This window comes from Streptomyces sp. NPDC017202 (genome assembly GCF_044331705.1).
Taxonomy (GTDB): Bacteria; Actinomycetota; Actinomycetes; order Streptomycetales; family Streptomycetaceae; genus Streptomyces.
This window is the reverse complement of sequence record NZ_JBIRNP010000036.1, coordinates 1-40,872: the sequence shown is the minus strand read 5'-3', so window position 1 is coordinate 40,872 and position 40,872 is coordinate 1. Positions and strand designations below refer to the sequence as shown.

At 73.6% G+C, this 40,872-nt stretch carries 16 protein-coding genes; 14 read left to right on the top strand and 2 right to left on the bottom strand.

The genetic code is table 11. The features are described from left to right. Nucleotides 1–95, top strand: a 95-nt coding sequence (locus ACH4N1_RS34135; RefSeq protein ID WP_366061952.1) for a sigma factor-like helix-turn-helix DNA-binding protein, incomplete at its 5' end; no start/stop codon positions are given. Nucleotides 96–165: 70 nt separating this feature from the next. On the opposite strand, the gene ACH4N1_RS34130 is transcribed toward ACH4N1_RS34135, so the two are convergent. Beyond that, on the bottom strand, nucleotides 166–1,257 hold the full coding sequence (locus ACH4N1_RS34130; protein WP_398104280.1) for a mannose-binding protein: 1,092 nt from the start codon (nucleotides 1,255–1,257) through the stop codon (nucleotides 166–168). A 558-nt stretch (nucleotides 1,258–1,815) separates the two neighbouring features. Here ACH4N1_RS34130 and ACH4N1_RS34125 point away from each other — a divergent pair. From ACH4N1_RS34125 to ACH4N1_RS34110, 4 genes are all read left to right on the top strand, one after another. Continuing rightward, complete coding sequence (locus ACH4N1_RS34125) at nucleotides 1,816–2,655, top strand: type VII secretion system-associated protein (protein ID WP_398104278.1); 840 nt, start codon at nucleotides 1,816–1,818, stop codon at nucleotides 2,653–2,655. Beyond that, nucleotides 2,652–4,076 carry a ricin-type beta-trefoil lectin domain protein gene (locus tag ACH4N1_RS34120; protein ID WP_398104276.1) on the top strand — a complete coding sequence of 475 codons (1,425 nt, stop codon included), beginning with the start codon at nucleotides 2,652–2,654 and terminating at the stop codon, nucleotides 4,074–4,076. The genes ACH4N1_RS34125 and ACH4N1_RS34120 overlap by 4 nt, the downstream gene beginning before the upstream one ends. A 144-nt stretch (nucleotides 4,077–4,220) precedes the next feature. Next, nucleotides 4,221–7,538, top strand: a complete 3,318-nt coding sequence (locus tag ACH4N1_RS34115) for a right-handed parallel beta-helix repeat-containing protein (protein WP_398104274.1) — start codon at nucleotides 4,221–4,223, stop codon at nucleotides 7,536–7,538. Continuing rightward, nucleotides 7,535–8,782: a S8 family serine peptidase gene (locus tag ACH4N1_RS34110; RefSeq protein ID WP_398104272.1), complete on the top strand. Its 1,248-nt coding sequence runs from the start codon at nucleotides 7,535–7,537 to the stop codon at nucleotides 8,780–8,782. The genes ACH4N1_RS34115 and ACH4N1_RS34110 overlap by 4 nt, the downstream gene beginning before the upstream one ends. A gap of 201 nt (nucleotides 8,783–8,983) precedes the next feature. Here the strand turns inward: ACH4N1_RS34110 and eccCa are convergent, their stop codons facing one another. Beyond that, complete coding sequence (eccCa, locus tag ACH4N1_RS34105; protein ID WP_398104270.1) at nucleotides 8,984–12,985, bottom strand: type VII secretion protein EccCa; 4,002 nt, start codon at nucleotides 12,983–12,985, stop codon at nucleotides 8,984–8,986. A gap of 455 nt (nucleotides 12,986–13,440) precedes the next feature. Between eccCa and eccD the strand changes: the two genes are divergently transcribed. The 9 genes from eccD to ACH4N1_RS34060 form a co-directional block, all read left to right on the top strand. After that, nucleotides 13,441–14,847, top strand: coding sequence for a type VII secretion integral membrane protein EccD (gene eccD, locus ACH4N1_RS34100; RefSeq protein ID WP_398104268.1), 1,407 nt, complete (start codon nucleotides 13,441–13,443; stop codon nucleotides 14,845–14,847). An 86-nt stretch (nucleotides 14,848–14,933) separates the two neighbouring features. Continuing rightward, complete coding sequence (eccB, locus tag ACH4N1_RS34095; RefSeq protein WP_398104266.1) at nucleotides 14,934–16,562, top strand: type VII secretion protein EccB; 1,629 nt, start codon at nucleotides 14,934–14,936, stop codon at nucleotides 16,560–16,562. Nucleotides 16,563–17,059: 497 nt separating this feature from the next. After that, entirely contained in the window at nucleotides 17,060–17,395 is a 336-nt protein-coding gene (locus ACH4N1_RS34090; protein ID WP_398104265.1) for a hypothetical protein, read from the top strand. A gap of 91 nt (nucleotides 17,396–17,486) precedes the next feature. After that, on the top strand, nucleotides 17,487–17,795 hold the full coding sequence (locus ACH4N1_RS34085) for a WXG100 family type VII secretion target (RefSeq protein WP_398104263.1): 309 nt from the start codon (nucleotides 17,487–17,489) through the stop codon (nucleotides 17,793–17,795). 261 nt (nucleotides 17,796–18,056) lie between these two features. Then, nucleotides 18,057–18,527, top strand: a complete 471-nt coding sequence (locus ACH4N1_RS34080) for a type VII secretion system-associated protein (RefSeq protein ID WP_398104261.1) — start codon at nucleotides 18,057–18,059, stop codon at nucleotides 18,525–18,527. Between the two features lie 128 nt (nucleotides 18,528–18,655). After that, nucleotides 18,656–22,615 carry an AAWKG family protein gene (locus ACH4N1_RS34075; RefSeq protein WP_398104259.1) on the top strand — a complete coding sequence of 1,320 codons (3,960 nt, stop codon included), beginning with the start codon at nucleotides 18,656–18,658 and terminating at the stop codon, nucleotides 22,613–22,615. A gap of 181 nt (nucleotides 22,616–22,796) precedes the next feature. Further along, nucleotides 22,797–23,252: a YbaB/EbfC family nucleoid-associated protein gene (locus tag ACH4N1_RS34070; protein ID WP_398104257.1), complete on the top strand. Its 456-nt coding sequence runs from the start codon at nucleotides 22,797–22,799 to the stop codon at nucleotides 23,250–23,252. A gap of 2 nt (nucleotides 23,253–23,254) precedes the next feature. After that, nucleotides 23,255–23,632, top strand: a complete 378-nt coding sequence (locus ACH4N1_RS34065; RefSeq protein WP_398104255.1) for a hypothetical protein — start codon at nucleotides 23,255–23,257, stop codon at nucleotides 23,630–23,632. A gap of 81 nt (nucleotides 23,633–23,713) precedes the next feature. Beyond that, a partial coding sequence (locus tag ACH4N1_RS34060; protein WP_398104253.1) for a hypothetical protein occupies nucleotides 23,714–40,872 on the top strand: 17,159 nt, incomplete at its 3' end.

Sequence of the window (40,872 nt, the reverse complement as noted above, 5' to 3'; positions counted from 1 at the left end):
TCGGCGAACGCCTCGGTGTCTCCCAGATGCACGTCTCGCGGCTGATCTCCCGCCTCCTGACCCGCCTGCGCGAAGGCATGCTCAGCACCAGCTGAACCACCCCACACCCCGGCCCCGGTGCCCTCACGGCACCGGGGCCCGCGTGCGTTCCGCGGCCGTACGGCGTCAGGTGGACCAGATGACCGTGCCGTTGTGCAGGATGACCACCTTGGCGTCGGCCCGCAGGACCAGCTGGGCGTTGTCGTGGCCGTGGCTCTTGGAGGCCCAGATCGGACGGTCGTCGCCGTTGTGGATGACGAGGTTGCCGTCGGCCTGGAAGATCGCCCGGTGGTTCTCGCCGAAGGTCATGGACGCCCACAGGGGCTTGCCCTGCTCGTTGTAGACGACGAGGTTGCCGTCCGTCTGCATCACCATGCGGATGCGGTTGGTGGTCCAGGCCTGGTTGACCTCCAGAACACTGGTCGCGTAGACGGTCTCGGTGCTCCAGACCGGCTTCGGGGCCGCCTTGGGCTTGGGCTTCGGCTTCGGGGTCGGCGTTGTCTTCTTCTCGGGCGGGCTGCTCGTCCTCGGCGCCGGTGCGGGCGCGACGGGCTGGGCGACGGCGGCCTTCGGGACCGCGCTCTTCCGCGGCTTCGCCGAAGTCGGCGACGAACTGGGCAGGCCGGCCACGTAGTCGCCGAGGGAGGCCGGGGCGGACTCCGGGTTCAGGACGGTGTCGGCGCCCTCCGCCGCCAGCCCCGTCGCGCCGTCCCGGTGCCCCTCGTCCTTCGCGCTCCCGGCCAGCAGCAGCGGTATGGCGATCAGGGCGGCGCCGACGAAGGCCGCCCCCGCCAGGACCGGCTTGCGCGGGCGTCCGCTGCCGGTGCCGGTCCTGGAGCCCGGCGGCGCCGTCCCGACGGCCGCCGCCACGGCGACGCCCTCCTCGGACGCCCCGGCGGTCCCGGCGGGGACGGTGGCGGCGGTGGCGGCCGGGGGCGGGGGCGAGGCCGGGGCGGTGGTGGTCTCCCCGGTCGCGGTCGCGGTGGTGGTCGCGGTGGTGCCGGACCCGGCGGCGGGGACTGCCGCGGGGCTCGGCGCCTTCCCCTCCGGTGCGGAGGGCGTGGCCGCAGAGCCCGCGCTCTCCTCCGCGGCGGGGGACGCGGGTGACGAGCCGGCGCTCTCCTCCGGTGCCGAGGGCGTGGGCGGGGAGCCGGCCTCTTCCGCGCGGGCGGCGGCCGCCTCCGCGTTCGCACGGGGGGCGGGGGGCTGGGGGGACATGCGGTACTCCTCCTCGGTGGCCGAGCAGTCGGTGGGGGAGCTGTCAGTGACGGAACCCGGGCGACCCGTTCAGCGGCCGTACCGGACGAACGCCCGGCGCGGGGGCGGGCGTCGGGCCGGTACCGGGTCCGGGCGGGCCGCATCGGCACGGTCCCGGTCGCCGGATCCGCGTGACCCGCGGCGGTCGGGGCCGCGAGTCGATCCGACGCCTTTCCCGAGCCGCGAGGTCCTCCCGTACGGCCCTGGCCCGGACGTCCGGCCGGAAGGCCGCACGTCGACGGGTCCGACGGCGTAACCAACTTAGCCCGTCGCTTCGGATACGGCCGCTTCCCCGTCGGGAACGCCCCGTCGCTTTGTCCCCCCACGCCTCACTGCTCCCGGAAAGTTCCCCACTCGGGCGGCGAACGGGCACGCCGAGGCCCGATACGGACCTTCCCCGGTCACCCGTCAACAGGGCAGCTGTGGCATCCTGTTGACTCCCGATCTGATCAGCGCCGTCGTGCGCGCAGGTCGTTCGGCACCCAGGAAAGTCGTACGGACCCAAGAGTTCAGGTGGAGATGCGGCCCGGAGAACGGCAGGAGGGCGGGCACGACGCCTCGTCCGCGGTGCCCGAGGGCTCCGGGCCGACCACAGCCCCCGAAGCACCCGTCACGACGGTCCCCGAACCCGGCGACGTCCCCGGGATACCCGAGGCCGTGCGGGCCGCCGCCCGCCGCGCGCCGGGGCACTGGATCGGGATGGTCGATCCGGAGTGGACCGAGGAGCGGACGCCGCCGGAGTGGGCGGTGCTGGGGGAGTGGCGGTCGGACGACAGCGGGGGCGTGGGGGACTACCGCGCCAACCCGGCGTACCGGCCCTCGGCGCGGGTGCTCGGCTGGCCGGAGCCCACCGACCCCGTGGACGCGGCGGCACAGCGGGCCGCCACCGGCTACGGTTCGGTGGACGACGCGCTCGCGGCGCTCGCGGAGGCGGACGTCACGGTGGTGCGCGGACCGGACGGCGGGCCGCTCACGGCCGTCGGGCGGGACGGGGCGCCCGTGGTCCTGTTGTTCACCTCGCCGGCACACGAGTTCATGTCCGCGGCACTCAGCCATGACACGCTTCCGGCAGCGGAGCTGGCCCGTTCACTGAGCGGTTCCGGCACCCAGCTGATGGTCAACGCCGGGGCCGTGGCCCCCCTGTTCGTTCCCGCGGACAGTCTCCTCGCACCGGCACCCGTACCAGGACCGGGCGACGAGGGGGCGCCCGCGACGGACGCCGTGGTGGAGGGGGACTCCGGCGCCCTCTCCGGCACGACGGACCGTACCGGCCCCCCGGCCCCGGACCCGGCCACCTCCGCGGACCTGGCCGACAACTCCCCTGAACCCCGGCCCCACATCACAGGGAGGACCCCGTGACGCGTTCGGCCCAGCAACCCTCCAGCCCCCCCGGGGCGGAGTCCGGCTCCGACGGCGAGGAGACGGCCGCCACCGCCGTGGCGGCCACCGTCTCCCGGCCCACGGCGGCGAGGACCGAGCCCGATTCGGCAGAGACGACGCCGGAGACCGAGCCAGAGGCAACGGCAGCGGCAAAGGCAGGGACCGAGCCAGCGGCAGCGGCAGAGACGAAGGCGGCGGCGGGGACCGGGGCAGAGACCGGCGCCGACGCCGGCTCCCGCCCCGGCCCCGCTGGGGCAGGAGCCGCGCAGGCCGCCGAGGCCGGGAAGGCGCCCGCCCGGGGCGCCGGTCCGGAGACCGCCGAAGCCGTCGGCGGCGAGACCGCGAGCGCGGCGACCTCCGGCAGCCGGTCCGAGGCCGAGACCGCCCCCGAGACCGCCCCCGAGACCGCCCCCGAGACCGCCCCCGAGTCCGCCTCCGGTGCTGCCGCGGGCCGGTCCGAGACCGAGGCCGACCCGGGTGCCGCCGCGGCGGCCAAGAGCCGGCTGCCCGCGCTCGTACGGACCATGACCGCCACCGCGATCGACCGGCCGCGGCAGACCGGCCCGGTCGGACGGCCGGGCAAGGCGGTGCTGGCCGGGGCCGCGGTCGGAGGGGCGCTGCTCGTGTCCGTGCCGTTCCTGGTGCTCGGCGGGCACGACGACAAGACCCGGACGGCACCGACGGCGGCGGAGACCGTCCTCGGCGGGAACGCGGGGGAGGCGCCCGGCGAGTTCGCGGTGACCCAGCCCGTCACCGGTTCCTCGGGCGAGAGCCCCAAATCCTCGGCGAAGCCCGGCAAGCCGGTGCGGGAAGCCGCCGCGTCGGCCCCGGCCAAGGGGGCGGGCAAGGACGAGCCGAAGCGGGAGGCCTCCCAGCAGGCCAAGCCCACGAAGCAGGGCAGCACGCAGAAGTCCGGCAGCGGCAACGACTCCGGCGGCAGCAAGCCGGCCGCCGGCGGCGCGGCGTCGGGCACCGGCAAGAACCAGGCGGCGAACGCCGGTTCGGCCGTGACCTTCAGCGGCTACGTCTCCCTGCGCAGTCACCTCTCGGGACGCTGCGTCGACGTACCGGACGGCGACTTCAGCGACGGCAAGGCACTGTGGGCGTGGGACTGCAACGGCAGCCCCGCGCAGAAGTGGCAGTTCGCCTCCGACGGCACCATCCGCATCCAGGGCAAGTGCCTCGACGTGGCCGGCGCGAACTACAACGACGGCACGACCATCCAGATCGCCTGGTGCAACGGCAACGCCGCCCAGCAGTTCGTGCTCAACTCCGCGCACGACCTGGTCAACACCGTCGTCGGCAAATGCGTCGACATCAGGGACAACAACCGGGGCAACGGCGCCCCGCTGCAACTGTGGACCTGCAACGGCCGCGACAACCAGAAGTGGAGCGTCTGACCGCAGGCCCCGGGCGGAGAGCACCCCTCCCGCCGACCGCCCGCCCCCAGGACGAGGCATGATGGCACCGTCGGTTCGCCGACACGGGTCCCCGACGAACGGGGCACCCGCTGGAAAACGCCCCCGCGGCAAGGAGGTTGGTGCGTGTCGCGCCAGGTACTGACGGTCGGTCCCGGGGACCGGGACCGCTACCGGACGATCGGTGAGGCACTCGCGGCGGCCCGAACCGGCGCACTCATCAGCGTCCGGCCCGGGACGTACGCCGAGAACCTGGTGATCCAGACCAGGGTCACCCTCACCGCCGCCGAGGGGCGGGGCACCGTGGAGATCCGGCCGCGTTCGGGCAGTGTGCTCGCGCTGCGCGCCGACGCCGTGATGCTGTCCGAACTGACCCTGCGCGGCGGCGACGCCGAACTGCCGGCCGTGGACGTGCGGCGCGGGCAGGCCGCGTTCGACGGCTGCGAGGTCGTCGGCGCCGCCTGGACGGCGATGCTGGCAGGGGGCACCGGTTCCCTCGCGCTGCGGGACTGCCGGGTGAGCAACCCGCAGGGCGCGGGCATCGTGGTCACCTCCACCACGCCCACCACCGTGGAGTCCTGCACCCTGGAGAACCTGGGCACCAGCGGCCTGGTCCTCGCCGAGCAGGGCGAGGCCCGCGTCCGCGGCTGCACGGTGCGCGACGCCCGCGGCAACGGCCTGCTCGCCAACGGCGAGGCCCGCGGCACGGTCGAGGACTGCGACATCTCCTCCACCGACAAGCCGTCCCTCGCCCTCGAACAGAACTGCTCCCTGACGGTGGTCCGCACCGTGGTGCACGACACCAGCACCGGCGTGCACCTGAGCAGCACGGGCCGTACGACCCTGGAGGACGTCCGCGTCACCGGAGCGTCGGGGAACGGGATCGCGCTGGCCTCGGGCACCGACCCGGTGCTGCGCCGCTGCCGGGTCTCGCGCACCCGCGGGCACGGCATCCTGGTCACCGACCGGGCGCGCGGCACCTTCGAGGACTGCTGGGTGGACGGCGCGCAGGGCGCGGCGCTGCGGGTCGCCGGGGCCGCCTCCCCGGCACTGACCGGCCTGACGGTCCGCGACTGCGAGCACACCGGGCTGCTCCTGGAGGAGGACTCGGCGCCGGAACTGGACCGCCTGGAGGTGATCGGCTGCTCGCCCGCCGTCGCGGTGCGCGGCGGCGCCAACCCGCTGCTGCGCCGGGCCCGGCTGGTGGAGCCCTCCGGCGACGGCATCTCCGCGACCGCGAACGCCCGCGGCCGCGCCGAGGACTGCGAGATCGTCCGGCCCGGGGGCACGGGAGTGCACGTGGCCTCCGGCAGCACCCTCTACCTGGCCGGGGGCGGGGTCTCCGACGCCGCCGTCAGCGGTCTGGTGGTGGAGGACGGCGGCAACGTCACCGTCCGCGACTTCCGCGTCGAGATCTCCGGCGAGGAGGGCGTGGTGGTCGCCGGGGGCGGCGAACTGACCGCCAGCCGCACCGTGGCGCACGCCGCCAAGGGCCACGGCTTCCTGCTGCGCGAGGGCGCTCTCGCCTCCCTCAGCGGCTGCGAGGCCAACGGCGGCGCCCAGGACGGCTTCCGGGTGGAGTCCACCGCGCCGGTCTCGCTCGTGAACTGCCTCGCCCGGGAGAACGAGGGCGGCGGCCTGGTGCAGACCACGCCCGGCGAACGGCTCGCCGTGGAGGGCCTGAAGAGCACCGGCAACGGCAAGCGGGACGCCTGGGGCACCGGCAGCGCCGAGAACACCGACCCCGCCGGTTCGGGCGCCGCCGACGGGCCCGCGCCGGACCGCGAGGACGGCCCGCTCGGCGCCCTCAACGCGCTGATCGGCCTGGAGAACGTCAAGCAGCAGGTGCGCACCCTGGTCAACCTGACCCAGCTCGCCCAACGCCGCGAACAGCTCGGCATGCCCGCCCCGCCGATGAGCCGGCACCTGATCTTCGCGGGCCCGCCCGGCACCGGCAAGACCACCGTCGCCCGCCTCTACGGGGCGATCCTCGCCGAACTGGGCTCGCTGCGCAGCGGGCACCTGGTGGAGGTCTCCCGGGCCGACCTGGTCGCCCAGGTCGTCGGCGGCACCGCGATCAAGACCAGCGAGACCTTCCAACGGGCGCTCGGCGGCGTGCTGTTCATCGACGAGGCGTACACGCTCACCGCCGACAGCGGCAACGGCGGCGCCGACTTCGGCCGTGAGGCGGTGGACACCCTGCTGAAACTGATGGAGGACCACCGCGACGACGTGGTGGTGGTCGCGGCCGGCTACTCCCGCGAGATGGAGTCCTTCCTCGGCTCCAACCCGGGTCTGGCCTCCCGCTTCTCCCGGACCGTCGAGTTCGAGAACTACTCGGTTCCCGAGCTGGTCGCGATCATGGAGAACATGTGCGCCCAGCACCAGTACGAGCTGGGCGAGGGCACCGCGGCGGCGCTGGCCGCGCACTTCGGGGCGATGCCGCGGGACGCCGGCTTCGGCAACGGACGTGCCGCGCGCGGGGTGTTCGAGGAGATGGTGGACCGGCAGGCGGTCCGGCTCGCCGCCCTGCCGCAGGTCGGCGAGCGCGACCTGCGGCTGCTGCTGCCGGAGGACGTCTCGCCCACCGCCGCCGCCGCGGCGGCCGAGACCGCCGCCCCGGCCGACGACCCGCTCACCCGCCTCGGCGACATGATCGGCCTGGCCGAGGCCAAGCGCGACGTCGCGGACCTGGTCAACCTCATCACCACCGCCCGCCACCGGGCCGCCGCCGGGCTGCCGGTGCCCTCGCTCAGCCACCACCTGGTCTTCACCGGCCCGCCCGGCACCGGCAAGACCACCGTCGCCCGCCTCTACGGGCAGATCCTGACCCAGCTCGGCATCCTCGAACGGGGCCAGCTGGTCGAGGCGGCCCGCGCCGACCTGGTCGGCCGCTACATCGGCCACACCGCCCAGCTCACCCGCGAGGTCTTCGAACGGGCCCGCGGCGGCGTGCTGTTCATCGACGAGGCGTACACCCTCACCCCGCGCGGCGGCGGCGCCGACTTCGGCCAGGAGGCGGTGGACACCCTGCTGAAACTGATGGAGGACCACCGCGACGAGGTGGTCGTCATCGTCGCCGGCTACACCGACGAGATGGAACGCTTCCTCGGCTCCAACCCTGGCCTGTCCTCCCGCTTCCCGCGCCGGATCACCTTCGCCGACTACTCCTCCGAGGAACTGGTCACCATCGTGCGCTCCCAGGCCACGAGCATGGGCTACGAGTGCGGACCCGGCACCGGCCCCCTGCTCAAGGAGTACTTCGACGCCCTGCCCCGGGACCGCTCCTTCGGCAACGCCCGCCTGGCCCGCCAGGTGGTCGAGTCGATGGTCACCCGGCAGGCGGGACGGCTCAGCTCGCTGGCCGCGCCCACCCTGGACGACCTGCGCATCCTCCTGCCCGAGGACGTGGCCGTCACCGCACCGGGAACGGCTCCCCGGTGAGGCGGCCCGTCCGCGGGGCCGCCCGCCTGGTGTCCGGCGCCGGCCTCGCCGCCGCCCTGCTGCTGCCCACGGCCGTCCCGGCGCACGCGGCGCCCCCGTCCGGCATGCCGGCGGCCGACGGGAAGGGCCAGCAACTGCCCGCCATGCCGTCCGCGTTCGACGCCGAGGCCGACGACGTGACCTGCACCCCCGCCTCCAAGGAGAAGGCGGAGAAGCAGGACTGGTCGCGCCAGCGCCTCGACCTGGACCGGCTGCACGGGCACGGCACCGGGGCCGGCGTGACCGTCGCGCTGATCGACACCGGGGTCGCCACCGGTGCCGCCGGACTCGACGGCCGGGTCTCCGCCCAGGGCGCGGCCGCAGACGACTGCGTGGGACACGGCACCTTCCTGGCCGGGCTGATCGCAGGGACCGGCGGGGCCAGCCCCCGCCTGGCCGGGGTCGCGCCGGGCGCGAAGATCCTCGCCCTGCGCGGCACCGACGAGCGCGGCACGGCGAGCGCCGACCTGGTCGTGCGGGCGCTGCGCGACGCGACCGAGGCACGGGCGGGAGTGATCGCGGTCGCGGTGGCCCTGCCCCGCCGTGACGCGGCGCTGACCCGTGCGGTCGCCGAGGCCCGCCGCGCGGGCGCGGTGGTGGTCGCCGCGGCCACCCCGGACCCGCCGTCCCGGGGCGGCACCGACGACATCCCGTCCCGCACCTACTGGCCGGCCGGCGAACCCGGGGTCCTGTCGGTCGCCGACATGCTGCCCGGCGGCACCCGCCCCAAGGGCGCCCTGCCCACCGACGGCATCGACCTGGCCGCCCCCGGCGCCGGGGTGGTCTCCGGCGGCCCGCGCGGCAAGGGCCACTACCTGGGCGGCGGCGCCTCGGTGGCCACCGCCTACACCGCCGGGGCCGCCGCGGTGGTCCGCGCCGCCCACCCCGACGACTCGGCCGACGCCGTCACCCGCCGCCTCACCGCCACCGCCTACCCGGCGGACATCCCCCAGCTGGATCCCTACGCCGCCGTCACCACGGTCCTCGGCGACGCCGCCGCGTCCACCGCCGCCGACGAGCGGGCCGCGGACCCCGTGACGGTCCGCGACACCGCCTCCGCCGACCGTGCCACCGGCCGCGCCGGGCTGCTGGTCCTCCTCGGCTCCGCCGCCGTCCTCGCCGTCCTGTGGGCCGGCTTCGCCTTCTCCCGGGCCCGCGCCCGCGGCTGGCGCCCGGCGGAGGCGGGACCGACGGCGCGGGAATGAGCTGAACCCGCGCGCACTCGACCGCCGGCGGTTCACGACGCCCGATGACCGACGCCCGACGCCCGACGCCCGGCGGCGGGGGCCACCCTCAGGTGACCCCCGCCGTATCCGTGTTCTCGGCGTTCCCGCCGTTCCAGCCGTTCCCCCTCCGACGCCCCGACGCCCCGGCGTCTGGGGGGCCGGGGCGGCGGGGCGGTCCCTCTACGGCGTGCTCTCCTCCACCAGCGCCGTCTGCATCAGCCGCGCCCGGCGGCGCGCGATGTGCAGGGCACGGCCGGGCGGGAGGTTGAGCGGTTTCGTGTTGCCGAAGAGACGGCCCTCCGTGGGCGGGCAGGAGAGCAGGACGGCGGGGTTGTTCGCCTCGTCGAGCCGGCGGACGAGGGCGTCGCTGAGGCCGCGGCCCGCGCCCATGGCGCTGCGGGCGACGACCAGGTGCAGGCCCATCTCGAAGCCGAGGGTCAGGTTCTCGAAGAGCGGCTCGAAGGGGCTCTGGAAGGTGTTGGCGCCGGACACCATGTCGTAGTCGTCGACCAGGATGAACAGCCGCGGGCCGGTCCACCAGTCGCACTGGCGCATGCGGGCGGGCGCGATGTCCGCGCCGGGGACGCGGGTCTTCATCGCGCGGGCCGCCCCCTCGATGGTCTCCTTGAGGTTGTCCAGGGAGATCACGTGCCCGATGCGGTACTCCTCGGGGACGGCGTCCACCAGCGTGCGGCGGTAGTCCACGGCGATGATCTTCGCCTCGTGGGGGGCGTAGTGGGCGGTGATGCCCTGGGTGACGCACCGCAGCAGGTTGGTCTTGCCGCTCTCGGTGTCGCCGACCACGATCAGGTGCGGGGTGCGGCTGAAGTCGTGCCAGACCGGTTCCAGCATGTCCTGATCGATGCCGAGCGGCAGCCGCATGCCGCCCCCCTCGGTGCCTTCGGGCGCGGGGAGTTCGGAGAGCGGGAGCCGGTGCGGCAGCATCCGGATCTGCGGGGCCGGCGCTCCGGTCCAGTGCCGCGCCACCTCGGAGACCAGGTGGGCGACGCCCTCGCCGAGGTCGTCGAGGGAGCCGCTGCCGTCCAGGCGGGGCAGGCCGGCGAGGAAGTGCATCTTGCTGTCGGAGGTGATGCCCCGGCCGCCGGTGCGCGGCACCGAGCGGGCCTTGCGGGTGTCGATCTCGGAGTCCATCGGGTCGCCCATCCGCAGTTCCAGGCGGGTGGCCGACTGGTCCCGGACCTGGGCGGACAGCTCCACCCAGCGGGTGGTGGTGATGATCAGGTGGATGCCGTAGTTCAGGCCGCGGGCGGCGAGTTCGTTGAACTTGGGGACCAGGTCGTCGTAGTCCTGGCGGACCGTGGACCAGCCGTCGACCACCAGGAAGACGTCGCCGAAGGGCTCGTCGGGGAACTCCCCGGCGGCCCGGCGGCGGCGGTAGGACTGCATGGAGTCCAGGGTGTGGTCGACGAAGAACTGCTCGCGGCGGGCCAGCAGCGTCATCACTTCGGCGACCGCCCGGTGTACCCGCTCCGGGTTGAGGCGCGGCGCGACACCGCCGACGTGGGGGAGCGCGGCGAGCTGGGAGAGACCGCCGCCACCGAAGTCGAGACAGTAGAACTGGACCTCGGCGGGGGTGTGGGTGAGGGCGAGGGCGGCGATCAGCGTGCGGGCGAGGGTGGACTTGCCGCTCTGCGAGCCGCCCGCGACGGCGACGTGGCCGCCCGCTCCCGACAGGTCCACGACCAGCGGGTCGCGGCGCTGCTCGAAGGGCTTGTCCACCAGGCCGACCGGGACCCGCAGCCTGCCGGTCCCGGGCCAGCCGGCGGCGCTGAGGCCGCGCTCGGGGTCGGGGGCGATGCCGGGCAGCAGGGCGTCCAGCGGGGAGGGCTCGTCCAGCGGCGGCAGCCACACCTCGTGGGCGGCGGGCCCGGAGCCGCGCAGCCGGTCGAGGGCCACGTCGAGGAGCGTCTCCTCGTCGTCGGTCTCCTCCGTCTCCGGCTCCGGCTCGGGCGCCGCCTCCAGCGTGCGGGGCACCACCCAGCCGCTGGTCCACGGCACCACCTGGCTGGCCACCCGGGCCTGCACCACCGCGCCGGTGCGGCGCCGGTAGACGCCCGAGGAGTAGGCGGCCCGGAACCGGGTCAGGGACTCCACCCCGGACTTCAGGTAGCCGCTGCCCGGCTGGGCCGGCAGCTCGTAGGCGTCCGGCACGCCGAGTACGCCGCGGCTCTCCATGGCGGAGAAGGTGCGCAGGCCGACCCGGTACGACAGGTGGCTCTCCAACTGGTGCATACGGCCCTCGTCCAGGCGCTGCGAGGCGAGCAGCAGGTGCACTCCCAGGGAGCGGCCGAGACGGCCGATCATCACGAACAGGTCCATGAACTCCCGGTGGGCGGAAAGGAGTTCGCTGAACTCGTCGACCACCACGAACAGGCTGGGCAGCGGGGTGAGGGCCGCCCCGGCGGCGCGCGCCCGCTCGTACTCCAGGGCGGAGGTGTAGTTGCCGGCGGCGCGCAGCAGTTCCTGGCGGCGGATGAGTTCGCCGTGCAGCGCGTCCTGCATGCGTTCCACCAGGGCGACTTCGTCGGCGAGGTTGGTGATGACGGCGGACGTGTGCGGCAGTTCCTCCAGGCCGAGGAAGGTGGCGCCGCCCTTGAAGTCGACCAGGACGAAGTTGAGGGTCTCGGAGGAGTTGGTCAGGGCGAGGCCGAGGACGAGGGTCCGCAACAGTTCGCTCTTGCCGGAGCCGGTGGCGCCGATGAGCATGCCGTGCGGGCCCATGCCGCCCTGCGCGGACTCCTTGATGTCGAGTTCCACCGGGCGCCCGTCCACGCCGACCGCGATCGGCACCCGCAGCCGCGCCGAGCCGGTGTGCCGGTCGAAGAGGGCGCGCGGTTCGTGCCGGTGCAGGTCGGAAATGCCGAGCAGGGTGGTCAGTTCGACGTCGGTGTCCAGCGGCTGCGCGACGTCGGTGCCCAGACTCATCCGGCGGGGGGCGAGCAGCCTGGCCAGCGACTCCGCGCCGAGCGGGCCGAGCCGGTCCGGCCGGCCGAGCGGCACGGAACGCTCCTTGCGGCTGCGGTCGGTGCGCACCAGGTTCACCCGGTCCGGCCCGACGGTCAGCCGCAGCGTGTTGCGGCCGGGCCGCCAGCGCAGCGCCCCGGAGACGTCGAGGACCACGGCGTTGCGGTAGCCGTGCCCCTCCCAGCGGTGGCCCTCGGGGACGGTGACGCCGTCCAGGACGACGACGGTGTAGGGCTCGTCGCGGCCGGGGCGGGCGTCCGGGTCGAAACCGGGGCGCTCGGCGAACTCGGCACCGAGCAGGTCGTCCAGCTCGGTGAGGTCGGCGGTGATCCGGCGGACCTTGCCGGCGCCGTCCTCCTCGTACGGGTGCAGCGCGTGCGGCAGCCACTTGGCCCACTCCCAGTCGGGCCGCCGGTCGTCGCCGACGCAGAGGGCGAGCCACAGCTCCTCGGGCGCGTGGAACACCGCGAGCTGCGCGAGCACGGCGCGCACCAGGGCGCGTACGGCTTCGGCACCGGGACCGCCCTCGGCGTCGCCGCCCGCCCCGGGCACCGGGGCGGCGGACTCCCCCGCGGACGTTTCCTCGGGACGCAGCAGGATCCGGGCCGAGGAGCGCAGGTAGAGGCCGAGCGGCTGCTCGGGGATGGTGGAGTAGGCGCGGACGAAGCGGCGCAGGGCGTGCGCGCAGAGCGGTTCGAGGTCTTCCACCGGGCGGGTGGAGACCGGGTTCAGGGTGAGCGCGAGCTGCTGTTCGCCGACCGCGAGCCGGATCTCGCCGAAGTCCTCGTCGGACGGGCGGCGTTCCCACAGCCGCGAGGTGCGGGCCAGCGAGCGCAGCGAGGCGGGCTCCGGGTGGCGCCAGGCGAGCGCCCGCTGCTGCTCCGCGATGGTGGCCCGGACCCGCTTGCGGGTCTGCGCCAGGTAGCGGAGGTAGTCGCGGCGTTCGCCCTTCAGGCGCTGCTTGCGCTCGCTGGAGCGGCGCATCAGCTGCCCCAGCAGCATGGCACCGGCGGAGAGCGCCATGACGCCCATCGCCAGGTACATGAAGACGCCGTTCCCGCCGCCGGGGCGCAGGAACATCAGCATCATGGACACCGACATCAGCGCCATCGGCAGATAGGTCCATATCGCCGAGGTGTCCGGGACCGTCTCGGCCAGTACGGGCGGCTCCTGAAGGGTCAATTGCCCTTCGGGCATCTCGGGTCCGCGTCGGCGGGCCGGCCGGCGAAACAGCACCACACTCAAGGAACGAAACCTCCGGTTTCACTGGCTTTCCGGCCCGCACCGAAATACCGGAGCACCCGGCGGCGGGTAACGCCGCACCGAGCTGATTCTCCGGAGTCCGCCTGACGCGGTGAACGCCGACTGCATGTTTCGGACGGATAGCGGGGGACGGTCAACTCCCGTGATGGACAACTCCATACCGGGCAGGGAGTCCGGTCCGCAGCACGATCCGGCGGGTGTAGGCAGTAGTCTGCATTCACGGAACGCGCCCTGTCCACGCGGGGCAGGTCTCCACCGGGTGTGCGGACCCCATTTCTCTGCCCGGACCCTCCGTTCCCGGCCCCGCCGGCCTTCCGTACTCTTCGCACATCCCCTCTCCCGAGGGAAGCCCCCAGCCAACGCCTTTACGGAAGTCGAGAGTTCAGCTGATGACCGACAGCACGGTGGCCGAACTGTGCCGCCTGACCGTACGTGCGCCGAGCGTCCGCGTCGATCTGGCCGTACCCGCCGACGTGCCGGTCGCCGACCTCCTGCCCACACTGCTGCGTTACGTCGGGGAGGAGGCCGAGGAGGCCGGACTCGACCACGCCGGCTGGGTGCTCCAGCGGCTCGGCGACCCCCCGCTCGACGAGGAGACCACCCTCGCCCGCGCCGGCCTCGCCGACGGTGACGTACTCCACCTGCGCCCGCACACCGAGGCGCTGCCCGAGGCCCGCCTGGACGACCTGGTGGACGGGATAGCCGACACCGCGGGCCGACGGCTGCACAACTGGAGCCCCGAGGCGGCCCGCGGGCTGCTGGTGGGCACCGCGGCGGCGACGGTGGTGGCCGCCCTCGTGCTGGTGCTCCGGCCCGGGGTGACCGGCTCCGGCTCCGCCCGGGCCGCCTGCGCGGCCCTGGTCGGGCTGCTGCTGCTCGCGGGCGCGGGCTCGGCCAGCCGCGCGGTGGGCGAACGCCTCTCCGCGACCGCGCTCGGCCTGCTGGTCGCGCCCTGCCTGGCCCTGGCCGGCTGGTTGCTGCCCGGCGGCGACCTGAGCGGCCCGGACGCGGCGCAGGTCGCGGGCGCGCGGCTGCTCGCCGCGGGCGCGGCCGGCGCGGGCGGCGCCGTCCTCGCGCTCGCCGCCACGGCGGTCGGCGCCCCGGCCCTCCTGGCCACGGCGGTGGTCTCGCTGGCCGGTGCGACCGCCGGGGCCCTGATGGGGTACACCGACCTCGACGCGCCGGCCGCGACGGCGCTGGTGGCGACGGTCGTCGCACTCGGCGCCGGGGCGGTGGCGCCGTTCGCCTTCAAGCTCGCCGGGATGCGGATGCCGGCGCTGCCGTCCTCCGCCGGCCAGCTCCAGGAGGGCATCGAGCCCTACGCGGGCAGCGACGTCGCCGAACGCACCGAGCTGGCCGGACGCTGGGTCACCGCGCTCTTCGCCGCCACCGGCGTCGTCGCCGCGGCCGCCCTGGCCGTCCTCGCCGAACGCCCCGACCTGCCCGAGGTGCTGACCTCCCTGACGCTGAGCCTGCTGCTGCTCCTGCACTGCCGCGGCCTGGTGCACATCGGCCAGCGGCTGACCCTGGCCGTGCCCGGCGTCTGCGGACTGCTGCTGCTGGCCCGCGCCTGGGCGGTGGACCAGCACGGCGACGGGCGGCTGGTCGTCTTCGCGGTGCTGCTCGCCGCGGCGGCCGCCCTCGTGATCGCCTCCTGGACGGTGCCCGGCCGCCGGGTGCTGCCCTACTGGGGCCGTGCCGCGGAACTCGCGCACACCGGCCTCGCGGTGGCGCTGCTGCCGCTCACCCTCTGGGTGGCGGGGCTGTTCGGCTGGCTGCGCGGCCTGTTCGGCTGAGCGCACCGCACCCGCACCCCGCACCCAGCACACCGCACCCCGCACACCCGCACGGCGGGCACGGAGAACGAGTTCGAGGAGAGGCCGTGCAGTCCAAACGCGACCAGGTACACGCCCACACGTTCATGATGGGCAGGCTCAGCTCGGGCCTGCTGACGGCCGACCCGGACGCCCCGGAGAGCCCGCTCGGGCGCACCACCCGCGGTCTGGTCTTCGGCGTACTGGTCACCGTCCTGATCGGCGCGGGCACCACCGTGTACGGCCTGCTGCGTCCCGGCGGGAACGACGGCTGGCGCGACGGTGAGCACCTGGTGGTCAACCGCGACACCGGCGCCCGGTACCTGTGGACCGGCACCGACGGCGTCCTGCACCCGGTGCGCAACTACGCGTCGGCGCGGCTGATCGGCGGCTCCGACCTGCCGACCGCGGACGTCCGCACCCCCTCCCTGCGGGACGTCCCGGTGGGCGCCCCGGTCGGCATCTCCGGAGCCCCGGACTCCCTGCCCGACTCCGGCGGCCTCGACGACGGCGCCTGGCACCTGTGCGTCACCGGGCCGGACGGGGCACTGCCCGACACCTCCGGCGTCGTGGCGGACACCGGGGTGGACAAGCCGGGAACCACCACCGTGGTGGCCGGCGCGCCCCTGGACTCCCGCGGCATCGGCGGCGACCGCGGCGTGCTGGTCAGCGGGCCGGACGGCACCGAGTACCTGGTGTGGCGGGGCAGCAGACTGCCGCTGGACCGCGCCTCCGACGCCCGCAACGCCCTCGGCTACGGCTCCCAGCGGCCGATGCCGGTCTCGGCGGCCTTCCTCGACGCGCTGGCACCCGGCCCCGCCCTGAGCCCGCCCGCGGTGCCGGGGCGCGGCGAGGAGGGCCCGGTGCTCGGCGGCGAGGCCAGCCGGATCGGCCAGCTGTTCAAGGTCAGCGTGCCCGGCGGCGACAGCACCTACCACCTGCTCCGCAAGGACGGGCTGGTGCCGCTGACCCGGCTCGGCGCCGCCCTCGTACTGGGCGACCCGGCCACCCAGAAGGACGCCTACCAGGGGCGGTCGCCCGAGGTGCGCACGGTCGGCGCGGACGCGCTGCGCGAGCACCGGGCGAAGGACTCCGCGACCGCCGGATCCGCGGAACTGCCGGACGCGCCGCCCCTGCCGCAGTCCGCGCCGCGCGGCAGCGCGCTCTGCGCGCAGGTGGACGGCGACGACGGCGGCGCCCGGATCAGTTCGGTGTTCGTGCCGCTCACCCGGCTCGCCCCGGTCGCGGTGTCGCAGGGCACCGACCAGCCGCTGAAGGCGGCCTGCGTCCCGACGGACGCCACGGTCGTGCGGCCCGGCCACGGCGCCCTGGTCCGCGCCCTGAACGCGAGCGGCGCCGCACACGCCGGAACCACCTACCTGGTCGCCGACAACGGCGTGAAGTACCGGGTCCCCGGCAAGAACGCGCTGAAAGCCCTCGGCTACGAGGCCGCGGACATCGACTCGGTCCCGGCACCGCTGCTCGCCGCCCTCCCGACCGGCGCGGACCTCGACCCCAGTGCCGCCTCGGGCGTCGTGGAGCCCAGGGTCACGGCTCCGGAGTGCGGCGCCGGCGGCCGGCCGGAGCGGCGTGCGACGGCCGGCGAGACGGCCGGGGGCGAAACGGCGGACGCCGGGGACACCCCCGGCAACACGGACACGGCGGACACGGTGCGCACAGCCGACACCGCGCGCTGATCGAGGCAAGCGCCGCATACGGCGCCAAAGAAAAGGAAAAAGGCCGGACGGGAAAGACACGGGCCGAACTCGGCTCCGCGGGCGGGAAGTCGGCGATGCCGACGATGCCGGCGCGGACCGAACGCGATGGCGAACCTCAGAAAAAGCTCAAATATTCCGGCCGGGTGCCGACGGAAAACCCGGCCGGGCGGGTTCTTCGTGCCGGAAACGGTCCGCCCGGATGCCCGTCGCCCTCCTCGGCGTGACCGTTCTCCGCCCGTATCGCCGTGTCTCGCGGACGGTTCGCGCAGGGTTCGTGGATGGTGTGCGTCACATCGGCCGGGGCGGCGGGCCCGGCTGTGTTCATTTCGCCGAAACCTCGTAACAACTTGCCGACACCGCAAGCATTCTGACCGATGCTCAAATTTTCCCAACCTGCGTTGCGCGGAACGCCGGGTTCTCTTTAGCCTCAGCGGACAACGGTGCGACGAGACGTGCTCGAACGAAGGGAACGCGACATGGCGGACAGCGCCGCAAGGAAAGCGGACTATGCCAAGGGCTTGGGCGGTGTCTCCTCCCTGGAGTCGGCCCGCTCCCAGGTCGAGAAGATCCAGAACAACGTCGCCGAGATCGCCGCGCGTTCGGGCGTCGGCGGCGACGAGGGCCAGGCCCTGCTGAAGCTGTTCCGCAGCTGGAACGCCGAGGCGCAGAAGGTGGTCATCCAGATCAGCAAGATGGTCGACGCCCTCCAGGAGAACGTGACCTCCGCCAACCGCCTGGCGAAGGAGAACCAGGACCTGACCGAGGTCCTCAACAGCAAGACCAGCCAGGGCGTCTTCGAGGCACTGCGCTGACCCACCCCCAGCGCGACACCGGCCTCCTGCGGCGAGACCGGACCACGCGAGCTTCCCGGGCCCGAGGCCCGGCCACCCAAGAGGAGACGTCATGGCCGACGGCATCATCGACCTGCAGTACGCCACGGTCCGGAACGCCATCGAGGAGTTGATGGATCAGACCCAGCAGATCATCACCACCCTCAACAACCTGGAGGACGAGCTGAAGCCGCTCGTCACCTCCTGGGAGGGCGCGGACCAGGAGATGTACCGCGGTGTCCAGGCGGAGTGGGACCAGGCCACCAAGAACATGGCCATGCTGCTCGGCGACAACGGCCAGCTGATCCAGATGATCCACGACAACCACTCCCGCGACGAGCGCACCAGCGCCGACAACTGGGGCAACGTGCGGGCCCGCTAAGGTAGTTCGTCCGGATCGGGCCGGCCCGGCCCGATCCGGACGAAAGACCCCGGGCGTTCCTTTCGGACCGGCCCGGCCCGGGGCCGCGGCGGGAGCCACGCCGCGGCCCCGGGCCGATCCGGACGGGAACGCCCAGGGCCGTCCGGGGCTCTCCCCCCGTCCGCGTCGGAGGGAGAACCCCGGGGCCCGGGTGCGTGACCGGCGGGCAGGTGCCGCACCCACCCCCACCCCGTCCGGCACCAAGCGGCAGGAGAGCGTCCCATGGCCGAGAAGGCCGACGTCAGTCATTTCGACCTCAAGCAGATGGAGAACTTCCGGGACTTCGAGGTGGAGCCGGTGTACAAGGCCGCGAAGAAGCACCGTGAGGTCGGCGACGACAGCGCCGGCATCCGGCCGCTCGGCCATCTCGTCGACGGCCACACCACCCCGGGCAACCTCGACCAGAGCAAGCAGCTGCTGCGCATCGGCAGGATGGTCACCGAACCCCTCGTCTCGGGACCGAGCCTGATCGCGGACATCCGCACCGCGGCCGAGGCCATCGACAAGCTGCTCGGTGACCAGATGGACCTCTTCAAGGAGTTGAAGGAGGCGCTCACCGAGACCATCGAGAAGGCCAACAAGACCAAGAACAAGAACCTGGACGCGATCGACGCGCAGACGCTGCTCCAGACCTTCGACGAGGTCGACGAACTCACCGCCGGCGGAACCGGCGAGACGGACCAAGAGGACTGAGCCCGCGCCGCGCGGGCCGGCAGGTGCCACGGCCGCCCGGCGCGCCCGCACGCACACCATCCGGCCGCGCCTCCACGTGAGGAGGCGGTGGACCGGCACGGCCGACAAACGACCAGAAAGGGCGTCAGGTGCCCGATCGCTACGATCCCAACTCCGCCGCCAACCTCGACAAGTTCGACAACGCGAGCGACCCGTCGAGCGACACCTGGGCCACTCTGGTCACCCACATCACCGGCTATCCGGTGCCGGACCGCAGCACGATCTTCGACACGCTGCGCTCCGACCACGGCGGCAAGCTCTTCCGGATGGACATCAAGGAGCGCAGTCTCAGCCTGCTCGTCAAGGACTCCGGCTTCCTGACGAACAAGGGCGAGGACTACGACATCTGGTTCTTCGACAGCGGCAAGAAGCGGTCGATCATGCAGGCCAGGATCGTCTTCGAAGGCCGGGTGAAGGCCGGCGACGAGATCATCTTCGACAGCCCCGGCTCCGACGACGTCCGCAGCGCCCAGGTCCGTGAGGGCAACGAGTTCACGGACTACAACAAGGACAAGATGAGCACCATCCCGCTCGCCCGGTACATGAACGGGCCGCGGGCGGCGCTCATCGCGCTGCTGGACGGAGGCACGCAGAACGCCCGGTTCAGCAACCTGGGCGTGCCCGACGCCGACGTGGTGGACCTGAAGTCCTTCAACACCACCGGGGAGTCCTTCGACTTCGCCGCGAAGTTCTTCAAGGACCACGCGGTGGTGCTGAAGGACTGGGAGGACCGTTTCGGCCGGGACGACGCGAGCTGGAAGGGCGAGGCCGCGGAGGTCTTCCGCAGCCTGCTGACGAAGATCCGCGAGAACTACGACAGCTACGTCGAGACGTTCAACTCCTCACCCACCGCGGCCGACGACACCACGACGACGACCGGCAGCACGGTGTACTCGCGGGCCCTCTCGCTGGGCCGCACGTACCTGGAGAACGCCGCCAGGGATCTGCTGAACGCGTGGCTGACCTGGGCCAAGTCCCCCTACTACGACCCGCACCGGGTGCTGCGCTACGTCCTGGACGACCTCGCCCAGTGGGTGGACACCAACAACGTCGCCAACACGAAACTCACGTCCCACACCAGCCGCTACTCCTCGTCCGTCACCCACAGCCCGAAGGAGGGCTTCTCCCAGGTCCACCCGGAGTACGGCGACCTCACCGACATCGCGAACTGGGCGAAGGTCGGCGACAAGGCGGTCAAGATCTGGAGCCAGGGCGTCGCCGAGTACCTGGGCAAGCCCGCCGCCACGGTGCAGTCCACCCTGAACAACCACTTCCTCGACCTCGGCGACGACTTCTCGGAGAACGTGCCCGAGCCGAAGTCGACCACCACGGCCTCGCAGGACTACGAGAAGCGGAAACTGGACGAGGAGAAGGAGGAGATCAACCGGCAGAACGAGGAGAACCGCAAGTACCAGGACGAGCTGCGCGCGGAGCAGGAGCGGCAGCGCGAGGAGGACCGCAAGTACCAGGACGAACTGCGCGCGGAGCAGAACCGGCAGCGCGAGGAGGACCGCAAGTACCAGGACGAGCTGCGCGAGGAGCAGAAGCGCGAGCAGGAGGAGGCCAAGCGTCTCCAGGAGGATCTCCGCAACGAGCAGAACCAGCAGCGCGAGGAGGACCGCAAGTACCAGGACGAGCTGCGCGAGGAGCAGAAGCGCGAGCAGGAGGAGGCCAAGCGCGAGGCGGAGGAGCAGCGCAAGGCCGTGGAGGAGAGCCTCGGCGGCCTCAACGACCCGAACGCGCTCAACCAGCAGAACCTCGACAGCCTCGACGACCTGCTGAACGGGAACAACCTGCCCACCGAGAGCGGGGGCGACCTCGGGACCGGCAACGGAACGGGCGGGGCGAACAACGCCATCGACGACGTGATCGACCAGAACCTCGGCGGACTCGGCAACCTGAACGGCGGACTCGGCGGCTCCGTCAAGACCCCGACCGGCGGCCGGACCCAGTTCGACGACGGCAAGCTCACCACCGACTTCCCGGACGGCAGCAGCACCAGCTTCGATCCCGACAGCGGGGTGCTCACGACGACGCATCCGGACGGTTCGACGACGACGACCGATCTGGGTGACGGCCTCAAGGTGACCAACCCGGACGGCTCGGTGACGTCCCTGGGCGACGACGGCAAGCTGACGACCACGTTCCCCGACGGCACCGTGCAGACCGTCGACCCGGCGACCGGCCAGACCATCACCACCAACCCCGACGGCACCACGACCACGACGGACCTGGGCAGCCTGGACGGCCTCAACAGCGGCGCCAGGGACGGTGTGCTCGACACGCCGACCGGCGGCAGCACCCAGCTGACCAGCGGGGGTGACGTGCTCACCGACCTCCCGGACGGCAGCAAGACCAGTTTCGACCCCGACACCGGGACGCTCACGACGACCAACCCGGACGGTTCGACGACCACGACCGACCTGGGTGACGGCCTCAAGGTGACCAACCCGGACGGCTCGGTGACGTCCCTGGGCGACGACGGCAAGCTGACGACCACGTTCCCCGACGGCACCGTGCAGACCGTCGACCCGGCGACCGGCCAGACCATCACCACCAACCCCGACGGCACCACGACCACGACGGACCTGGGCAGCCTGGACGGCCTCAACAGCGGCGCCAGGGACGGTGTGCTCGACACGCCGACCGGCGGCAGCACCCAGCTGACCAGCGGGGGTGACGTGATCACCGACCTCCCGGACGGCAGCAAGACCAGTTTCGACCCCGACACCGGGACGCTCACGACGACCAACCCGGACGGTTCGACGACCACGACCGACCTGGGTGACGGCCTCAAGGTGACCAACCCGGACGGCTCGGTGACGTCCCTGGGCGACGACGGCAAGCTGACGACCACGTTCCCCGACGGCACCGTCCAGACCGTCGACCCGGCGACCGGCCAGACCATCACCAAGGACCCCGACGGCACCACCACCACCGAGAACCTCGGCAGTCTGGGCAACCTCAACGGGCAGAACAGTCTCGGGAATCTGGGCGACCTCAACGACATCAACTCCGACCTGCCCACCGAGTCGACCGGCGACCTGGGCAACCTCGGAGACCTCAACAGCGGCGACCAGTCCGGCCTGGAGACCCCGACCGGCGGCCACACCGCGCTCGACGACGGCGACTTCACCACCACCTTCGCGGACGGCGGCAAGGCCACCTTCGACCCCGACACCGGGCTGCTCACCAGCACCCGCCCGGACGGCACCACCACGGTCACCGACCTCACCCACGGGGCGAAGGTGACCAACCCGGACGGCTCCACCACCGTCCTCGACAACGGCCGTCTGAACACGACCTTCCCGGACGGCAGCAAGCAGAGCCTCGACCCGGAGACCGGCGTCGTCACCGTCACCGACCCGCAGGGCCGAACCGAGACGGTGGACCTGCACGACCTCGACCCGATCGGGGACCTCGACACCTCGGACGTACTCGACGGGCTCGACGGGCTGAACGGGACGGGCGGCGACGGCACCACCACCCGGGACCTCTCCCTGTCCGAACTGGGTCTCGGCGGCGGCGCCGGCTCCGCGGCCTCCGGCGGCGGCTTCTCCGGGGCGGGCTCGCTCTCCGGGACGGGTTCCCTCTCCGGGGACGGCCTCGGCGCAACCGGAAGCGTCGCGCCCCTCTCCGACGGTCTCGCCGACAGCGCGGCCACCCCGCTCGCCGCGGCCGCCGGCCCCGGCGCCCCCGGCGCTCCCGGTACGCCGGGCACGCCGGGCATGCCGATGGGCGGCATGGGCGCGGGCGGTATGGGCGCCGGCGGCGACAAGGGCAACGGGGAGCGGGTGCGCGCCGTACTGGTCGACGCGGCGGAGGAGAGCGAGCGCCGCAACCGCCGGCGGCGCAACGCGTGGCACCGCCAGGAGGACAACGACACCTTCCTGTCGCCGGCCGCCCGGGTGGCGACCACCGGCGGCGACGCCCCCGAGGAGGAGGCGGAGCCGGGCCGCAGGTCCACCAGTTCCGCCGACTACCTGGAGGAGGACGCGGACGTGTGGGGCACCGAGGAGGGCGGCACCCCGGCCGTCATCGGGCGATGACCACGGCCGCCGATCCGTGCGGCCGCCCGGGAGAGACGAATCCCACCGGGCCCCGGCTTCCCTGCCGGGGCCACCACCAGGCAAGATCAGCTGAGCAGTTGATGAACCCGACCGCGGTGCCGGACGTCTTGACGGCGGGTCAGGACGTTCGGAAGAACGACGAGCAAGGGGTGGAACGGGCGTGACGGAACCGCTGGAGAAGCGCCTGGAGAAGGCGATGGCCGAACTCCAGGCCGCCCAGGAGGCGGTCGCGCGCACCGAGCGCGAACTGCGGCAGGCCTCGTTCGCCGTGCTCTCCTCCGACCGCGCGGTCCGCGCCACCGTCGGCCCCCAGGGCGAGTTGACCGGGATCGAGTTCCTGGAGAACAAGTACCGCGACATGTCCCCCCAGGAACTGGCCGCCAGTGTCCTGGAGGCCGCGAGCGCGGCGCGCCTGAAGATGAACCGGCACGTCATGAAGGCCATGGCGCCCTTCACCGAGCCCAGCGCCGAGGTGCCGGAACTGAAGGGCTTCGAGCTGGACTGGGAGCGCATCTTCGGCCCGGCCGTGCTGGAGGACGACGACGAGGACACGGCACGCGACGACCGGGCCACCCCCGCCTGGCGGGACGCCCTCGGCGACGACGGGGAGGACTGACCATGGGTGAGCGGTACTACGTCGACCCCCAGCGCATCGAGGCCCTCGCGAGGCAGCTCGAGGAGATCGGCACCCTCGCCAAGAGCGTGACCGAGGAGTTCCTCGACGAGCTGGCCCCCACGGTCCGGTGGCCGGGAACCTCGGGCGAGTTCGCCGAGAAGGCCAAGCCGCAGGAGCAGAAGGAGCGGCAGACCACCAAGGAGACCATGATGGCCATCCGTGACGCGCTGGTGGGGATCACCGACGCCACGGTGAGCCAGGTCCGGATGATGAAGGACACCCGCGACCGCCACCTCGAGGACATCGAGCGGAGCAACAACCGCATCAACACCAACGGGCTCGACGGCGACGGCGGTTCGTCCGGGCATGGCCGCCGCTGACCCGCGCTCCGCAGGCCGCTCCCGCACCACGCCGGGAGCGGCCGTTCCGGCCTGTCCGCACGACCTCCGGGACGGCCCCCGGTGAGCATCCAGCCGTCGCCCGAGGTCAACGCGATGATCTTCATCCTCACCGGGGAGAGGCTCATCGACGCCGACGAGGACCTCGCCTACGAGAGCCGCCGGCCCTACTCCGGGCTGGGCCGCAAGGTCGACCGGCTCTCCTCGCTGATCGACAAGTCGGTCCACGACATCGCCCAGTCGATGCCGGACGACCTCTCCAAGTCGTACGCCAGGGCGATGGGCATGCTCATCGACGACGGCGGCAAGAACTACCTGCGCGAGTTCGCCGGGCAGCTCGACAAGATCGCCGAGGGCCGGCGCAAGACCTCCATGGACATCATGGAGTCCAAGTGGCAGGTCATCGCCGAGGTCATCCGGCTGCTCATCGAGATCGCCATCTACCTGGCGATGTCCTTCTTCACCGGCGGCGCCACGGCCAGCCAGATCATGATGGCCAAGCTGCGCAGCCGCTTCATGATCCTCACCACCCTCAGCCACCTGCTCCAGCGGCTGCACATCGCGCCGTCGCTGACCGAGGCGTTCGCCGAGGCGTTCACGACCTTCGCGGTGCGGCTGGCGATGATGAACTTCGCCCCCAAGGGCCGCCGCCCCGACCACTTCGACTGGAACGACATCCTCAAGTCCGCCGCGTTCGGCGCCGCGGCGGGATTCTTCACCAGCGTCTTCGACGACTTCGCGAAGAAGATCGTCAAGGGCTACGACAACAACTTCCTGAAGGACGGCTCGGACCTCGGCTTCAAGAACAACCCGAACCTCCACCACACCCCGAAGCCCGAGTTCAAGAACAACGGCCCCGGCCCCAGGCCGAACCCCGAACCCACCCCGAACCCCAACGGCCCCGGCAACCGGCCCGACCCCGACCCGTACGGCGGCGGCCCCCGCCCCGGGAACAACACACCGGTCACCTTCCGGAACAACCCTCTGTCGTTCCGCAACAACCCCACCCTGTGGCGGAACAACCAGATCCTGCGCCACAACGCCGACCGGCCGGGCGCGCTCACCGGACACTACGGCCTCAAGGGCACGGCCGACTTCATCGCCGCCGGCGCCGGCGAGAGCGTCGGCGAAATCCTCATCAAGGGCGCCTTCGACGGCGACTGGTCCACCAACTGGACCACGTTCGTCGGCGCGGGCCTCAGCAGCCAGGTCGAGGCCACGCTCAGCGGCACCGCCCTGAACACCGGCGCCGAACTGCGCCACGCCATCGACAAGCTGCGCAACCAGCCGCCGCCCACCGCCTCCGGCGGCGGCGGCGACGCCGACCGCACGCGGGACACCGGTGACCCCTCGCACGCCGGCGGCGCCGACGGCCCCGCCCGCCCGGACACCACGGGCGGCGGCACCGCACCCGCCCCGAGCACCGGGCAGGACGACGTCACCGGCAGCCAGTCGCCGCCGCCGTACACCGCGGGGAACCCGCCGCCGTACACGACGTCGGACCCGCCGCCGTACTCACCGGGCCCGCTGCCCGTGACCGCCGCCGAGAACCAGCTGTGGCAGCAGGTCCACAACGGCCCCGCGGAGGTGCGCGAGCAGGCCCTGCGCGACCTCGCCGCCCTGCGCGGCTCCCAGGCGCCCGGCGGCACCGAGATCGGCGTCCGCGACGGCCTGCACGGCAACCTGTCCCAACGGCCCGAGGTCCGGGTGGTCGCGGCCGGGAACGGCCCCACCGCCGAGATCGACACCGACGCGGTCCGCCGCGCCCTCGACGGCTTCGGCACCCCGGTCACGGTGGAGACCCCGCTCACCCAGCCGACCGGCGGGCCCGCCGCCTCCGACGGCCCGGGTCCCGCCGCCTCCCACGGCCCGGGACCCTCGGCCGGGGCCGGCATCGGCGCGGGTACGGGCAGTGGCACCGGCAGCGGTGTCACCACCGGGACGGGCACCGGCACCGGCTCCAGTACCGGGGTCGGCATGGGCACCGGCAGTGGCGTGGGCACCGGCACCGGTGCCGCCACCGGGACGGGTGCCGCCACCGGGACGGGTGCCGCCACCGGGACGGGTGCCGCCACCGGGACGGGTACCGCCACCGGGACGGGTACCGCCACCGGGACGGGTACCGCCACCGGGACGGGTACCGCCACCGGGACGGGTACCGCCACCGGGACGGGCACCGGTACCGGCACCAACTCCGGATCGGGTCCCGGCTCCGGTGGCCGGGCGGGCGGCGTCCCCGCCACGGGAGGCAACCCGGCCACCTCCGGCCCGCAGGCCCAGGGCACTCGTGCCCCGGACGGCACGGCCTCGACGGAGGGCCCGCAGAGCCCGGCGGACGGAGCCGATCCGCAGACCACCGCCCCTCCGCAGGCCACGTCCTCGTCGGAGGGCACGTCCTCGCCGGAGGTGACGTCCCCCACGGGGTCCACGTCCTCTCCCGGGGCCGGCGCATCGTCGACGACCGCCGGATCGCCGGAGGCCGACCCGTCGTCCGGGACCGGCTCCCTGCCCGGGACCGCCGACCTCACCACCGCTCCGCCGCGGGTCGGCACCAGCGGCTCGTACGCGGGCACGGAGACGGGGGCCGGCACGGAGACGGGCACCGGCACGGATACGGACGCGGAGACCGGCACCCGCACCGGCACGGACGCCGACACCGACCTCGGCCAGGTATCCGACGTCCCCGGCGTGAGCGGTGACGTGAAGGGCGGTCCCGCCCCGGCCGGGGATGCCGCACCCACGAAGGCGTCTCCGCTGACGATCGTGGTCTCGCAGACGCCGCCGCCGGGGGAGGGGTCGCCGGAGGCGGCCGAGCTGCTGGACGGAGCCGGGACGGACCGGGCCGTGGTGCTGGGGCCGGCGGTCACGCCGGACGGGGCGGGACGCCCGGTGCGCGCCGCCGTGGAGCTGACCCGCGAGGGGCCGGGCGCCCCGGTCCGGGTCCGCCCGCTCGCCGGCCCCCCGTCCACCACGACGGACGGCACCGCGACCACCCCGGACGCCGCGACCACCCCGGATGCCACGACCGCCCAGGACGGCACCGATACCCCGGCCACCACGGACTCCGCCGACTTCGCGTTCCCCGGCGCCGACGTCCTGCTGCCGCTCGCCGACGCGCTCGGCGTGGCCGCCGACCCGGCACCCCGTCCCGTCACCGAGAGCACCGCGGCGTCCGACACCGACGCTCCGGTCACGCCCCCGAAGCTCCTCTCGGGTACGACACCCGCCGTCGACGTCACCGGAGTCGCCCCGGAGCCCGCGGTCACCACCGCGCCGCCCGCGTCGAAGCTCGCCACCCAGTCCCGCCCCTGGACCGAAACCGCCACGGACCTGTACCTGGAATCCGGCAGTGGGAGCGTCGGTGACAACAACAGCGTCGGTGACAACAACAGCGTCGGCGGCGACAACAGCGGCGGCGGCGACAACAGCGGCGACGGCTCCGCCGACGGCGACATCACGACCGACCAGGACGCCGAGGGTGAGCCGAGCGGCAAGGACACGGGAACCGGCGGAGACGTTCCCGGTTCCGGTAACGGGCGCGGATCCGGGACCGGCGCACCCCCGCCGACCTCCATCACGCCGGACGACGCCACGCCGGACCCCCCCGTACCGTCCCCGTCGTCGGGGCGGATCGTCGTGCGGTCCGAGACCCGGAGCGACACCGACGACGACACGTCTTCCGGGCGGCCCGCCGGAGAGCCGTTCGTCACCACCCTCGACGGTCACACGGTGCCCGTCGCGCAGCTGCGCCGCTGGGTGCCGGACACGGCAGTGAAGCCCGAACCGGGCCGTGCCGTGCGGACGTTGACCATCTCGCAGAGTCAGGCCGAGGACGGCACGGCGCACAGCGCGGCGCGCCGCGCGCTGCTCGGCCAGGACACCTTCCGGGGCGTGCGCACCACGTCCACCGCCCCGGCCGTCACCTCCACCACCCCGGCCGCCACGTCCACGACTCCGGCCACCACGTCCGCGGATCCGGCAGCCACCTCTCCGGCACCGCCCACCTCCCCGGCGTCCGCCACCGCCCCGGACCCGGCTAGCACGAGCACCGAGGCCCCGCCCGTCCGCCGTGCCGTCTTCACCGGCCCGCCGGCCCCGCTCCCCGGCTCGGGTACCGAGCGCGGTGCCGACTACTTCGCGGCGCACGCCACTTCCCGCACCGTCACCCTCGGTACCGAGGACGCGGCGCACCCCACCGTCAAGGTCAGCGGCGTCCAGCTCGGTGAGGTGCTCAAGTCCTGGGCGCAGGACGGCGATCAGGAGCGGCCGCTGGTCCTGTTCTCCTGCGAGACCGGGCGGCAGCCCGAGGTGGCGGGCCTGCCGGTGGCCCAGCACGTGGCGAACCGCACCGGCCGGCCGGTGTACGCGCCGACCACCGAGGTGGGCACGGCCCGGGACGCGCAGGGAGACGTCCGGGCGGTGCTCACCGAGGGGAAGGACGGACCGGGGCGGTGGCGGCTGTTCACCCCGGAGCCCAGCGGTGCCGACCTGGACGCGCTGGCGCGCGTGGCACGCCTGCACGACGGTCCGGAGCCGGCCGACGGCTTCGCGCGGGCCCGGACCCTCCAGCAGATCCGTACCCTGCGCGACGTCCTCGGCCCGGACGCCGAACAGCGGCCGGAGAACCACGACCTGCTCGCCGGGCTCGCCTTCGTGGACGGCCTGCGCTGGCGCAACCCGGACACCGCGGCCCGCTACGGCGACGGCCGGATGACCCCCGACCTGCTGCGCCGGATGGTCGCCGACCGGCGCGCCGCGACGACCGAAGCCGGCGCAGCCCCGGCGGCGGCCGATCCCACGGCCGGGCAGGACACCGACCCCACGGTCGACCAGTACACCGAATTCCTGCGCGCGGCGGCCGAGTTGCGTGCCACGGCGAACCCCCGCACCACGCTCGACGTCCTGCTGCCCCCGCCGCCGCCCGAGCTCCCGCCGACCACGCTGGTCTCGCCGCAGGACGTGCGCGGGCTCTCCTACGCGCCCTCCGCGCAGGTCACCTGGTCGCTGTCCACCGCCCCGCTGCCGCTGTCCGAGCTGGCCCTCAGCCCCGAGGACACCGCCGAACTCACCCGCCGCAGGCCCGACCTGGCGCCCGTGCCGAGCCGTCCGGCGACGCTCGCCGAGGACATGACCCTGCTCAGCAAGGAGCGTGCGGGGTCCGGTCCGTCGGACATCGTGCACGCGGACGGCACGGCCTTCCGGCAGCTGGTCACCCCGGGCGGCGGGAACTGCCTCTTCCGGTCCCTCCTCGACAGCGCGCGCAGCCGGGACATACCGCCCGCGTGGGCCGCGCTGAACGTCGCCGGGCTGCGTGGACTCCTGCGCAACCGCATCGCCGGGACCGAACTGGGCACCGTCGTGGACGGATTCTTCGACGATCCGGTGTTCACCGTGGTGGACGACCTGCGGATGCGCGCCCTGGCCGGGGTGCGAAGTCCGGGCCTGCGGTCCCGGATCACCGACGAGTGGAACGGCATCGCGCAGGCGGTCATCACCGACGGCGACGCGGACCAGTGGCGGCGGATCCTGCGGGACAGCGGCTATCCCCAGCTCGCCGAGGTGGCACCGAGCCCGGCCGAGGCACGACGGCTGGGCGGGCGCGGGCTGCTCGCCGCGACCGCCGAGCGTCCCGGGCTGTGGTCCTCCCCGTTCAGCGATCTGCTCCCGAACGCATTGGCGCACGCCCTCGACCTCGACCTGCGGCTCGTCCAGCCCCATCCGACGGTGCGGGGCGACGTCCTCGTCATCGAGCTGCACCCGGGCGGCGCCGACGGCACCCTGCATCTGGCCTACAACGGCACCGACCACTACGACGCCATGATCCCGGCCACGGCGCCGTTCACCCCCGAACCGGCCCCGGCCACCGCCCCGGACCCGACGTCCACGACCGCCCCCGCTCCGACGTCCACGACGGCCCCTGCCACCACCGCGGACACGGACGGCTCCGGCCCCCTCGGGGAATGGCTGCGCGGCATGGCCGGGATCACGGACCTCGACGGCCCCGGCACCGGGACGCCCGACAAGGGCGACCAGGTGCCGCTGGAGACCCAGCTCGACCGGTACCGCCCGGCCCGCCTGCTGACCGGAGAGGACGCCGCGCCCCCGGGGCCGGCCCCGCGCACCGTCACCTTCGAGGACGGCAGCCGACTGCCCGCCGTACTGATCAGCCCCGACGCCGACCCCGGCGACGGCGGCCCCGGCGGCCGTACGGACGGCAGCCCTCGGACGCCGCGGAGCGGGCTCTTCACCGGCCCCGGCGTCCTCACCCTGCGCTCGCCCGAGGAAGTGGCCCGGCAGATCCTCGGACAGTTGCCGAAGAAGCTGCGCGACCAGTTCGACGAGGCGGAGCTGCTGCGCCTGCTGACCGACCAGCCCGGCGCCTTCACCGCCCCGCGCGGCGCGCGCCTGGTGGGCCGGGAGAAGTCCGGGGTCGGCCACGAGATGACCGTCGAGGCCGTCCCGTACCACCGCTGGGAGCGCTTCTCCGACGTGAACGGCGCGACCGTGAAGCTGGACACCATGCGCCGCGGCCAGGCCGGTACGGGCGGCGGCCGCAGTGTCGGCTTCGGGCGCCGGATCGCCGCCGCGGTCAGCATGGGCCCGCCGCTCAGCTGGCTGGTGAAGATCGGCGTCTCGCTGGGCTGGACCCGCAGGACCGACTACACCCAGGGCACGCAGGCGTACAACCAGAACGAGTACCGGGCCGTGGACGGTTCGCACCTCCACCTCGACGACGTCCACTACCGGGTGCGCGTGGAGCGGGTCACCGAGGCGCCGCCGACCGACGGCCGGGCCGCCCCGTCCGGTTCGCCCGCGTCCGGCCCCCGCTGGCAGCGCAGCCAGGTGCACACCGCGCGGTTCGCCGTGCGGGACGGGCTGAGCTGGCGGCTGCCCGACGACCTCACCGTCTCCTTCAAGGGACCGCGCCGCGCGCCGCGGACGCTGACCTTCCCCGACGGGCTCGAGCCGCGCGCCACCACCATCGCCGGACTGCACCTCGTCGACCCTCCGGAGGACCTGGCGCTCGCCGTCTCCGAGGCACGGCCCGGAAGTTCGGCACACCGCACGCTCGTCTCGTACGTCAGGCCGACACGGCTCCTCGCGCTGTTCGGGCGGCTCACCGGACCGGTCAGCGGACCCGAGCTGACCCAGGGCAGCGGCCGGCACCCGCTGGGGCACCTGATCGTCGAGCGGTCGATCCCGCACCGGGCCACCCTGGTGACCGAGTCGGTCAAGGCGGAGATCCGGGACCTGACCCAGACCACGTACCAGAACCAGCGCGGCCACGTCCGCGACACCCGTTTCGGCATCCAGGTCACCGCCGGCCCGAACCACATCTTCGTCGGTCCGGAGACGGACGTACGCCTCCAGGGCGGCCCGATGGTCCGCGCCGACTTCAGCGCCGGGCGGGGCCACTACCTCGGCACGGACGCGGCCCGCAAGACCACCGGCCGCATCCGCAACCACCCGGTCGCGCTCTACCGGGTGGAGCGCACCCTGATGGTGCGCAAGGCCGGCGAGCCGGCGTCCGCGGCCCGCCCGGTCCGTGTCGTCAGCCTGGACTGGATGTCCACCCTGGACGCGCGCCGGCTCGCGGGCTGGGACAGCCGGACCCCCGGGCAGACGGGTCCCAACCCGGACGCCGAGCCTCCGGTGCCGTGGTACCTCACCCGTGAGGACCCGGTCCACCTGAGCGGCCAGGTCCGTGCCGAGGGCTTCCTGCCCGACCGGCCGCAGCCGCTCGCACCCACCACCCAGGACCAGACCCCGGTGGCGGGCCCCGACTTGACCCCGGTGGCGGAGCAGGGCCGGTCACCGGAATCGAGCCGGAGCCAGGACCCGGCAACGGACCAGAGCCAGGGCGAGCCCCCGGCAACGGACCAGGTCCAGAACCAGGTCCAGGTCCAGGGCCAGGGCGATGCCGGTCAGCAGGACCAGCAGCCCTCCACGCCGCAGAGCCGGCAGGACGAGCAGAGCGAACAGGGCCGGCAGGGCCGACAGGGGCAGCCCACCACCCCGCAGGACCCCCTGCGCGTCTTCGCGGACGCCGTCATCGACACCCTGCACCGCTCGTACCCGTCCCTGTTCGTCCCGCCGCTCATGCTGCGGCACCCGCGCCTGGCCAAGTTCTGGTACGGCGACGGGCGGATGCGGACCGCGTTGCACAACGACCGCCAGGTCCGCGAGGCGCTGAACCGTCCCACCCTGGCCCAGAGCCTGGACGACCTGACCACCACCGGCGTACCGGTCGCCCTCACCGAGGACGGCAAGCTCCGCCGCGGTCACCACACCCTGATCCTGCGGGCCCGGCTCACCGACCGGCGGTTCGAGACCACCCTGACCGAGCGCTCACTGCGCAACGCGGTGATCGGCACCGAGGTCTCCGGCCAGGGCCAGCAGGCCTCCAGCACCGTGTCCGGCGGCGCCGAACTGGGCGTCATGCTGCGCGACCACGACAAGGTGCCCAAGGTCGACGTGCCCCGCCAGGCCGGCAACGTGGCCGTCGGGGCCCGGTACGCCCACACGGAGCAGAAGGCGACCCGGGCCGCGGTCGCGGTCACCCACGACCAGCTGACCTACCACGACGGCGCCGACCTCTACAGCTACCGGGTGGAGCTGAGCGCCTCCTTCGAGGGCCACCTCCGTCCGCGCGGCTGGGCCCGGCTCCTGACGGTCGGCGCGCTCGGCGCGGGCTACTTCGTCAGCAAGAGGCAGGAACGCCCGCTGTTCGACCGGGGCACGGAGACCGTGGGCCGGGTGGAGCTGGCGGTGCCCGCCGCGCACGCCTCCGAGCGCCACCCTCCGGCGGACCCCGCGCCCGGGGAGACGGCACCGGTGCCCGCGGCCGCCACGTCGACGCCCGGACCGCGGCCCTCCGCCACCGAGGCCGACCGGCTCCTCGACGGCACGAGCCCGCTGCCCGCGCGGGACTCGGCCGACCAGCGCCTCACCGAGAGGCTGCTGAGCGCCCCGCACGTCGTCCTCAGCGTCGAGGGCGGACAGCGGCGCCAGCAGCTCGTACAGGCCACCGCCGACGAGGCCGCGGGCGAGACCTGGCACGTCAGCGCACCCGGTGCCCCGGTGCGCACCGCCCTGCGCCGGGCGGTGGCGAACCTCGGCGTGGCCGGGCAACTCGGCCAGTACCTCGGCCCGTTCGGTTCCCGCATCACCGGGCTCAACGGGGCCGGACCGTTCCGCACCCACTACCTGAAGGCCGCGATCCGCGGCGAACTGCACAACCTGCGCGTCAAGAGCGACCCGAAGCCGTCCAGCTTCGAGGCCACCGTCGGCAACGAGCACCGCATCGCCGGCGCGGAGAGCACCGTCTCGCGCACCACCGTCGGCCTCCAGGGCACCGACATGCCGCTCCAGCGGGCCGACGGCACCAACGCGATGATCGGCTCGTACGCCGCCGGCCTCCAGTACTCCTGGGGCGTGGGACGCAGCGCCGCGAAGACCCTCACCCCCGGACGCAACACCACCCTCACGTTCGCCGGGCGGGCGTACCTGGTGGTCGCCGACGCCGTCGAGACCGTCGCGGTCCGCGACCGCTGGACGGCCGTGATGGGCATGGCGGGCACCCGTGCGGCGGCCCGGATCAGCTCCGCGGCCGGCCGGCTCTCCGACCGCCTGGCCGCCGGGCTCGCCCCGCGCCGGGCCGCCGCCGCGGTCCAGCGCATCCGTGACGCGGTGATGTTCCACCTGCCGATGCAGGACGCCATCGAGGCCGGGCTCGCCCCGGACGGCATCGACACCACCACCCCGGACAACCTCGGCGGCGGCTACCGGGTGCCCGCCTTCCTGCGCGGCCGCCGCTTCCCCGGCCACCCCAGCGGCCGGCTCGACGCCGGCCGGGCGGTGCCGCCGCTGATGCGGCAGCTCGAGGAGATCGGGGTGTCCTCGCACGACCGTGAGCAGGTCCTCCAGCGGCTCTCCCCGGACTTCCTCCGTGCCAACCTGCACGAGCTCACGACCGACGGGATGACCCTGCCGGTCCGCTACCGCACCTGGACCAGCCCGACCCACCTGCCGGTCGGCGGCAGTCCCGCACAGGTCCGGTTCAAGCTGACCCCGGTCACCACCACCGTGGAGCGGCTGCGCACCGGCTTCGAGCTGGAGGAGTACCGCACCATCGCCCGCGACGACGCCGACTCCGCCTCCCAGGACCGCGGCGTCGACGCGACGGCGGCCGTCGGCCAGCGCACGACGGAGAGCGGCGTCCTCATGGCCAACCCCTCCTTGCAGGGCACCGCGGCCAAGCAGGAGTCGAGCACCCGGACCGAGACCGTCGGCCGCACCGCGATGCCGAACATGATCACCGCCCAGACGCACGTCGAGATCGTCACCTCGTACACCCTGACCGTGACCATGACGGACGCGGTCGGCGACCCGCTCGCACCCCGCGCCCGGGCCGACGTCGGCAGCCTCAGGGAGATCGTCCCGACCAACCTGCTGACCCCGGACGGTGACGGCGCCGACGGCGCCCTCACCGAGGGCGACGTGACCGAACCGGAGCGCGCGGTAAGGCTGCTGACGGCCGATCAGGCCCGTCCGGAGCGCATCGCCGACTGGCGTGCCTCCGCCGCCTCCGGCCCCTCCGGCCCCTCCGGCCGCGCCGACGCCTCGGACGTCCTGCCCTTCGACGACCTGATCGGCTCCGGCATCCTCGCCGTGGACATCCGCGGCACCGCCAACGTGCACGACGCCCTGACCCTCGCCACCGCCCGCGCCGACGGCGTCGGCGACAAGGACCTCGGCACCCGGCACGCCGGTGACCGGCTCGCCGAGGCCGTGCGCAAGGCCCGCCACACCCCGCTCACCGGTCTGGGCACCGTCCCCGCCCAGGCCCAGCAGGAGGCCACCACCCAGACCGGTCTGGCCGCGGCCTTCCGCGACGCGCTGAGCGCGAACGGCTCACCGCTGCCCCTCCAGGCCTCCGCCCGCCTCTTCGGCCAGTTCCACACCGCCGACTCCCGCCTCTACGCGAAGATGCACCGCCGCGGCGCCCGGCTGCTCGCCGTGGAGAACAAGCCGCGCATGGAGGCCATGCAGCGGACGAAGACCTCCGACGCGCTGGAGTCCGGCACCACCGACACCGTCGAGGGCGCCGTGGGCACCGCCCCACTGGCGAGCACCAGCAAAGCGGGCGTGGTCAACCCCGGGGCCACAATCCCGATCGGCGGCGCGGCCGACGGCACCGTGACCAAGGCCGCCGCGGACACCACCCTCGGCACCCACCTCAAGGTCGGCACCGACCGCAGCATGCTGTTCGCGCTGCCGGTGAGCTGGCTGTCGGTAGCAGAGGTGGACCACCGCCTCACCGACAGCCGCCCCCTGTACGCGCTCGGCAAGGCCAAGCGCGGTCCGCGCGCCGCCGAGGCCGAGACCACCGCCCTGGTCTGGCTGCGCGAGGACATCGCCCGTGACTACGGCCTCCTCGACGACACCACCTTCCCCGACGAGGTCGGCAAGGCCTGGGACGCCCAGGCCAAGGCGGTCGGCGACCTCACCACCGCCGAACAGCGCTACTACGACGCCCGGGCGCGGGCCCGGGAGGCCTGGCTCGACCTGAGCACCGAGCAGCAGGCGGCGCTCGGCGACGGCCACTCCGACCTGCCGACCGTCCTGCCGCGGGAAATGGCCGAGTCGCCCGCCGTCGCCGCCTGGCAGGCCGCCCGCGAGGAGGTCCGCCGATGGCGGCAGCGCACCGACGCCGCCGCCGCGGACCACCACCGGCTGCACCTCGCCGCCTCCCGCCTCACCGCCCACCACCAGGGTTCCCTCTCCGTCCCGGTACCGGACCGGCCGCAGGAGTACACCCAGCCGGGATGGCGTTCCGAGGCGCCGGAGCCGTACAAGATCACCGACGGCACCGACGGCACCGACGGCACCGACCCCGCCCCGCGCACCCTCACCTCCCCGGACGGTGCCACGGTGCGCGAGGTGCACGACATGCCGCACGACGGCGCCTCGTTCTTCCACGCGCTGATCGCCGTCGCCGAGGCCCGGGGCCGGCTGTCCCACCTGCTCGGCACCGACCTCGCCGAACGGTTCACCCGGGCCCCCGGCGATCCGGCGGTCACCGCCGACGCCATCGACGCCGCCCGCGTCCGCCTCGCCTCGGCGCTGGGCGAGGACGGCAACGAGGACCTGCTCGACGCCCTCGCCCTGGACGTCGCCGACACCTTCACCCAGGCCGAACTCGACGCCGCCAAGGTGACGTTCACCCCGGCGCAGCAGGCCGAGTTCGACGCCTTCGGCCGTCTCCCGCTGACCTTCTGGCCGACCCCCGCCCAGCGGATCGCGCTGGCCACCACCGCCCTGTCCCGCCCGTTCGCGGCCGAGCCGCGCCAGGACGGCACACAGGATCTCCCGGACGCCGAACCGGCCCCGCCCGTGCGCCGGGCCGGCGACCACGGCGGCGCCGACCTGCTGCCCGCCCTCGCCTCCCGGGTCCTGGGCACCCCGCTCACCGTGGTGACCGGCGAAGGCCGCGAGCAGGTCTTCCTCCCGCACGGCACCGACCCGGCCGCCGTCGACCCGGTCGGCGATCCCGTCCTGTTCGCCGCCGACGGCTTCTTCCACGCCGCCCTCCCGCCCGGCACCCCGGCCCCGGTCGCCACCGCACTGCCGACGCCGGCCACCGAGGCCGACCCCGGCACATCGACGACGCCGGCCACCGACGGCACGCCCGCGACGCAGCAGCCGCCGGCACACCGCAGCCACACCACCCCGCCCTGGATGCCGCCCGCCGACAGCAGCGGCCCGCGCTACCGCCTGGCCCGCGACGGCGTCCTCACCGCGCCCGACGGCGCCACCTACACCCAGGGCACGCCCACCGGCCGTGGCAACGGCTTCTTCGGCGCGCTCGCCACGGCCCTGCGCGACGCCGCCGAGCGGCCCGGACCGCAGGGCCCCGAGGTGGCGCGGCTGCGCAACCTCGCCGCCGCGCCGCCCGACCGACTGATGACCCTGAACGGCCTCCCCGGCAGCCCGGCCGAGCGGGCCTCCCTGTTCCGGCCCCCGCCCATGAACGTCGCCCCCGGCACACCCGAGCCCAGCACGGACGCCCGCGACGGCCACCTGCGCGGCCACCTCGCCGAGGCCACCTGGGGCCCCGAGGCCGACCGCGCGGTGGCCGAGTGGGCCGCCGCCACGACCGGTACCACCGTCACCCTGATCGAGGAGAACGGCACCGCCCACACCTACCCCGGCCCGGCCGGCGACAACGGCCCGCACCTCCGCCTCCGCCGCCGCGGCGGCGACGTCGTCCCCCTGACCCTCCGTACCCCGGCCCCCGAACCGAGCCGACCGCAAACGCAGGGGACGCCGGCGACACAGGGGACACCGGACACGCAAGAGACGTCTCCCGCCGGTACGCCGGAGGTCGATGCGCCCACTGTGGAGGTGGCGCCGGAGGTCGAGACGCCCGTGGTGGAGGCGGCACCGGAGTCCGAGACGCCCGTGGTTCCGGCGTCTGTCGAGGTGGCGGCCGTTGCTCCGCCGCCCGTCGACACGGCGACGGGCGACACCGACCTGTCAGCCCCGCCCGTCGAGCCACAGCCGTCGCTGCCCTCCCACGAGGATGCGGCCGCAGTGCCGCTGCCGCCATCGCCCAGGTCCCAGACCGCCGATGACGCACCGGAGTTGTCGGGCGAGGAGGAAGCTCATGAACTGAGCACACTTTCCGGCGCCGGCGAGGGCTCGGACATCCCCACGAACCCGGACGCGGTGCCGACGGTGTCCGAGCCGGTGCTGCGGTCGTTCCGGATGGGGAACTACGAGTTCACGAACCTCAACCAGACGGATCGGTACGTCGACAAGGCGATGCGGATCGTCGAGCTGCTGGACGAGCACGGCACGATCAGGGATTACGTCGGTGGTCGTCCGGTGCGTGTCACGCTGCGTCTGCGGACGACGGAGGCTCCTGCCGATGTGATCGACCGTGGCGAGGACGGCGTCGACATCAACCTGGCCAGCTACTACTTCGAGAAGTACGACACCGGTTACGTCATGGGCATGTTGGCGCATGAGATCGGTCTGCATCCTCTGGCTTCGCGGAACGCTCTGATTCCGCAGGAGGAGGATTCGTATGCGGAGATGCCTCTTCCGGTGCCGGGCCTGGAGTCCTTGAGGACGCCGCGTTTCATGAACACGGAGAGCGCGGGTCAGGCGGATCACGTCATGGCGGCGTTCCCGCACACCATCCGGCATGCCATCTACCGGGACGTGGTCGTGGAGATGGCGGGTGTGCTGGAGCAGCGCGCGCGGGTCGGCGTGGAGGGTGCCAAGTCCCAGGACGTCACCGACCTGTTCGACACATACCTGATGGATCTGGCGTCGATCGCGGTGACGAACGACCATCGTGGGCGGGCGGTCACGGATCCGGGTTACACGGCGAGGTCGTACAACGCGTACAAGGCACAACTGGACGCGCATCTGCCGCAGGACAGTCGTCTTCGTGCCCTGCTGCCGGCCGACAAGGGCCGGTTCGGTGTGCTGGGTGACTTCGCCCAGCTCGCCGCGAGTGTGGGGACCAACAACCGGGGCGACAGCATCCAGCGGCCCGCCCCGGCCGGCGAGGCCAGGCCCCGCCTCCCGCAGGAGGGCTCCGGCGACCAGAGCGAGCGTGTTCTCCCGCCCGCAGGGCCGCTGCCGAACGGCTCGCGCGACAGTCGTCCCCGGTTCGTGGTGCGGTCGGGCTTCGACGCGCGCCGGTTCACGCACCAGGGCGATCCGGTCACCGACCTCACCGTGCGCGTGGCGATGCGGGGCGCGGACGGGCAGAGCGCGCACGTCTTCGGTCAGTTGAGTGCGGGTGTCGAGGAGTTCCTGAACGACCGCGGGTACCGTCTGCCGAACGGTGACCGTCTGCACGTGACGGTGGAGCCGGTGGACGTCGGCGACGCGCCGCACCTGACGGTGGATCTGGCGGGCCGGGACCGGGCGATGGACCAGAACACCTGGTGGGCGGATGCCGCCCCGGTGCAGTTGGTGCACGAGCTGACCCATCAGCTGGGTCTGCGCGACGAGTACCGGGACGCCGACGCCCCGCACCGCCCGCACGTCCCCGGCAGCCTGCTCGGTGACCTGAATGCGGACCCGGAGGGCTCCTCCCTCGCCGCGGCCGGTCTGCGGGACCGCCACCTGGCCCTGCTGGGTGCACTGATCGGGGACGTGACCCCGGCGCCGCAGACGAACGACGGGGAGAGCGACCGGACCTTCGAGGAAGCCCGCAGCGCGGCCGTTCCGGACCCCCGCGAAGCGGTGTGGGTGGACCCGGTCTCCCTGCCCAGCACCTCCGAAGGCTCGACGGTCACCGAGGTCCCGGCCCACATGCCGCAGGACGCCGATGCGGCGCCGACGCCACCCGAGCCGGTCCTGCGTCCGTTCAAGATGGGGAATTTCGAGTTCACGAACCTCAACCAGACGGAGAGGTACCTGGACAAGGCGATCCGGATCATCGGGTTGCTCGACGAGCACACCACCATCAAGAACTACGTCGGCGGCCGGCCCGTCCGCATCACCCTGCACCTGCGCACGACCGAAACCCCGGCCGACGTGCGCGACCTGGGCGCCGACGGCGTGCAGATCAACCTGGCCAGCTACTACTTCGAGAAGTACGACACCGGCTACATCATGGGCATGCTGGCCCACGAGATCGGCCTGCACCCGCTCGCCTCCCGCAACACGGACATCCCGGAGCAGGAAGAGGCCTACAGGGGCATGCCACTGCCGGTGCCGGGGCTGACCGACCTGAAGACACCGCGCACGATGAACACCGAGAGCGCGGGCCAGGCAGACCACATCATGGCGGCCTACCCCGCCACCATCCGGCACGGTATCTACCGCGACATCGTCGTGGAGATGGCCAAGGTGCTCGCGCAGCACGCCCGGGTCGGTGTGGCGGGAGCCAAGGCCAAGGACGTCACCGACCTGTTCGACACCTACCTCATGGACCTCGCGTCCATCGCGGTCACCAGCGACTACCGGATGAACGCGGTCAAGGAGCCCAACTACACGGCGAGGGTCTACAACGCCTACAAGGAGATGCTCCGCGCCCGACTGGCGGACAACCCTTCGCTCCAGGCACTCCTGCCCTCCGACAAGGGTCTGTTCGGCGTCGCACGGGATTTCACGCAACTCGCCACCAGCATCGCGACCAACAACCGCGGCGACAGCATCCAACAGCCCCAGCCCCAGCCCCAGTCCCAGCCCCCTGCTCCGGAACAGTCCAGCGGCAACACGGGCGAGGCGCGCCCCAGACTTCCCCGCACCGACAGCGACAGCGACACCGGCACCGGCAGCAGCACCGGTACCGGCACGGTGCCGCAGACACCGCCACCCGCCACATCCGCGCCCCGCGGCGCGCGGGACAGTCGTCCCCGGTTTGTGGTGCGGTCGGGCTTCGACGCCCGCCGGTTCACGCACCAGGGCGATCCGGTCACCGACCTCACCGTGCGCGTCGCCCTGCGCGGTACGCACGAGCAGGTCACCCGCGTGTTCGACCAGCTCGAAACGGGAGTGGACGAGTTCCTCAACGATCCCGCCCACCGCCTCCCCAACGGCGATCGCCTGCACGTGACGGTGGAGCAGGTCGATCCGGCGGACGCGCCGCACCTGACGGTGGACCTGGTGGGCCGCGACGAGGCGATGGACCAGGTGTCGTGGTGGGCGGATGCCGCTCCGGTGCAGCTGGTGCACGAGCTGACCCACCAGCTCGGTCTGCGCGACGAGTACCGGGACGCCGATTCCCCGCACCGCCCGCACGTTCTGGGCAGTCTGCTGGGTGACCTGGACGCGGACCCGGAGGACTCCTCGCTCGCCGCCGCAGGCCTTCGGGACCGCCACCTCGCTCTGCTGGGTGCGCTGATCGGGGACGTGTCCCCGGCGCCGGAGGAGGCCGGCCGGAGCTTCGAGGAGGCCCGCAGCGCGGCTGTTGCGGACACGCGTGAGGCGGTGTGGGTGGACCCGGTGTCCCTGCCCGGGTCGCCCGGGTCGGTCGACGGCTCCGACGGGACGGCCGATACCGGAGTGTCCGCCCGGATGTTGCAGGGGGAGGGTCTGCTGCCGTTCGGGTCGGGCAATTTCGTGTTCACCAACTTGAACTATGAGCGGGATGCGTATCGGAACAAGGCGGTTCGTGTCATTCAGACGCTGCGCAGTCATGAGGCGATCGATAAGTATGTCGGTGGTCGTCCGGTGCGGATCACGTTGCATGT

What these genes read in the sequence shown, in the direction of transcription:
- ACH4N1_RS34130 (WP_398104280.1), bottom strand. Translation starts at nt 1,257, where the DNA reads ATGTCCCCCCAGCCCCCCGCCCCCCGTGCGAACGCGGAGGCGGCCGCC.
- ACH4N1_RS34125 (WP_398104278.1), top strand. Translation starts at nt 1,816, where the DNA reads ATGCGGCCCGGAGAACGGCAGGAGGGCGGGCACGACGCCTCGTCCGCG.
- eccCa (WP_398104270.1), bottom strand. Translation starts at nt 12,985, where the DNA reads ATGCCCGAAGGGCAATTGACCCTTCAGGAGCCGCCCGTACTGGCCGAG.
- eccD (WP_398104268.1), top strand. Translation starts at nt 13,441, where the DNA reads ATGACCGACAGCACGGTGGCCGAACTGTGCCGCCTGACCGTACGTGCG.
- ACH4N1_RS34090 (WP_398104265.1), top strand. Translation starts at nt 17,060, where the DNA reads ATGGCGGACAGCGCCGCAAGGAAAGCGGACTATGCCAAGGGCTTGGGC.
- ACH4N1_RS34085 (WP_398104263.1), top strand. Translation starts at nt 17,487, where the DNA reads ATGGCCGACGGCATCATCGACCTGCAGTACGCCACGGTCCGGAACGCC.
- ACH4N1_RS34080 (WP_398104261.1), top strand. Translation starts at nt 18,057, where the DNA reads ATGGCCGAGAAGGCCGACGTCAGTCATTTCGACCTCAAGCAGATGGAG.
- ACH4N1_RS34065 (WP_398104255.1), top strand. Translation starts at nt 23,255, where the DNA reads ATGGGTGAGCGGTACTACGTCGACCCCCAGCGCATCGAGGCCCTCGCG.